Source organism: Paenibacillus sp. FSL R5-0713 (assembly GCF_037973325.1).
Lineage (GTDB): Bacteria > Bacillota > Bacilli > Paenibacillales > Paenibacillaceae > Paenibacillus.
Genome location: NZ_CP150229.1, coordinates 2,018,503 through 2,076,173 on the forward strand (window position 1 = coordinate 2,018,503; position 57,671 = coordinate 2,076,173).

Annotated in this window: 53 protein-coding genes (2 of these 53 only partly in view); 39 read left to right on the plus strand and 14 right to left on the minus strand. The window is 45.7% G+C overall.

Features of this window, described 5'->3' with window-relative positions:
* On the plus strand, nt 1–28 hold the final stretch of the coding sequence (locus MKZ12_RS09245; RefSeq protein WP_036610032.1) for an AbrB/MazE/SpoVT family DNA-binding domain-containing protein. Its footprint begins 227 nt before the window's first position; 28 of the gene's 255 nt are visible here — the last part of the coding sequence; the start codon falls outside the window, past its left edge; it ends in the stop codon at nt 26–28.
* A 100-nt stretch (nt 29–128) separates the two neighbouring features.
* On the opposite strand, the gene MKZ12_RS09250 is transcribed toward MKZ12_RS09245, so the two are convergent.
* A complete protein-coding gene (locus MKZ12_RS09250) occupies nt 129–1,046 on the minus strand; it encodes a serine hydrolase (protein ID WP_339260056.1) in 918 nt (305 codons plus the stop codon).
* Nucleotides 1,047–1,518: 472 nt separating this feature from the next.
* Here MKZ12_RS09250 and MKZ12_RS09255 point away from each other — a divergent pair, with 472 nt between their 5' ends.
* The 6 genes from MKZ12_RS09255 (at nt 1,519) to MKZ12_RS09280 (ending at nt 9,184) form a co-directional block, all read left to right on the plus strand.
* Complete coding sequence (locus tag MKZ12_RS09255) at nt 1,519–2,283, plus strand: alpha/beta hydrolase family protein (RefSeq protein ID WP_339260058.1); 765 nt, start codon at nt 1,519–1,521, stop codon at nt 2,281–2,283.
* Nucleotides 2,284–2,294: 11 nt separating this feature from the next.
* Complete coding sequence (locus tag MKZ12_RS09260) at nt 2,295–3,254, plus strand: ABC transporter permease subunit (RefSeq protein ID WP_017689585.1); 960 nt, start codon at nt 2,295–2,297, stop codon at nt 3,252–3,254.
* Between the two features lie 18 nt (nt 3,255–3,272).
* Nucleotides 3,273–4,175: a carbohydrate ABC transporter permease gene (locus tag MKZ12_RS09265; RefSeq protein WP_253432871.1), complete on the plus strand. Its 903-nt coding sequence runs from the start codon at nt 3,273–3,275 to the stop codon at nt 4,173–4,175.
* A 54-nt stretch (nt 4,176–4,229) separates the two neighbouring features.
* Nucleotides 4,230–5,825: an ABC transporter substrate-binding protein gene (locus MKZ12_RS09270; RefSeq protein WP_339240895.1), complete on the plus strand. Its 1,596-nt coding sequence runs from the start codon at nt 4,230–4,232 to the stop codon at nt 5,823–5,825.
* Nucleotides 5,826–5,924: 99 nt separating this feature from the next.
* On the plus strand, nt 5,925–8,090 hold the full coding sequence (bglX, locus tag MKZ12_RS09275; protein ID WP_339260059.1) for a beta-glucosidase BglX: 2,166 nt from the start codon (nt 5,925–5,927) through the stop codon (nt 8,088–8,090).
* A 77-nt stretch (nt 8,091–8,167) separates the two neighbouring features.
* A complete protein-coding gene (locus tag MKZ12_RS09280; RefSeq protein WP_339260061.1) occupies nt 8,168–9,184 on the plus strand; it encodes a LacI family DNA-binding transcriptional regulator in 1,017 nt (338 codons plus the stop codon).
* A gap of 338 nt (nt 9,185–9,522) precedes the next feature.
* On the opposite strand, the gene MKZ12_RS09285 is transcribed toward MKZ12_RS09280, so the two are convergent.
* Entirely contained in the window at nt 9,523–10,587 is a 1,065-nt protein-coding gene (locus tag MKZ12_RS09285; RefSeq protein WP_339240898.1) for a phosphodiester glycosidase family protein, read from the minus strand.
* Nucleotides 10,584–10,994 (minus strand): hypothetical protein, encoded by a 411-nt coding sequence (locus tag MKZ12_RS09290; protein WP_339240899.1) that lies wholly within the window; start codon nt 10,992–10,994, stop codon nt 10,584–10,586. Before MKZ12_RS09290 ends, MKZ12_RS09285 begins: the two co-directional genes overlap by 4 nt.
* A 439-nt stretch (nt 10,995–11,433) precedes the next feature.
* Between MKZ12_RS09290 and MKZ12_RS09295 the strand changes: the two genes are divergently transcribed.
* The 3 genes from MKZ12_RS09295 to MKZ12_RS09305 all read left to right on the plus strand — a co-directional run bounded on the left by MKZ12_RS09295 (nt 11,434) and on the right by MKZ12_RS09305 (nt 14,265).
* Nucleotides 11,434–12,090, plus strand: coding sequence for a response regulator transcription factor (locus MKZ12_RS09295; RefSeq protein WP_339240900.1), 657 nt, complete (start codon nt 11,434–11,436; stop codon nt 12,088–12,090).
* Nucleotides 12,091–12,226: 136 nt separating this feature from the next.
* The gene (locus tag MKZ12_RS09300; RefSeq protein ID WP_339240901.1) at nt 12,227–13,450 is read left to right on the plus strand and encodes a PLP-dependent aminotransferase family protein; all 1,224 of its coding nucleotides are present in this window, start codon (nt 12,227–12,229) and stop codon (nt 13,448–13,450) included.
* Nucleotides 13,451–13,638: 188 nt separating this feature from the next.
* Complete coding sequence (locus tag MKZ12_RS09305) at nt 13,639–14,265, plus strand: FMN-dependent NADH-azoreductase (protein ID WP_169478771.1); 627 nt, start codon at nt 13,639–13,641, stop codon at nt 14,263–14,265.
* Between the two features lie 107 nt (nt 14,266–14,372).
* On the opposite strand, the gene MKZ12_RS09310 is transcribed toward MKZ12_RS09305, so the two are convergent.
* Entirely contained in the window at nt 14,373–15,218 is an 846-nt protein-coding gene (locus MKZ12_RS09310) for a DUF2161 family putative PD-(D/E)XK-type phosphodiesterase (protein ID WP_339260063.1), read from the minus strand.
* A 359-nt stretch (nt 15,219–15,577) separates the two neighbouring features.
* On the opposite strand from MKZ12_RS09310, the gene MKZ12_RS09315 reads away from it, so the two are divergent.
* The 5 genes from MKZ12_RS09315 (at nt 15,578) to MKZ12_RS09335 (ending at nt 25,666) form a co-directional block, all read left to right on the plus strand.
* A complete protein-coding gene (locus MKZ12_RS09315) occupies nt 15,578–17,473 on the plus strand; it encodes a PrkA family serine protein kinase (protein WP_339260066.1) in 1,896 nt (631 codons plus the stop codon).
* 241 nt (nt 17,474–17,714) lie between these two features.
* Nucleotides 17,715–18,722 carry a globin-coupled sensor protein gene (locus MKZ12_RS09320; RefSeq protein WP_339260068.1) on the plus strand — a complete coding sequence of 336 codons (1,008 nt, stop codon included), beginning with the start codon at nt 17,715–17,717 and terminating at the stop codon, nt 18,720–18,722.
* Between the two features lie 129 nt (nt 18,723–18,851).
* Nucleotides 18,852–19,856 carry a LacI family DNA-binding transcriptional regulator gene (locus MKZ12_RS09325; protein ID WP_339240906.1) on the plus strand — a complete coding sequence of 335 codons (1,005 nt, stop codon included), beginning with the start codon at nt 18,852–18,854 and terminating at the stop codon, nt 19,854–19,856.
* A gap of 241 nt (nt 19,857–20,097) precedes the next feature.
* On the plus strand, nt 20,098–22,920 hold the full coding sequence (locus MKZ12_RS09330; protein WP_339260069.1) for an endo-1,4-beta-xylanase: 2,823 nt from the start codon (nt 20,098–20,100) through the stop codon (nt 22,918–22,920).
* A gap of 265 nt (nt 22,921–23,185) precedes the next feature.
* Nucleotides 23,186–25,666: an EAL domain-containing protein gene (locus MKZ12_RS09335; RefSeq protein WP_339240909.1), complete on the plus strand. Its 2,481-nt coding sequence runs from the start codon at nt 23,186–23,188 to the stop codon at nt 25,664–25,666.
* 137 nt (nt 25,667–25,803) lie between these two features.
* On the opposite strand, the gene MKZ12_RS09340 is transcribed toward MKZ12_RS09335, so the two are convergent.
* Together MKZ12_RS09340 and yhbH are read right to left on the minus strand one after the other, a co-directional pair.
* The gene (locus MKZ12_RS09340; RefSeq protein ID WP_339240911.1) at nt 25,804–27,240 is read right to left on the minus strand and encodes a SpoVR family protein; all 1,437 of its coding nucleotides are present in this window, start codon (nt 27,238–27,240) and stop codon (nt 25,804–25,806) included.
* Nucleotides 27,237–28,406, minus strand: a complete 1,170-nt coding sequence (gene yhbH / locus MKZ12_RS09345; protein ID WP_036609998.1) for a sporulation protein YhbH — start codon at nt 28,404–28,406, stop codon at nt 27,237–27,239. Before yhbH ends, MKZ12_RS09340 begins: the two co-directional genes overlap by 4 nt.
* A gap of 307 nt (nt 28,407–28,713) precedes the next feature.
* Between yhbH and MKZ12_RS09350 the strand changes: the two genes are divergently transcribed.
* The 9 genes from MKZ12_RS09350 to MKZ12_RS09390 all read left to right on the plus strand — a co-directional run bounded on the left by MKZ12_RS09350 (nt 28,714) and on the right by MKZ12_RS09390 (nt 38,715).
* Nucleotides 28,714–30,039: an MFS transporter gene (locus MKZ12_RS09350; protein WP_339260072.1), complete on the plus strand. Its 1,326-nt coding sequence runs from the start codon at nt 28,714–28,716 to the stop codon at nt 30,037–30,039.
* A gap of 433 nt (nt 30,040–30,472) precedes the next feature.
* Entirely contained in the window at nt 30,473–31,741 is a 1,269-nt protein-coding gene (locus tag MKZ12_RS09355) for a sulfotransferase (protein WP_339260074.1), read from the plus strand.
* Complete coding sequence (locus MKZ12_RS09360) at nt 31,738–33,669, plus strand: asparagine synthase-related protein (RefSeq protein ID WP_339260076.1); 1,932 nt, start codon at nt 31,738–31,740, stop codon at nt 33,667–33,669. Before MKZ12_RS09355 ends, MKZ12_RS09360 begins: the two co-directional genes overlap by 4 nt.
* A gap of 29 nt (nt 33,670–33,698) precedes the next feature.
* Complete coding sequence (locus MKZ12_RS09365; RefSeq protein WP_339240916.1) at nt 33,699–33,836, plus strand: paeninodin family lasso peptide; 138 nt, start codon at nt 33,699–33,701, stop codon at nt 33,834–33,836.
* A 145-nt stretch (nt 33,837–33,981) separates the two neighbouring features.
* A complete protein-coding gene (locus MKZ12_RS09370; protein ID WP_339260078.1) occupies nt 33,982–34,926 on the plus strand; it encodes an aldolase in 945 nt (314 codons plus the stop codon).
* The gene (locus tag MKZ12_RS09375) at nt 34,926–35,225 is read left to right on the plus strand and encodes a lasso peptide biosynthesis PqqD family chaperone (RefSeq protein WP_339260080.1); all 300 of its coding nucleotides are present in this window, start codon (nt 34,926–34,928) and stop codon (nt 35,223–35,225) included. The genes MKZ12_RS09370 and MKZ12_RS09375 overlap by 1 nt, the downstream gene beginning before the upstream one ends.
* Before the next feature lie 4 nt (nt 35,226–35,229).
* Nucleotides 35,230–35,712 carry a lasso peptide biosynthesis B2 protein gene (locus tag MKZ12_RS09380; RefSeq protein ID WP_339261358.1) on the plus strand — a complete coding sequence of 161 codons (483 nt, stop codon included), beginning with the start codon at nt 35,230–35,232 and terminating at the stop codon, nt 35,710–35,712.
* Entirely contained in the window at nt 35,702–36,898 is a 1,197-nt protein-coding gene (locus MKZ12_RS09385; RefSeq protein WP_339260082.1) for a nucleotidyltransferase family protein, read from the plus strand. The genes MKZ12_RS09380 and MKZ12_RS09385 overlap by 11 nt, the downstream gene beginning before the upstream one ends.
* Nucleotides 36,898–38,715 carry an ABC transporter ATP-binding protein gene (locus MKZ12_RS09390; protein ID WP_339261359.1) on the plus strand — a complete coding sequence of 606 codons (1,818 nt, stop codon included), beginning with the start codon at nt 36,898–36,900 and terminating at the stop codon, nt 38,713–38,715. The genes MKZ12_RS09385 and MKZ12_RS09390 overlap by 1 nt, the downstream gene beginning before the upstream one ends.
* A 114-nt stretch (nt 38,716–38,829) precedes the next feature.
* Here MKZ12_RS09390 and cysC read toward each other — a convergent pair whose 3' ends face one another.
* Nucleotides 38,830–39,468 carry an adenylyl-sulfate kinase gene (cysC, locus tag MKZ12_RS09395; protein WP_339260084.1) on the minus strand — a complete coding sequence of 213 codons (639 nt, stop codon included), beginning with the start codon at nt 39,466–39,468 and terminating at the stop codon, nt 38,830–38,832.
* A gap of 207 nt (nt 39,469–39,675) precedes the next feature.
* On the opposite strand from cysC, the gene MKZ12_RS09400 reads away from it, so the two are divergent.
* Complete coding sequence (locus tag MKZ12_RS09400) at nt 39,676–40,086, plus strand: hypothetical protein (protein WP_339240925.1); 411 nt, start codon at nt 39,676–39,678, stop codon at nt 40,084–40,086.
* Nucleotides 40,087–40,182: 96 nt separating this feature from the next.
* Nucleotides 40,183–40,962 (plus strand): delta-lactam-biosynthetic de-N-acetylase, encoded by a 780-nt coding sequence (gene pdaA / locus MKZ12_RS09405; RefSeq protein ID WP_339240926.1) that lies wholly within the window; start codon nt 40,183–40,185, stop codon nt 40,960–40,962.
* Nucleotides 40,963–41,166: 204 nt separating this feature from the next.
* Here pdaA and MKZ12_RS09410 read toward each other — a convergent pair whose 3' ends face one another.
* Both MKZ12_RS09410 and MKZ12_RS09415 read right to left on the minus strand, forming a co-directional pair.
* Nucleotides 41,167–42,015, minus strand: a complete 849-nt coding sequence (locus tag MKZ12_RS09410; protein WP_339260087.1) for a DegV family protein — start codon at nt 42,013–42,015, stop codon at nt 41,167–41,169.
* 106 nt (nt 42,016–42,121) lie between these two features.
* Nucleotides 42,122–42,592, minus strand: a complete 471-nt coding sequence (locus MKZ12_RS09415; protein WP_339260089.1) for a hypothetical protein — start codon at nt 42,590–42,592, stop codon at nt 42,122–42,124.
* A gap of 330 nt (nt 42,593–42,922) precedes the next feature.
* On the opposite strand from MKZ12_RS09415, the gene MKZ12_RS09420 reads away from it, so the two are divergent.
* A complete protein-coding gene (locus MKZ12_RS09420; RefSeq protein ID WP_091032639.1) occupies nt 42,923–43,309 on the plus strand; it encodes a DUF423 domain-containing protein in 387 nt (128 codons plus the stop codon).
* Nucleotides 43,310–43,433: 124 nt separating this feature from the next.
* Here MKZ12_RS09420 and MKZ12_RS09425 read toward each other — a convergent pair whose 3' ends face one another.
* Nucleotides 43,434–44,012 (minus strand): hypothetical protein, encoded by a 579-nt coding sequence (locus tag MKZ12_RS09425; RefSeq protein WP_339240930.1) that lies wholly within the window; start codon nt 44,010–44,012, stop codon nt 43,434–43,436.
* Nucleotides 44,013–44,459: 447 nt separating this feature from the next.
* Between MKZ12_RS09425 and MKZ12_RS09430 the strand changes: the two genes are divergently transcribed.
* A complete protein-coding gene (locus MKZ12_RS09430) occupies nt 44,460–44,720 on the plus strand; it encodes a hypothetical protein (protein ID WP_339260091.1) in 261 nt (86 codons plus the stop codon).
* Nucleotides 44,721–44,839: 119 nt separating this feature from the next.
* On the opposite strand, the gene MKZ12_RS09435 is transcribed toward MKZ12_RS09430, so the two are convergent.
* Entirely contained in the window at nt 44,840–45,367 is a 528-nt protein-coding gene (locus tag MKZ12_RS09435) for a hypothetical protein (protein ID WP_339260092.1), read from the minus strand.
* A gap of 137 nt (nt 45,368–45,504) precedes the next feature.
* Between MKZ12_RS09435 and MKZ12_RS09440 the strand changes: the two genes are divergently transcribed.
* Both MKZ12_RS09440 and MKZ12_RS09445 read left to right on the plus strand, forming a co-directional pair.
* Nucleotides 45,505–46,110: a hypothetical protein gene (locus tag MKZ12_RS09440; RefSeq protein WP_339260094.1), complete on the plus strand. Its 606-nt coding sequence runs from the start codon at nt 45,505–45,507 to the stop codon at nt 46,108–46,110.
* Between the two features lie 224 nt (nt 46,111–46,334).
* A complete protein-coding gene (locus MKZ12_RS09445) occupies nt 46,335–46,637 on the plus strand; it encodes a DUF1805 domain-containing protein (protein ID WP_017689545.1) in 303 nt (100 codons plus the stop codon).
* Nucleotides 46,638–46,755: 118 nt separating this feature from the next.
* On the opposite strand, the gene mtnA is transcribed toward MKZ12_RS09445, so the two are convergent.
* Nucleotides 46,756–47,829, minus strand: a complete 1,074-nt coding sequence (gene mtnA, locus MKZ12_RS09450) for an S-methyl-5-thioribose-1-phosphate isomerase (RefSeq protein ID WP_339240946.1) — start codon at nt 47,827–47,829, stop codon at nt 46,756–46,758.
* A gap of 23 nt (nt 47,830–47,852) precedes the next feature.
* The gene (mtnK, locus tag MKZ12_RS09455; RefSeq protein ID WP_339260095.1) at nt 47,853–49,070 is read right to left on the minus strand and encodes an S-methyl-5-thioribose kinase; all 1,218 of its coding nucleotides are present in this window, start codon (nt 49,068–49,070) and stop codon (nt 47,853–47,855) included.
* A gap of 298 nt (nt 49,071–49,368) precedes the next feature.
* Here mtnK and MKZ12_RS09460 point away from each other — a divergent pair, with 298 nt between their 5' ends.
* The 9 genes from MKZ12_RS09460 to MKZ12_RS09500 all read left to right on the plus strand — a co-directional run bounded on the left by MKZ12_RS09460 (nt 49,369) and on the right by MKZ12_RS09500 (nt 57,403).
* On the plus strand, nt 49,369–49,830 hold the full coding sequence (locus MKZ12_RS09460; protein WP_339240949.1) for a Dps family protein: 462 nt from the start codon (nt 49,369–49,371) through the stop codon (nt 49,828–49,830).
* A gap of 124 nt (nt 49,831–49,954) precedes the next feature.
* Nucleotides 49,955–50,530, plus strand: a complete 576-nt coding sequence (locus MKZ12_RS09465) for a DUF1802 family protein (RefSeq protein WP_339240951.1) — start codon at nt 49,955–49,957, stop codon at nt 50,528–50,530.
* A gap of 370 nt (nt 50,531–50,900) precedes the next feature.
* Entirely contained in the window at nt 50,901–51,683 is a 783-nt protein-coding gene (sufC, locus tag MKZ12_RS09470) for a Fe-S cluster assembly ATPase SufC (RefSeq protein ID WP_062833524.1), read from the plus strand.
* A gap of 25 nt (nt 51,684–51,708) precedes the next feature.
* Complete coding sequence (sufD, locus tag MKZ12_RS09475) at nt 51,709–53,013, plus strand: Fe-S cluster assembly protein SufD (protein ID WP_339260096.1); 1,305 nt, start codon at nt 51,709–51,711, stop codon at nt 53,011–53,013.
* Entirely contained in the window at nt 53,010–54,230 is a 1,221-nt protein-coding gene (locus tag MKZ12_RS09480) for a cysteine desulfurase (protein ID WP_091032625.1), read from the plus strand. Before sufD ends, MKZ12_RS09480 begins: the two co-directional genes overlap by 4 nt.
* A complete protein-coding gene (gene sufU, locus MKZ12_RS09485; protein ID WP_017689537.1) occupies nt 54,220–54,651 on the plus strand; it encodes a Fe-S cluster assembly sulfur transfer protein SufU in 432 nt (143 codons plus the stop codon). The genes MKZ12_RS09480 and sufU overlap by 11 nt, the downstream gene beginning before the upstream one ends.
* A 20-nt stretch (nt 54,652–54,671) precedes the next feature.
* Nucleotides 54,672–56,069 carry a Fe-S cluster assembly protein SufB gene (gene sufB / locus MKZ12_RS09490; protein WP_339240954.1) on the plus strand — a complete coding sequence of 466 codons (1,398 nt, stop codon included), beginning with the start codon at nt 54,672–54,674 and terminating at the stop codon, nt 56,067–56,069.
* Nucleotides 56,070–56,384: 315 nt separating this feature from the next.
* On the plus strand, nt 56,385–57,095 hold the full coding sequence (locus MKZ12_RS09495; protein ID WP_339260098.1) for a M23 family metallopeptidase: 711 nt from the start codon (nt 56,385–56,387) through the stop codon (nt 57,093–57,095).
* Nucleotides 57,096–57,262: 167 nt separating this feature from the next.
* A complete protein-coding gene (locus MKZ12_RS09500; protein WP_017689533.1) occupies nt 57,263–57,403 on the plus strand; it encodes a hypothetical protein in 141 nt (46 codons plus the stop codon).
* A gap of 136 nt (nt 57,404–57,539) precedes the next feature.
* Here the strand turns inward: MKZ12_RS09500 and MKZ12_RS09505 are convergent, their stop codons facing one another.
* Nucleotides 57,540–57,671, minus strand: the 3' end of a protein-coding gene (locus MKZ12_RS09505) for an HD-GYP domain-containing protein (protein ID WP_339240956.1). The gene runs 918 nt beyond the window's last position; 132 of the gene's 1,050 nt are visible here — the last part of the coding sequence; its start codon lies off the right edge, out of view — the gene reads right to left on this strand; the stop codon is at nt 57,540–57,542.

The window sequence follows — 57,671 nt, forward strand, 5'->3', positions numbered from 1 at the left end:
AATGACTCAGCTTCCACAGCACGGGTAAGAAGTAACGCCATGGGGTTTATTAACCCCGTGGCGTTTTTTTTGTTTTCAGTATTCAGTGCATGGTTCAGTTCCGCGGAAATATAAGAAGAATATAATTTTTAACGCTGGTTGCATATAGGTAAAATCTCATCCCACACGGCATTCAGGATGCCTTGCATGTTTTCTTCCTCGCTGTTAATACATATGACAGCTTCCTTCGAGGGAAGGATGATACATAACTGACCATAGGCTCCATCGGCGCGGTAAGCCTCATGGGAACACATCCAGAACTGATATCCGTAACCTTTTCCCCAATCACCATCTCCAGTCGTTTCGATCTGCCGGGACGTAGCTTGTCTGATCCAATTCGCAGGTATAAGCTGTGTGCCTTCCCAAAGGCCCTCCTGGAGCAGTAACTGTCCAAATCGACTCAGTTCCTCATTGCTTATCCAAAGTCCTGCACAGCCGAGTGTTACCCCCAGTGGAGAGGTTTCCCACTCTACATCATGAATGCCCAGAGGCTCAAATAATCGCGGAGTCAGGTAATCTTTCACGGTTTGGCCGGTGGCTGCCTGAAACATGGCTGAGATCATAAACGTATCCCCGCTGCTGTATGTAAATTGTTCTCCGGGCATCCGATCCAGAGGGAGAGACATATAATGTTTCGCCCAATCTTTCTCGGTCAAAGAAGCTCGTTCATCAGCCCAAAGAGGCGGCGAATCATGACCAGAAGACATTCGGAGCAGGTCACGTAACTTCAATTCCCGTGGAGATGGGAGCTTGTAATGTGCACTCGATACATGATTATAGGTGAAATAATCACCAAGTGTGGCATCCAGATGTAACAGACCTTCTTCAAGCGCAAGACCAACAGCCATGCATGTGAAGGATTTACTTATGGAATGTTGTACACGGCGTTGATCCCTATCCCTGTCCCAATAGGCAAGCAGATGCCCTTTTTGTAATATGCGAACGGAGAACACGTTCAATTGTTGCTTAGTAATGGTATGAATGAAATCTTTGAGTTGCTCAGACATATTAACCTCCCTAATATCAGGTGAAACCTGAGTAAAATCGGTTGGTGAAACGTTTCCGTAATTCGAATGCAAAATCAGAACTCATGTTAGTATAAACCTGGTTTGGTGTCAATTAAAGTTGTGATAACACTGACTAAAATTTCATTTTTTCGTAATAATAGTGTCTTTCGGCGCAAATTTAGACGTAAAAAAGCATTTTTTCGAGAAAATAACGCGAAATTTGTAAAAAGGTTATTGACAGGATTTACTCATCGGGCTTATGATTTATTCGAAACGATTCGAAGAAATCGCTTCCACCTTAAAAGTGTTGTAATGAAGACCAAGTGAATCAACGTTGGCTATGTTTTGAAACGATTCGAGAAAATCGTTTCGATAACCCATCGTAATACAAGGGAATCTACAACAGCCTGCAAAACAACGCCAGAGCAACGAATGAGTAAAGACAGCAGGCGATGATGAGAGGGGTTACATTATGGCACATATAACGATCGAAACTGGATCGCCAACCTTATGCATGAATACCAGCATACATGTTGTGTCCAGTGACTCCGGAGAGACTTCAGGCGGTACCCTATATCTGTTGCACGGAGCAGGCGATAATGCGAGTACCTGGCAACGATTAACCACAATTGAGATGTATGCAGCGCAATATGGTTGCACCATCATTATGCCGGAAGCGAATCGAAGCTATTACACCGATATGGAATACGGCCTGAATTACTTCCACTACATCACTCAGGAGTTACCTGAAGTATGCGAGCGTCTACTCAATCTGAATCCTGATCCGGAGAAAACGTATGTCGGCGGTTTATCCATGGGCGGATATGGTGCACTGAAATGTGGACTAACTTATCCAGAGAAGTATCGCAAAATAGTGTCTCTATCCGGGGTGACGGATATTCAGACACGGCTTCATGATCCCCATATGCCAGCGACCATGATCAAGGAAATGAAAGCGGTTTTTGGAGAACGTTTACAGGTAAAAGCCGATCAGGATATTTACGCACTGTCGGCCAAGCTGCTGGAACAGGGTGTTCCTTTACCTAATATCCTCAGTTGCTGTGGCGATCGTGACCCCTTCGTAGAGATGAATCGTGATTTCGCGAAATACATGCAGGGGACCGCTTTTGATTTTCAGTATGTGGAGACGCCGGGGACTCATGAATGGAGATTTTGGGAGCACCACCTGAGAACGATGTTTGATTTTCTGTACAATGACAAGACCAAAGTAGAGTGAGGAGATGCAATGTGAAACCTGCAGCCGAAGGACCTAGCAAAAAGCTGAAGGGAAACGTGAAGGGCAATTCGCTCTGGACTGAAATCTGGAAGCACCGTATGACATACACCCTGCTTATTCCGGGGCTTGTCTGGCTAATCCTGTTTGCCTACATGCCGATGGGTGGCCTGTCTCTGGCATTCAAAGATTACAAGGCCAACCTGGGCATCTGGGGAAGTCCATGGAGCGGATTCGAGAACTTCAAATATGTTTTCCGTGATCCGACCTTTATTGACGCAGTATGGCGTACGCTGTACATCAATATTCTGAAACTGATTATTCAATTCCCGTTCCCGATCATTCTGGCGTTGTTGCTGAATGAATTGCGGATGCGCAGAGGGAAAAAATTGTTCCAAACCGTTCTTACGTTCCCTCATTTTCTGTCCTGGATCATCGTATCCGGCGTAGTCATCAATGTGCTGGCATATGACGGACTGGTAAACAGCGCGCTCGGATTACTCGGATTGCCAACGATTAATTTCCTTGGATCCGAATCTAACTTTGTACCGATGTTGCTGTTAACTGATATTTGGAAATCAAGTGGATGGGGCGCAATTATATTCTTGGCTGCCATTTCCGGTATTGACCAGGATCAGTATGAATCAGCACAGATCGACGGGGCTTCCCGTATGCAACAGATGTTCAAAATTACTTTACCGAACATCCTTCCAACCATCACAATCATGTTTATTCTTTCGGTTGGTGGATTGATGTCTTCCGGGTTTGACCAGATCTTCAACTTGGCAAATGCCGCTACCAAAAATGTATCGGAAGTACTCGATGTATATATCTATCGGATTACGTTCCAGTCATCAACCGATTTCTCATTCTCGACAGCGGTCAGCTTGTTCCGTTCCCTGGTGAATATGGCCTTGCTGCTTCTTGCTGACAGATTTGCCAAGTGGCTTGGCGGAGACGGTTTGTTCCGATAAGAGAGGAGGATAAATGAGATGAGCAAGAAAGCTAACAAAAAACCGAGAATTGGTACTGAAAGAATGACACTTCTCGATTACATTATTTTCGCCGTATTACTCGTGCTTGCCCTGATGATCCTGATTCCGTTCTGGAATGTTATCATGATCTCGTTTGCAACACAGAAAGAATATGCTGACAATCCATTTTTGATGTTCCCTAAACAATGGACATTGGATTCCTACAAGGCGTTGTTCGCTGACGGAACGATTCTGTCGGGATACAAAAATACCATTATATTGCTAGTCATCGGCTTGCCACTCAGCTTGTTCCTGACAACAAGCATGGCATATGGCCTTAGTCGCAACAAATTCCCGTTTAAGAAATTTATCTTTTTCCTGGTACTGTTCACCATGATCTTTAATGGTGGTATCGTACCGCTGTACCTGATCATGAAATCACTTCATCTTACAGGTACGCTCTGGTCCGTTATCCTGGCGGGAAGCTTCAGTGCTTTTAACATGATTCTGATGATGAACTACTTCTACACCTTGCCTGAATCACTGATGGAATCGGCGAGACTGGATGGAGCAGGAGAGTGGAGAATTCTGTTCTCTGTCGTTCTTCCGCTGGCTACACCAATTATGGCTACAATCACGTTGTTCTACGGTGTGGCTTACTGGAACAGTTGGTACGATGCGATGATATTCCTTCGAAAAGCGGATCAGTTACCGCTCCAGAATGTACTGCGAAACATTATCGTGACATCTACGACGAATGCATCAAATGCATCCAGTGTGGATGCTGCCCAGGCGAGCAACTTCTCCATGGGTATGAAGATGGCAGCTGTATTTGTCACCATGGTACCAATTATGTGTTTCTTCCCAATGCTGCAAAAACACTTTGCCAAAGGGGTATTAACAGGGGCAATCAAGACCTGATTATACGTATAGGATTTTGCAATAAAATCTGACTAAAAAACATGGGGGTAAAACATGAAAACGAACAAAAAGTTGTCAGTAAGAGCTCTCTTTGCCATCACGCTTAGTGTAGTTATGCTGATGGTGACCGCTTGTTCCAGCCAAGGAGCTTCAGGTGGTAACGAAAAAGATGCAGAGGGAAATTACAAAGATAACCTGACCATCTCTGTAGCTAACCTGACAGAAATCAAAAACGGAAACCTGGATAATGACTTCCACAAGTTCTGGACAGACAAATTCAATGTAACATGGGACTACAACTATATCGATTGGGATTCGTGGGGCGAGAAGCTTCGTCTGTGGATTAACTCTGGCGACTTGCCGGATGTAGCGGTATGGAACTATGTACATGGCGATGCCATTAACAGCATTGAACAAGGTTTGTTCTACAAATTCCCGGATGACTGGAAAGAACGCTGGCCTAACGTTGCAGCAGCTTACAATTTGACGGGTCTTGGAGACAAGCTGGAAGAATTGACAGGTGGAACATACGTCCTGCCTAGACCAATCTATTTCGAGAACAAACCAGCTGACCCACTGACGAACCAAATTGGTGTCATTGCGCTTCGTAAAGACTGGGCTGAAGCCGTTGGTTTTGAACTGAAAGATGCTTATACAACAACGGAATTGAATGAATATGCTGCGCTGGTGAAAGAAAAAGATCCAGGCAAAGTAGGTAACAAACTTGTACCATTGTCCTACAATGCTGCAGATGCCATGACAAACATGATTATGCCAAACAGCGTACATGCCATGACCGACACACCGTTCTACAAGGGTGAAGATGGCAAGTTCCACTGGGGACCAGCAGATCCTGAAACGCTGACAGGACTTAAATTGATGCAAAAAGCGTATAAAGATGGATTGCTCAATCCTGAGTTCTACACATGGAAAAACAATGAAGGTCAAAACAACTTCAAAGTAACAGGAACAGCCGCTGTAACAAGTCTGGGTGGACTCGCTTCGTACAGACAAGGTCTGGATTCGGATATGAGAAAAAATCTGGGTGTAGATAGTGATGAACTGGTACACACAGCAATCGTAGTGGGCGATGACGGTAAATACCGTAACATGGAGCAAGCCAACTTCTGGTCCGCATTGATCTTCAACCCGGACATCAGTGACGAGAAGTTCGAACGGATCATGGATCTGATCGATTACTCCGCAACCAAAGAAGGACAGTTGCTCATCAACATGGGCTTTGAAGGAACGGATTGGAAATATGATGAGAACCAAGAACTGGTTAGCTTGTTGCCAGAAGGAACAGTATTGGAAGATAAATACCCGGCACGTTTCGAAGGTCTGTATCTGCTCGGTGACGACTTCAGCGTTGTAAACCCAGCAATCAAAAAGGATTACCGTGATAGAGCCGTGAAATTGTTCCAAGAAAAAGCAAAACTCGGTACAGAAGGCAAATCGCTTGCAGCATACGATTGGGATGTCAACCTGTATGATTCCAAAGCGAAGAGTCAGGCTTCATTCGATTACCAGAACGAATATGCCAACCTGATCCTCAAAAACGGAGATCTGGAGGCAAACTGGAAAGAATGGGTGAACAGTAAAATGTCCCTGGTTCAACCTTATCTGGATGAGCTAAACGAGAAATTCTAGTAATCGTTCAGTCATTAATTTTGAACCCGGTGCGCGGTCTCTCCCCGAACGCAGCCGGGTTCTTTATTTCAACAACTTGTAAGTGGAGGATACGATCAGATGAATAACGAGCAGCTGCTAGACCTGGTAAAACAGATGACGTTGGAGGAAAAAACAGCTCAGCTTCTTCAGTTGACTGCCAACTTCTATGAAGGAACAAATGTCGAAGGCCAGATCACGGGGCCGATGGAAGAGATGGGAATTACGGAGCAGTCCGTGGATGCCAGTGGTTCCATTCTGGGGTTGTCCGGTGCACAGGCCATCATTGATGTACAGCAAGCTTATATGAAAAAAAGCCGTTTGGGCATTCCGCTGTTGTTCATGGCTGACGTCGTTCATGGTTTCAAAACCATTTTCCCGATTCCACTGGCGATCGGTTGCTCATGGGACACAGAACTGGCTGAGAAAAGTGCTGAAATTGCAGCACGTGAATCAGCTGTATCCGGTTTGCATGTTACTTTTGCACCTATGGTGGATCTGGTTCGTGACCCGCGTTGGGGCCGTGTGATGGAAACGACAGGAGAAGACCCTTATCTGAACAGCTTGTTCGCGGCTGCATTTGTACGTGGATATCAGGGCGATAGCTTGAAGGATGAGCCTGATCGTCTTGCAGCCTGTGTTAAACACTTTGCGGCGTATGGAGCGGCTGAGGGTGGTCGGGATTACAATACGGTGGACATGTCCGAGCGTAACCTGCGTGAGTACTATTTGCCAGCGTACAAAGCTGCATTGGATGCGGGTGTAGAAATGGTCATGACTTCGTTCAATACGGTTGACGGTATTCCGGCAAGTGGCAATGAGAAGTTGATGCGCGGCATTTTGCGTGACGAGTGGGGCTTTGATGGTGTGCTGATCTCGGATTGGGCTTCCATTCGTGAGATGATTGCGCATGGCGCTGCGGAAGATGATCGTGAAGCGGCATACCGTGCCATTCGCGCAGGTGTAGATATGGAGATGATGACACCTTGTTATGTACATCATTTGCCTGAGCTAATTGAGAGCGGTGAAGTGGAAGAGAAGCTCATTGATGAAGCCGTTCTGCGAATACTGCAACTGAAAGAGAAGCTGGGATTGTTCGACAATCCGCTACGTGCAGCTGATCCGGTTCGTGAACGTGAGATTGTGTTCTCCAAAGAGCACCGTCAGGTATCATATGAACTGGCAACCAAATCGGCTGTCCTGTTGAAAAATGATAACAGCGTGCTTCCGCTTCAAGCTGACGCTAATGTAGCCCTTATTGGTCCTTTTGCACAGAGTCCTGATATTCTGGGCTGGTGGTCCTGTGAAGGAGTTAAGGAAGATGCAGTCAAGCTTGGAACAGCTCTGCAAGAACGCTTGACAGGTGGGAAAGTTCAGTTTGCTCAAGGCAGTGATGTTCATACGATTACAGCTGAGCAGATTGCGGAAGCCCTTCAAGTGGCAAGCAAAGCGGATCTGATTGTCCTTGCTCTGGGTGAAGACTCGGAGATGAGTGGAGAAGGTGGATCACGCACGGATATTCGTCTGCCAGCAGCCCAATTGGAATTGGTTAAACAGCTCAAAGCAGCGGGAAAACCTATTGCTAGCGTTATTTTCAACGGACGTCCATTGGATCTGCATGGTGTAATCGATGAATCGGATGCCGTTCTTGAAGCCTGGTTCCCGGGTAGTGAGGGCGGGGCAGCGATCGCAGATGTTCTGACAGGTGTAGTGAATCCATCTGCACGTCTGACGATGTCCTTCCCGCAGTCCGTAGGTCAGATTCCGGTCTATTACAATCATTTCAATACAGGTCGTCCGTTGAACCCGGAGAAAACGGAAGAGCGTTATGTCTCGAAATACATTGACAGTCCCAATGAACCTTTGCTTCCGTTCGGTTATGGTCTCTCATACACTTCTTTCTCTTATGGTGATCTTGAAGTGTCCAGTAACGAGATGACTGCCGAAGAGCCTTTGAGTATCCAAGTACGTGTAACGAACACGGGTGATCGCACAGGTGTAGAGACTGTTCAGTTGTACATTCGGGATGTAACGGGTGAAGTCGTTCGTCCTATGCGTGAACTGAAAGGATATGTGAAGCTTGCATTGGCTCCAGGAGAGAGTGGTATAGCTGCGTTTACGTTACATGAAGAACAGCTTCGCTATCACCATTCCGATTTAAGCCATCGCAGTGATCGAGGTGAGTTCCATATTCTTGTGGGTGCAAACAGTCGGGACACTCAGAAGAAATCATTCAGACTCGTGTAATCCGGTGAATGGAAATAGTAATGTGTCAGGCCTTTCCTTATGGAAGGCCTGATGAACATAACAGGGGAGCGAAGAATGTGGTCAGTATCAAGGATATCGCCAAACAGGCGGGAGTTTCCATCTCTACGGTGTCATATGCGCTTAATGGTAGCAACAAAGTGACCGATGAGACGAGTTCCAAAATTTTGGCCATTGCCAAAGAGCTGAACTATGTTCCAAATGCCGCTGCAAGAACACTGAAGAAGAGAGAATCCAAAATTCTGGGTGTATTCTTGACCGATTTTAGCGGAGATGTGTATGGAGACTTGCTGAGTGGCATGAAAGCTGTATGCAATGCTCAAGGCTATGACCTGATCGTGTGCAGTGGTAAACAATCCCATCGCATGCTTCCAGAGAGGATGATTGATGGTGCAATCATTCTGGATCATACGTTTGCAAGTGAGGAACTGATGCAATACGCCGATCGGGGCCACAAAATCGTTGTATTGGACCGTGAGATGGATCATCCCAACATTAATCAGGTTCTGTTGGATAATAAAGCCGGGGCGACACTTGCGATGGAACATCTTATTGAGCAGGGACATAAGAAAATCTACGTGGTGACAGGACCGGAAGGTTCGTTTGACTCTGTGCAGCGATTAAAGGCTGTGAGACAGGTTGCGGAACGTGAAGCCGATGTGGAATGGATTGAGATCACGGGAGATTTTGAAAAGAGTGGTGGAGAACAAGCCGCAGATCAGATTGTGCAGGAGTATGATGGGCCCGCAGCAGTATTCTGCCTCAATGATGAGATGGCTATTGGCTTGTGTGATCGTCTGGCAGAAAGTGCACTTGGCGTTGGTCAGGAGGTCGATGTCATCGGATTCGACAATATTGAATTGAGCAAGTACGTCCAGCCGAGATTGGCAAGCATTGATTATTCCAAACGCAAGTGGGGATCACTCGCCGCTGAACAATTGATCAAAATTATTGCTGGAGAACCCGTCGATCATGAACGAATCTATGTGACATTAGTTGAGGGTGGGTCAGTGAGTGGACCTATGCCTTCTGATGCTGTTATATCCATGCGGAATGAACGGGCGGTAAGCTATTGATCCCGAATATGCGTATCCTGACTGGATTGATGCGTGGAACAAACGGCACAGCAAGAGGCAAGGCTTAGAAGAATCGAATCATTCTTTTAAGCCTTGCCTCTTGTTATTTCAAGGATGAAGCAATAGAAAAAGCCTCTCCGGAGAGAGGCTTGGCCTTTTACAAGCCTTTTGTCTTGTCATTGTTGTAGGATGAAGTGAGAATGCCTGTAATGAAGAGAGTCAATACAATTGCAATAATCCAGAATGTCAGTGAAAATGACATACCCTTCGCACCTCCTGCACAAGCTCATTTTCTTCTATTATAACCATTATAGGTAGAAAAGAAATGCTTCACCCTATTATTTGTAAAATAAAAAGTGTGTGGGCACCGGTCTTAGGCTGCCATCCGACGGGTTATTTACAACCCGATTATTCAGAATAAGCGAGGAAGATCCGCCGCCATCCAGATTATAGGCGTCGATAACCCCAAGCTTGTACAGCCGTCCTTGCAACTCTTCTAGGGTAGCACCGGAACTTCCTCCTTCATTATATCCATCGACTACAATGATCAACAATTGATCATCTTTATAATTGCCAATGACCGTACGTGGTGCTCGTTTGGGTGATACTTTCCACTTATCGGGAATTGTGGTTTTACGCCCATTCTGCAACAGCACCGGAACAAACGTAGCCCCAAACTGTGGCCGCAGGCGATCCAGTGAATTTTTATCGAAGAACTTGCCTCCGACCAGCTTGCCGGCATCGTTAAGTCCTACAAAAAACAGGTCTTTGAAACTGGCCTGAAAACCGTTCACGTATTTCCCATCCATAACCGTTGTGCTAAGTGGGTAACGTTTGCCGCCACTGTCAGCAAATCCACCTGCGTTGATCCCGGCAATCGCGCCGTTACGCTTCACAGCCTGCATGGTTGTCTCAGAACGGCCAGGTTCACTGTCCAGAGCCATCTGCATAGCAGTGGGGTCTTTTAGCTTAATCTTCATGGCATAGCCCTTATAGGTGCCAGGATTCACTCTGTACAGTTCAATCGTTAGCCGGTCACTGTCTACCCGTTCAAATGGAACGCCAAGCTTGGATGTAATCCGTTTGTTGTAGATCGTTTCCGGACGATCCGCCTGAGCGGAAGCCTTCTGTACGAGTGTAGACATCGTACTTGTTGTTTTATTATAGAGCTGTGTCGTTCTTTTAATAGAAGAAGAAGTCTGGACAGCAGCCTCTTTTGCCCCGGCAAGCTCTTGGCTAATTGCTTGGGCCCGGGGTGTAATCGTATCCTCTGACAGTTCGGCAGAAATCAAACCTCCGGGTTCGAGCGGAGGACGAAGCAGCAGCAGGCATAATATCAATCCAACAAAAGGAGCGAGTGCAAGCATAAAAAAACGATTAACCTGTTTGACGGGTGTAATCATTTGAGCAGGTCCATCTTTTTCTGGAGTGTCTCCAGTTGTTTTTTGACTTCGCTCAGCTGGGTATAGAGTTTGTTGCTGTTATCCGTTTTGTCACTTGCATTATCCTTGGTGAAAGTCAGCAATTCATTGAAGGATTGAACTTGTCCCTGCAGGTCTTCTACTTCCTTAGATATCGTTGTTAGCTGATTTTCATAGTCGGTTTTTAACGCTGTAATCTGCTGCTGATTATGGGCCTGAAGCTGGTTAATCATCTGTTGCTGGAGATGGTTACTATAATAGTAGGTTCCAACGACTCCCAGTGCAATGAGCACAATCCACATTACCAGAAACAGCTTGATTGAAGATCCGGCCTTGCCTTTGGCGCTCCGGGTGTGATGGATGTCAGAGGGCGGGGCAGATGGTTTCATATCATCACTCCTGGTCATTTATAGGTACAAAAATTTTTCCAGTCCTCATTCTATCATGCCCCTATTGATTACGCAAAAATGAAATTCTTTACTTAATAGAGTAAAAAGAGATTGCATCGGAAGGAAGTCCTAGGATACAATTTCTTATAGATGCAATAAGTAGGAACTTTGGGCAGGTTTTTCGACTTTTTTAGATAGAAATGCAGGAAATTTATACTATATTTTTACCTTTCCGGGGATGGGAAGATGGACGTCATGGTGTTTTTATAACAAAATACGGTGAAAATAGAGCTTTTTTATCGGCTGCATCCTGTGTTTTTCTATTTTTCGACATAATCCGACCTATGCTTCGTCTATACTCGGACTGTCGCATAGACGATGGCATCATCATGACAGAAGCTAGAAGCTATTTGTCCAATACATAACAGGGGGAACAACAATGAAAAAAGTATGGCAGGTGGTCATCGTAGATATCCACCCCACCAGCATGCTCGGTACAAAATTGATTTTGGAAGAGCAGCAAGATCTGACGGTACGTGGCATGACCTCGACCGGAACGGAAGGGCTCGATCTAGTGAATATGCACCAGCCTGATCTGATTCTGATGGATTATCGTCTTCCAGAGGGCCCGGCCGATCAATATATTGCCCAGATGAAGAATCTGTCAGCTCACAGTCACATCATCATTCTGACGGATGAAGATAATGTGAAGCTGTTTCGTCATCTGATGAGTCTTGGTGCAAGCGGCATGTTATCCAAACAGGCTTCCCCTAGCCAGCTGATTCATCTGATCTCTGGGTTACGTGAGGGCCATGTGTCCATTCCATTGGCGTGGTTAAACAGTGCGGAGTGGGCGCAACCTGTGGAGTCTCCGACAGAATCACGTGTAATTGAATTAACAGAAACCGAAACTTTTATCATGGAAAGAATTGTTCAGGGTGTAACCTATGATAAAATAGCGAATGAGATCAACGTTAGCAGACGTTCCATTGATAATTACCTGCGTAAAATATACGTGAAGCTGGAAGTAAGCAGCAGAGCACAGGCCATTGAACGTTATGCCTTGCATGCAAGACAAGTGAAGACGGGATCCTGACGAGTCGGGTTTGTTCTTCTTATTATCACAACTGGTCGATATGCATCCGGTCATATTCGATGGCGAGCACGAATAGGTTGTAGGGCTGCGGACTGCGAGTACAGTTTCGGAATAGGGATGAAAGGGGAACGGATCGATGAAATATTTCTTTGCTTCCCGTACCAACAGGCTTTTGTCATCACCACTGAGGGATATACGTGAGATGTCTGGCAGAGATTATTTCATTTCTCTGGCAGAAGAATTGCCTGCGGAGGAGTTGTTTCCTTTCAAATTGTTGGAAGAAGCAGCGGTGTCTGTCTTTAGTTCAGGCCCCTCCGCATTGCAATATGGAGAGCCAGCAGGCTACACCCCCCTAAGAGAGTGGCTGAACAAGGACTGGAATGCACGCAAAGGCATACGAACGGTACCCGAGCAGATTCTGTTGACCACTGGTACCCAGCAGGCCATCGATCTCGTGATGCGTCTATTACTTGAGCCAGGAGATTCCGTACTGGTTGAACATCCTACATCTCCAGGCTGTCTTGAGGTTCTGGAAATGCAAGGAGCCAAGATTGTGCCCGTAATGGGTGATCGGGACGGCATACTACCAGACCTTTTGGAGCATCACATGCAGCAGGTTAGACCGAAGCTGCTTTTTGCTGCACCCAGTTTCTCAAATCCGACAGGTGCTTTGTGGAGTATGGAGCGTCGGGAGGCTGTCCTTGAACTGTGTTCGCGCTATGGTGTACTGCTAGTGGAAGATGATTCTTACGGGGAGCTTCATTTCGATGGCCTGGAGCCAACGGAATTCTATCGTAAATACCCTTCACTCTTTGCACTGGATACTGCAGATCAGGGTGGACATGTTCTATACATTGGTTCATTCAGCAAAACGGTAGCGCCCGCTCTTCGAACCGGATGGGCCGCGGGGCACCCGGCACTGATTCAGGCCATGGCCTCAGTTAAACGGATTGCCGATGGTCAGTCCAGCCCGATGAATCAGCGGCTGTTGTATCAATTGCTTGCCCAGTCCCCGTTTCGTTGGAGTGATCACCTGTCCATGTTGAATCGGGAGTATAAGACAAGACTCAAACTGATGCTTGAACTGTTGAAGAGACCAGGCTGGAAAGGGTGTCAATACAACATTCCTGAGGGTGGAATGTATCTGTGGGTACAGTTGCCGGAAGGATTGGATAGTGGCGCTCTGCTTAAGGCTGCTCTGCCCAAAGGGGTATCTTTTCTGCCTGGATCGCTATGTTCTACAGGTGTACAGGATCAACGTTACATTCGATTAAATTTTAGCCATCCGGGTCGGGATGAACTGCTGCTCGGCATGAATCTGATCAGTGAAGCCATTTCCGAATTTACGGCTCGTAGCTAAGACAGATCCAAAATAGATTGTGGCAAAATTAAAATTGGTTCATGACCAAAGTGATTACGTTATTGCATCCACTAACATTTTTATATATAATATGAATTAATGAGTTGTTGGTTTCTTTATATAAGCTACAATGGTGGCCAGTTCAGAAAGAGCACTCATATATTTTATCTAACGGGGGAAAATTCAACATGTCTAATATTTTATTCGTTAAAGCAAATGACCGTCCTGCAGATCAAGCAGTCAGCGTTAAATTGTACGATGCATTCTTGAGCGCATACAAAGAGTCCCACCCAGGTGACACAGTTACTGAGTTGGATCTCTACAATACAGAATTCCCATTCTATGGTAACACTGCAATCACAGGTACTTACAAAGCAGCTAACGGTTTTGAACTGACAGCTGACGAGCAAAAAGCAGCTTCACTTGCAGCACAGCTTCAAGATCAATTCTTGGCAGCTGACAAAGTGGTATTTGCATTCCCGCTCTGGAACTTCACTGTTCCTGCACCATTGGTAAACTACATTGCTTACCTGAGCCAAGCTGGTAAAACATTCAAATACACTGCTGAAGGTCCTGTAGGACTTGCTGGCGACAAAAAAGTAGCTTTGCTTAACGCACGTGGTGGCGTGTACTCCGAAGGTCCAATGGCAGCTGCTGAAATGTCCCTGAACTTCCTGAAAACAGTTCTCGGCTTGTGGGGTATTCAAAGCCCTGAAGTGGTTATCGTTGAAGGACATAACGCTTCTGCAGATCGTGCTGAAGAGATTGTTACTGCAGGTCTGAAATTGGCTTCCGAAGTAGCAGCAAGCTTCTAATAACAATCTTCTATATGTAACACATAAAAACACCTGTTGTCTCCTCTGGAGATTACAGGTGTTTTTGCATTCTCATTTTCATATCACGTACTTCGAGTGTTTCCATATCAGTTATGGCCTGTATTTTTCAAGTATTGCTCCGCGGTTTCAGCGATATGTGCAAGGTCGTCCTTATGTTCACCAGATACGGAATACGTTACATCAAGTTCATTAATGGTTCGTTCAATCATATCATTATCCTCAAGCATGTGTGCATGCTCGGTTAACGCTTGTACTCCCTTAATCGTCAGAATATATTTCCCTCGGGAGAGGCGTTCAAACCAGCCATAATAATTCTTTTGCAGAATCGCCGCGGCAGAACCTACACCCGTCTGTCTGGCAAGTGTGGCGGGAGAGGATTCTCCGTTCGTTCGCAGAGCAGATGCGACTCGTAAGGCCTTTTCACGATATGCCGTGACCAGCTGTCTGCGTGTGCTGCCTCCCGTATTATAATCACCGCTGCGTTCGTCGAATTCCTTAAGCAGGCGTTTCCGCCGAACACCACTTTTGCGAGCAACCTGATTGCGGCCAGTGAGGGGAGTCTGTGCAGAAGGCTCGCATAATACATCAATTAAGGGAGGTTTGGTTTTGTAAAATGTGACCGTCAGCAGCCCCAGACCAAGCTGTCTGCATAATGCAGTCAGTTCGCTCCAGCGTTGGTTCACGGCGCCACGTTTGCTGCGATTGCGCTCGACGGCCAAATACACGAACGGGCTAAGCTTCAAGCGCTGCATGCCTTGCAACAACAGGGAGAGATTAAATGTTTTTTTCATCTCCACAATCAGTGGTTCCTCCTGATCCGATCTGACCCCTACGAGGTCACAATGTCTAACTTCCGCCTTTACGTCGAAGCCACGCTGCTCGAAGAAAGCCTTCACAGGCGAATATAATTCGGTTTCGTATTGCACAGCCATCGTTCGTGCTCCTTTCCCAAAGTAGTCAGAGTTCTGACCGCATTGTCCGGTTTCCTGAATTAGAACCCTCATTATATCATATTCGTTCTTTTTTTTCTGAACGCACAAGATGTCTGATAGAACAGGGAAAAGCCAAAATTCGAAGCCATGGATTGAAAAAAAGAGGTCAACTTATCCGAATTGCCGCATAGGTATGTAATACACTTTTCACAACAAAACAAGATGTTTGGACAGAGGGTGGCGGGACTTCACAGGACCGCAAGATTGGTATTCAAGCAGGAGCCGCAATTCTATTGATTTCTTCATACCATTCGGAATGGTTGACAATCACACTAAAGGAGCCATGGGAGGTACCAAGCATGAATATTTTTGAACGCGTTGCGGAACATCGGGCAGAGAGTGACCGTTTGACATGGAACGGAACATTTGAAGATTATATTGAACTGCTGAGAGAGGACCCGACTCCGGCAATGACGGCTCACGCCAGAGTGTATGAAATGATTGAATCGTTTGGCGTGGAAGAAGTAGGTGGGCATAAGCGGTACAAGTTTTTTGAGCAGGAGATCTTTGGATTGGATCGATCCATTGAAAAGCTGGTTGAAGAATACTTTCACTCAGCAGCACGCCGCCTGGATGTACGTAAGCGGATCTTGCTGCTTATGGGTCCCGTAAGTGGAGGTAAATCGACGCTAGTGACGTTGCTGAAGCGGGGGCTTGAACAATTCTCGCGGACAAAAAAAGGTGCTATCTATGCTATTGATGGATGCCCGATGCATGAGGAGCCACTGCATCTGATTCCATTGGAACTTCGTCCTGAAGTGGAAAAGGAAATTGGAGTTCGTATTGAGGGGAACCTTTGCCCATCTTGCCAAATGAGACTCCGTACCGAATATGGCGGTGATATCAGCAAGGTGCCTGTGGAACGGGTTATTGTTTCCGAGGATAATCGGGTGGGGATAGGAACATTCAGTCCTTCCGATCCGAAATCGCAGGATATTGCCGATCTGACGGGTAGCATCGACTTCTCCACCATTACCGAGTTTGGTTCTGAATCCGATCCACGTGCCTATCGTTTTGATGGAGAGTTGAACAAGGCGAACCGCGGATTGATGGAGTTCCAGGAGATGTTGAAGTGTGATGAGAAATTTCTGTGGAATCTGTTGTCGCTTACACAGGAGGGGAATTTCAAAGCAGGACGTTTCGCCTTAATCAGTGCAGATGAGATGATTGTGGCGCATACGAATGAATCGGAGTATAAGTCTTTTATCTCCAACAAGAAGAATGAGGCACTGCAATCCCGGATGATTGTCATGCCGATTCCATACAACCTGAAAGTATCCGAGGAAGAGAAAATCTATGCCAAGCTCATTCAGCAAAGTGACATGAAGCATGTTCATATTGCACCGCATGCATTGCGGACTGCAGCCATTTTTTCCATACTTACCCGCTTGAAGGAAACGAAGAAACAAGGCATGGATCTCGTGAAAAAAATGCGGATGTATGACGGTGAGGAAGTGGAAGGTTATAAAGAAGCCGATCTGCGAGAGATGCAAAATGAGTATCTGGATGAAGGGATGTCCGGCATTGATCCGCGGTATGTCATCAATCGGATCTCCAGTGCTTTGATCAAGCAAAATCTTCAGTGCATTAACGCGTTGGACATTCTGCGGGCCATCAAGGACGGTCTGGACCAACATGCTTCCATTACGAAAGAAGAGCGGGAGCGTTATCTGAATTTTATTGCTCTTGCACGCAAGGAGTATGACGAACTGGCCAAGAAGGAAGTACAGAAAGCATTTGTGTACTCATTCGAGGAGTCGGCGAGAACATTATTTGAGAACTATCTGGACAACATTGAAGCATTCTGCAACTGGTCCAAAATTCGTGATCCACTCACGGATGAAGAAATGGACCCGGATGAGCGTTTGATGCGTTCCATCGAGGAGCAGATCGGAATCTCCGAGAATGCAAAGAAAGCATTCAGGGAAGAGATTCTAATCCGAATCTCGGCGTACTCCCGTAAGGAGCGCAAATTCGAGTACAGCAGCCATGACCGTCTGCGTGAAGCGATTGAGAAGAAGTTGTTTACAGATCTGAAAGACATCGTCAAGATTACAACCTCCACCAAAACACCAGATGCAACCCAATTGAAACGAATGAATGAAGTGATCAAACGCTTAATTGAAGAACATGGATATACCGCAGCCAGCGCCAATGAACTGCTACGCTATGTGGGCAGTCTGCTTAATCGCTAATCGGCAACGAACCATTCCGGATCAGGCTTCTGATGTCTGCTGTGAGGCTCCTTCACAGCAGAGTCAGGGCCTTTTTAGTTCCATAAGCATCTTATTAATCTGAAATACTGACAAATAAGGTTAATTTTACGGTGAATTAGTTCTAAAGGTGTATGTAAGTTTGGGTATTTTAGTCTATAATCAATACATATATTTACAATTTAAAGTAATGGTGTTTATTAAGGAGCTGACTGAACCAGATATGAGCAGTATTTCCGCAACAAGACAGAAGCAACTTGATTACATGGGATTAACCGCAAGAGATCTGGCACTGCTTGCCGATCATCGGCCTGTTTTTAAAAAAGTCGTGAATGAAGTGGTGGATCATTTCTACAATCACGTGGGGAATTATCCTGATCTGGTAGATCTGATTGCCCGATTCTCTACAATTGATCGTCTAAAGGAAACACAGAAGATGTACTGGTTATCGATGACGGATGGAATCGTGGACGACGCATATATTGAACAACGTATTGCGATTGGGCTTGTGCATTCCCGTATTGGCCTGTCCGAAGATTATTATCTGGGTACCTATATGGTTTACCTTGATATTGCAACGAGCATATTCCAGCAGGTTATCCCTGATTCCTGGCATCTTGTCATTCAGGCGCTCAGTAAAATGTTTAATCTGGATTCACAGCTTGTCCTTGAGGCATATGAGAAGAAAGAAAAAGAAAAGTTACATCAGCTTGCCGATGATCAACAACATACTTTGCAGGCGATCACGCAAATTACCCAAGAGCTTACAGGCATGATCAGTGAACTGAATGAAAATGCGCTGGCTATCTCGAATGTGGCCAAAGAAACAGCTGCTTCTCAGGATCAGGCTCAAGTTCTGCTCACGGAGTTGACCGGGGAGATCCAGCAGATTGGAAAAATGGGTGAACTCATTCGCGAGATATCGGATCAGAGTCATCTTGTCGGCCTGAATGCAGCGATTGAAGCTGCTCATGCAGGAGAGTTCGGTCGTGGCTTCGAGGTCGTCGCCAGTGAGGTGCGCAAGCTCGCAGCCAGTTCCCGGGATGCCCAGGGTAAAATTCAGTCTAATCTAGAGCAGATCATGAAGAAACTAAGTAGTGTGCAGCAAGAGTCGGATCATACGTCTCGTGGAGCACGTAGCCAAGCTTCACGCTCGGCTGAACTGGCTGTATTTGCAACAACAATGGAGAAACTGTCTCTGGATTTGAAGAATCTGGAACAACAGGAATAGACGTTAAAAGCAATAGGAACCTTCCATACCGTTTCAGGCTGTTTTAAGCTATAATGGGTAGACAAACCTGCCGATGTTATGGAAAATGCAGCCGGAGACAGGGGATTTGAAAGAGGTTGAGGTGATCAGATGGCTTCTATCCATGATGTGGCCAAGGAAGCGGGAGTATCTGTTGCAACCGTTTCCAAAGTGATAAACGATTATCCTGATGTAAGTGAAAAAACACGCAAAAAAGTCAATATAGCCATCGAATTATTGAAATATCAACCGAATGTGGTCGCACGTGGACTTGTAAAACGCCGTTCATGGACGGTAGGTGTATTGTTGACGGTCCCATTTACAAACCCTTTTGTGTCGGAATTGCTGGAAGGGATTAAGACTGCGCTAGAGAACAGTGGTTATGATCTGGTCCGGTTGTCTACACGATTCGATGATCCGACGTACTCGTTCATCAAACATTGCCGCAGTCGTAATGTGGATGGTGTGGTGGTATTCGGGGAAGGCAGAGATAACGCGAGTATTCAGGAACTGGTGGATGCAGAGATCCCAACAATGTTTATCGATACGGACCTGTTGGGCAAACGCGCCGGTTACATTACTACGGATAACGCAAACGGCATCTCCATGAGTGTCAAACATCTGTATGAGCTCGGACACCGCAAGATTGCTTATATCTCGGGAACACTCGGACCTGCCGTAGCTAATCTGCGATTGGAAGGATATCGGGAAGGACTGCGAGAATGCGGCATTCCGTATTCTACGATATATCTGGAAGTTTGCGATTACTCATTTGATGGCGGTAGCAAGGCTGCAAGAAGATTGTTGGCACTTCAGGATCAACCGACGGGGATTGTCTGCGCATCAGACATGTCTGCCTTTGGGGCAATTCATGAAATTGAAAAGCATGGACTGAGTGTGCCAGAAGATATTTCTGTTGTCGGATTTGACAACACATATTATGCTGAAGTATTCAAACCGGGACTGACCACGGTGAATCAGAATATCTATTCGATTGGCATTAAGTCCATAGAATATCTGATTGCCATGATTGAGAATCCGTCTTATTCTCCACCCGTTGTGACGGAACCTTCCAATTTGGTCATCCGTCAGACGACAGCGCCTTTAAAAGTGTAAAGACGTTTCACACGTAGCACAGCGAACAAGCTGTGCTTTTTGTCGTTCTATATTATGGTGAAGATTTTAGAAGAAGTCCTATAGTTTAACGGGTAAACAAAGTTTGCTGGCAATCGTATAATGAAAGTGCTTACAATTTCTGTTGAATAATGTCTATCCAATCCTGCCCAACGAACTTGTGAAGGGCGGACGCATGACAGAACAGAGGTTACTCTTCACAAACAACCAAGGAGGAGATCGGATGCATTTGAGAAAATGGTGGAGCTTGTGCTTGTCGGCGGTATTGATCTTCAGTTTGTTCCCGAGTGTGGGAACAGGAGGGACACGTGCTCAAGCGGCTGCTGACGTTAAGACGGGCGATGATGAAGTGCTGTTCGAGGCTAATTTTGAAGATGGTGCGTTGGGACAATGGCGTCCACGGGCGAGTGAAAAGCTTGATATCGTAGCGCAAGGTCACGACAGCACACGCAGTCTGAGAACCTCTTCCCGTACCGAAACGTTCCATGGACCCTTAATTGAAGTAATGGACCATGTACAGAAGGGCAGCACGGTTCATATTTCGTTTTGGGCCATGTACGATGAAGGACCTGACAGTCAGGTCATTAACGGTTCACTGGAGAAAGAGTACAATAACGACGCTTCAACTCGTGAATATGCTACATTTGCCTCTGCAACCCTGAATAAAGGACAATGGAAAAAAATCGAGGCGGATGTGGTGATTCCAGGGGAAAATAGTGGCATCACCGGATTCCGGATGTATGCAGAGACACCCTGGAAGACGTCAGCGGAAGTGACGCCGGCAGATACAATTACTTTTTACGTGGATGATGTTCTGATTACCGAAGCCGAAAAAATAGAGATAGAGCCGAACATTCCGAATCTAGTGGATGTCGTGGGAAAAAACTATGCCATGGGAGCGGCAATCGACCAGTCTGCACTGGATGCAGAAGATCCGCATTCCCAGTTGTTGACCAAACATTTTAATAGTATTACAGCCGGCAACTTTATGAAAATGGATGCGATGCAACCAAAGGAAGGGCAGTTTGTCTGGTCAGAGGCAGATCGTCTGGTGAACTTTGCCGAAGCAAATGACATGGAGGTAAGAGGTCATACTCTGTTATGGCATAGTCAGGTGCCAGACTGGTTCTTTACCGATCCGAATGATGCTTCCAAACCTGCCACGCGTGAACAGTTGCTTGCACGGATGAAAACTCATATTCAGACCATCGTGACTCGTTACAAAGGAAAGGTTCATACATGGGATGTCGTCAATGAAGTCATCTCGGATGGAGGCGGCTTGCGCAATCAGGCGAGTGGTTCCAAATGGAGAGATATTATTGGGGATGTGGACGGTGATGGAGATGACAGTGATTACATTGAGCTGGCTTTCCGATATGCACGCGAGGCTGACCCGGATGCTGTATTAGTGATTAATGACTATGGAATGGAGGGCAATGGAAACAAGGTGAATGATATGGTGAAGCTTGTAGAGAAGCTGCTTGCCAAAGGAACACCGATTGATGCGGTTGGATTTCAGATGCATGTGTCGATGTACGGACCGGATGTAAAGCTCATTCGTGAGGCTTTTGAGAAAGTGATCGCTCTTGGTGTGAACGTACAGGTTACAGAGCTGGACGTTTCGATCTATTCAAGTAATTCTGAGCAGGAGATGCCTGTTACGGATGAATTAATGTTGCAGCAAGCTTATCGTTATCGTGAGCTGTTCGATCTGTTTGACGACCTGGGAAAACGTGGTGTCATGGACAGTGTTACGGTCTGGGGACTTGCGGATGACGGTACATGGCTTGATAATCATCCAGTCAAAGGACGCAAAGATGCACCATTGCTGTTTGATCGTAAATTGAAAGCAAAACCGGCCTATTGGGCACTGGTGGATGCTACCACGCTTCCGATCTATCGTAATGAGTGGACAGCACTGAAGGCCAGCCCTTCTTTTCCAAATCACAAAGGACAGGAAGATGTTCTATGGGGTGCTGTGAAAGGGCTTGGAATTAATCATCTGGCAGATGGTGTATCCGCAGTTACGGGTGAGGCCCGTGTAATGTGGGATGCCAAAAAGGTGAATTTACGAGTGGAAGTGAAGGACACCACACGTCGCAAAGGGGATCAGGTGCAGGTTTTCCTCACGGAAGAAGTAAAGAGTACAGGCGCTGCCACTTCTGAAGCTGATCTAACTGCCAAGAAGAAAAATCCGCCGTCTGCAAATGGTCAATATACGTTCAAACGGGAAGGCGGTAAAGGCAAGGATAAGAATGCATACAACGTACAGGAGACAAAAACGGGTTATGTTGTATATGCATCCCTGCCGATGTCAGCTGCTTTACTTGCCGAAGGCCAGGTCTTGTCTTTAGATTTTCGGATTACGGATGAATATGCTGCGGGTAAGACAGCTACCATCGTCTGGAATGATATTTCCAATCAACAGCCTGATAAACCAGCCAACCGGGGGAAATTGAAGCTGGGTTCTGTCTTGAAACAAACGAAGGTCACGTATGGCAAACCTGTAATTGATGCGAAAAAGGATGACATCTGGAAAAAGGCTGCATCTGTTAAAACGGATGTCTGGGTCATCGGAAACTCAGGTGCAACGGCGACTGCACAGCTGTTATGGGATGAAAAATACCTGTACGTATTGGCAGATGTGAAAGATCCTCTGCGAAGCAAATTAAGTTCTAATGCACATGAGCAGGATTCGATCGAGATTTTTATTGACCAAAACAAAGATCAGACAACGTTCTATCAGGAGGATGACGCCCAGTACCGGGTTAACTTTGATAATGAGGCTTCTTTTGGAGGAAATGCACGGAAAGAAAACTTCAAATCAGCTACCCGATTAACAAGCGGAGGGTATACCGTTGAAGTGGCAATCCCACTAGATAGCGTTCGTGCTGAAGGGCAACGATGGATTGGATTCGATCTTCAAGTTAATGATGATGGCGCGGGGGATGGCAAGCGAAGCAGTGTGTCCATCTGGAGTGATTCATCAGGTAATTCTTATCAGGATACTTCCGGTTTTGGCAGTCTGTTACTGACTCGCAAATAGAATATTGAGCTGTGTATCAGAATATGAGAATGTGAGCTATTAAACCTCGTTTTTCTGGAAATAAGTGTTGATTTTAAAGGCTGGGACGTTTAGACTATATACATTCAAATAAACGGGTTCCAATGTATGATAACGGCTTCAACTGAGTCTGTGGTCACGAGTCAAATGATGCGGAGGGAGTGCCTGTCATCCAGACAGCGCACTCGCTTCTTTTTTACATTTTTGCATACATATGAGGCATTTCCCGGTTGAAAGGACAGAGTGAGTGGAGCACCTACATGGTACGTACAACTTAGAACTTGTTATTTTATCCTATATTATTGCATCGTTAGCTTCGTACGCAGCCCTTGACCTTGCAGGCCGTGTAAGTCAGGCTAGCGGGATGGCGCGGAATGTATGGCTTACCTGCGGTGCAGTCTCGATGGGGCTGGGGATCTGGTCCATGCATTTCGTAGGTATGCTGGCTTTTGTTCTGCCTACGCAAGTCTCCTATTCCACCGGTAAGGTTGTTTTATCTGTTCTACTTGCTATTGTCGCATCAGGGGTAGCCTTGAACATTGCGGGAAGACAATCGGGCAGGATTAGCAAGCTCATGATTGCTGGAGTGCTTATGACAGTCGGAATCAGCTCAATGCATTATGTGGGAATGGCAGCGATGTCGACTCCGGTTACATATGAACCTGGCAGAGTGATGTTATCCATTCTGATTGCAGCACTTGCTTCATTTGCGGCACTATGGCTCATGTTTTTCTTCCGATATCATCAATCCAGACATACCTGGGTTTACAAGATGGGCAGCGGTCTTATTATGGGTGTTGGAATCTCTGGCATGCACTATACTGGGATGTCAGCCGCACAGTTCCATCATTCACATGCCTCGATGGCAAGTTCAGGGATGCAGATTGAACCCGGTATTCTCGCCTACCTGATCGCATCGGGCACATTTATTGCCTTGGGCTTGACGTTATTCGGCATATTTATCAACCAGCGTATGTCCCAGAAGGATCGACGGATTCATGAGAACGAGCAATGGTATCAGGCCCTGTATCATAATCATTCGGATGCGATCATTTCAGTAGACAAGGAAGGCATTGTCAAAGGCATTAATGCTGCAGTAACAACAATCACCGGTTATCCTGAAACAAGGGTCATGAATCGTTCCATTGATGAGATTGTTCAGCAGATCGATATAGAATGGATCAGTGAATTCGATTCCATTGATTGGGATGATCATGGGATGGAGCAGATGCATTACATGGCCAAGATGAGAGACGTGCGGGGTGAACTTCTGGACCTTAGTATTGTTGTAGTCCCGGTTGTCATTGATGGTAATCATGTGGGAAGCCACATTCTGATCAAAGACATTACGGAGGAGAAGCAGGCTCAGGAGAATATTCGTCACCAAGCTTTGCATGATCCGTTGACGGGGCTGCCCAATCGGCGCAAGCTGGATGAGGTGCTGGCATGTACAATCCAATCTTCAGAAGAAAAAGGACATTCGTTTGCTGTTATGGTGATGGATATAGACCGATTCAAGATGATAAATGACTCTTTGGGACACTCCGTTGGAGATGTATTTCTAAGAGAAGTCAGCAACCGGATTATGAAAGCCATAGAGGCTTCTGATCCCTTGGCTATGGAGAATGTCATGCTGGCCCGCATGGGCGGTGACGAGTTCACACTCGTTGTGACCCATGATCAAGCGACAGAGGTAAGAGTGGCAGAACTTGCTAAACAGATTGTTGAAGCCATTCAGTTACCCTATCGCTTGAAGGAAAATGACTTTTACGTGACCGCCAGCATTGGAATTGCGATGTATCCCCATCATGGAGTGGGCGTCGATGCTTTGCTGAAACATGCGGACTCCGCCATGTATGAAGTGAAGAAGAATGGCAAAAATGGCTTCCAATTTTACACGGCCCAACTGGATTCGGAACTTTATGAACGCATTGAGCTGGAAGGATACCTGCGTAAAGCGTTGGAACGCGATGAGATGGTTCTGTACTATCAACCGCAGATTCGTACCGAGGATAGTCGTATGATTGGTGTCGAGGCTCTTATACGTTGGAACCATCCACTCAAAGGGCTGCTTGCACCCAATGTGTTCATCCCGCTTGCAGAAGAGACAGGTATGATCTATGAGATTGGGAAATGGACGCTGCGCGAAGCGTGCAGGCAGATGAAGCTCTGGCATGCCAGCGGTGGGCCGCTCATTCCGGTATCGGTAAACTTGTCCAGCCAGCAGTTCCATCAATCCAACCTGGTAGAACAGGTCAAGAATGCACTCTTGGAGACAGGACTGGAGGCACGTTATCTGGAGCTGGAGATTACAGAGAGCATGATGATGGATGCAACGGTATCTACAGCAATTCTGAATGAACTTAATGCACTGGGTGTCAAAATCAGCTTGGATGATTTCGGTACGGGATACAGTTCCCTGAGTTATCTGAAGCATTTCCCGATTCACAAGCTTAAGATTGATCGTTCATTCGTGACGGACATTACAGAGAGTCACAGCGATCAGGCGATTGTGGCGACCATTATATCGATGGCACAGAATCTCAAGATGGAAGTGATTGCCGAAGGCATTGAGACGAAAGGCCAACTCGATATTCTGATGCAGAATGACTGCCGGGAGATTCAGGGATATTATTTCAGTCGTCCACTGCCCGCAAGTGAAGTGGAACATGACTTTTTTGTGCCGCTGCGATTGCAGGGGACTGGTTCACCAGCGTTACCTTCCTAATTATGAAATGCCAAGCGGCAAGTTCCCGTGTGTGTTGGGAACTTGCCGCTTTTTTAGTCTTATTTTTTATTAATCATTAATTTCATCCGTGATAAGAACATTTATATTTTCGTTTCCAATAATGATAATCCATAACCTCACATAAACTTGCGGTGATGCTTCTTACCATCATACGTAAACCAGATCGGTTTATCTTCCACACGTGTCTCTACATGTACCGTACGTCCCCAAAGGCGATACAGATAAGGCAGCGTGCGTTCCATGTATTTTAAATCCAGCTCGATGCCCTCATATTGATGTTTCAGTACGAGTTCACCTGTCCGCAGATAGTCAGCATCTTGCACGACCAGATAAGGTGATCCCCCGTTGACACGTGAAAATACGAGCTGATCCCGAATGTTCTCCCAGGACTTGTCGGTGATTTTCCAGTCCGGTCCTTTTTTCTCAAATACGTAGAGGTCGAGATCTTCGGTCAATTGCTTGGTCATGTAATTGCGGATAAAAGAGGTGTCGGAATCGAATTCACGTACCTCGAACATTTTGGCGCGACCTTGCCCTGGTTTGCGGCCCCAACGTTCCTGTTCTTCACGGGTGGGGTTATCCCAACGCCGTTCAATATCCTCGAAAATCTTCAGTCCCAGATAATACGGATTCAGACTTTGTTTGGATGGCTGCACGACAGAGGAGTTGAGCTTCGCGAATTCAATCGTGTCTTCACTGTTGAGATCGAGTTCACGGATAATGCGTTGATGCCAGTAAGATGCCCAGCCTTCATTCATGATTTTGGTTTCCATCTGTGGCCAGAAATATAACATCTCTTCGCGCATCATACTCATGATATCCCGCTGCCAGTCGGTCAATACTTCCGAGAATTCCTGAATAAACCACATGACATCCTTCTCCGGTTCAGGCGGAAAGTGATGAACCTGAATACCTTCGGCGGGTGATTCTTCGGTCTGCACATCATCAAGTGACCAGAGATCATCATAGCGACCTTCCGGCCGGGGTGCTTTCTCACCGCGCTGCTCCCGCATTTTCATCTCCATATAGCGTTGTTTGTCCAAATGGCGGGGTTTAATCAGTTGCGGGTCTACATGCTCCTGAATGGCAATGACAGCATCGATAAATGCTTCAACAGCTTCCGTTCCATACTCCATCTCATAATTGCTGATCCGATCGGCCGTAGCGGCCATGCTTTCGACCATATTACGGTTGGACTTGGAGAAGCGGGCATTGTTTTTGAAAAAATCGCAGTGGGCCAGGACGTGGGCTACGATCAATTTGTTCTGAATCAGGGAATTGCCATCCAGCAGGAAGGCATAACAAGGGTTGGAATTGATGACAAGTTCATAAATTTTGCTGAGTCCAAAATCGTATTGCATTTTCATCTTATGAAAAGTTTTGCCGAAGCTCCAGTGACTGAAACGGGTCGGCATGCCATAAGCTCCAAAGGTATAAATAATATCCGATGGGCAGATTTCGTACCGCATGGGGTAATAATCCAGGCCGAATCCATTGGCAATCTCCATAATCTCGGCAATGGCGTATTCGAGGTCGCGAATCTCATCTGTCATCTAACGCTGCCTCCTTCCCTTTTCTGGAAAAAGCTGCGCAAAGCTTTGTACACTTCGCCTTTTTCTTTGATCACATAATACATGAACTGATCCATCTTGATATGACGGTAAGCCGACATCAGTGTGCTGCTGCGGTTGTACTGATTCACCTCGCCGTACCCAAACATGTTGCTGCGTTTCATTAACTCCCCGATCAGCTTCACACACCGTTCGTTATCCGAGGTTAGATTATCCCCGTCAGAGAAGTGGAAAGGGTAGATGTTGTAGCTTGAAGGTGGATAACGGCTGTCGATAATATCCAACGCCTTCATATATACAGAGGAGCAGATGGTGCCTCCGCTCTCGCCACGGGTAAAGAACTCTTCTTCAGTAACTTCCTTGGCTTCCGTATGATGGGCGAGGAAAACAATCTCGACTTTCTCATACTGACGGCGTAGAAAACGGGTCATCCAGAAGAAAAAGCTGCGCGCGCAGTATTTCTCAAACGAACCCATGGACCCGGATGTATCCATCATGGCAATAATAACGGCATTGGATTGCGGAATAATTTTGTCTTCCCATGTCTTGTAGCGGAGGTCATCTGGACTGATATGATGGATGCCCGGGGTACCGGTCGTCGCATTGCGACGCAGATTCTCCAGAATGGTACGTTTCTTGTCAATATTGGACTGCATGCCTTTTTTGCGAATATCGTTGAATACCACCGTATGTGTCTCAATCAGGTCTTTATCTTTCTGCTTCAGATCGGGTAATTCCAGCTCAGCGAAGAGCATATCTTCCAATTCCTCAATACTAACTTCGGCTTCCACAATATCATGACCAGGCTGATCGCCAGCCTTTTCGCCTTTGCCGGGTTTCTGCGAAGCAGAGGGATCACGACCGATGACGTCTCCGACCTGACTGTCACCGTCTCCTTGACCGACATGTTTTTGCTTCTGGTAGTTATACACAAAACGGTACTCATCCAGACTGCGGATTGGTACCTTGATGATTTGTTTTCCATCAGACATGATGATGTTTTCTTCCGTAATCAGATCAGGCAGATTCTGCTTGATGACATCTTTCACCTTTTGCTGATGGCGCTGTTGGTCCTGGTACCCTTTGCGGTGAAGCGACCAATCTTCCTTCGACACGACGAACGAGTAAGGCTGGTGTGAATTTGACATGTAGGCACCCCCCATTGATTACGCGGCACAGTTTGGCCTGTCGGTAATTAAGTATATTCACAGGCGAGGATGATATGTGATGAGAGTGGATATAAAATGATACAATTACACAAGTTCACCTCAGAGGTAAGGTGTGTCGTAAGAACAGAACGGCTCCATTTTTTACATAAACAGTGAACAAATGTGATATCCTTCCTTTACAATAGGAGAAAGACATCGATCTGGCATCTGATAGAGGTTGTTTAAAAAGTCCACTTTTGATTCTCTAAACACAGACTATAGAGATGCATGAAAAGGAAGGATGTATGTGAATAAAAAGGCGATCAAGGCTTGGATTATGTATGATTGGGCCAACTCGGCATATGCGACAACTGTGCTGGCAGCAGTACTGCCTGTATTCTATGCTTCGGTTGCTGCGGCTACGCTGGATACAGATACGGCCGCATCCTACCTGGCCTATACCCATTCCATTGGCATGTTGTGTGTAGCTCTGCTAACACCGCTGCTTGGCACGCTGGCTGATTTGTCAGGACGGAAGGGCGACTTCCTGCGTATATTTGCAATCATTGGTGTCCTTGCCACATTGGGATTCAGCGCAATCGGAGAAGGGGACTGGTTACTTGCTTCCGCATTACTGGTCATATCTACGATTGGTTTTGCAGGTGGTAATACCTTTTACGATGCCATGCTACCGGATCTGGTACCTGTGGAACGAAGAGACATGATATCTTCCAAAGGTTATGCCTATGGTTACATTGGAGGAGGTTTGCTATTTGCAGTGAACATGCTGATGATTCAGCAACCGGGCTGGTTCGGGATGAGCAGTACATTGGCAGGCACAAGGCTAGCTTTTATCTCCGTGTCGCTGTGGTGGTTTTTGTTCTCAATACCGATCTTTCGCCATGCTCCGAGACGGCCAGCATCACCAGATCTGCCCGGCACGTGGAAAGGGTATGTTGCGGTGGGTGTTCGCAGACTACGGCAAACCTTTCGTCAGATGAGGCGTTTTCCCCAGTTAATCCGCATGCTGGTGGCTTTCTGGTTTTTTAATGACGGCATTAATACCATCATTCTGATGGCTACGATCTACGGGACAAGTATAGGCATAGGTACAGCCGACTTGATGTTGGCGCTACTGTTAACCCAGTTTATCGGTTTTCCTTGCACCTTGTTACTGGGAGCCTGGGCACAGCGCTGGGGAGCGAAGCGGGTATTGATCTTCAGTTTATCTGTATACATATGTATCGTAATTCTCGGTTATTTCATGACACAAGCGATTCACTTCTATATGCTCGCTGGATTGGTTGGTGTCGTGCAGGGTGTAAGTCAATCCACAGCTCGTTCCATGTTCAGCAATCTGATGCCAGCTGGCAGAACAGGTGAGTATTTTGGATTCGTGAATATTACAGGCAAATTCTCTTCGATCTTCGGTCCCTTTGTGTTTGGTTATGTTGGGCAAATAACAGGTTCTACACGTTGGGGAATTCTGTCCCTCATTTTCTTTTTCGTCGCCGGAATTGCAGTATTGTTAACTGTAAACGTACAGAAGGGAATGCAGGATGTTACTTTTGCAGATGAGGAAGAAGGGCGTAAGCGGAGTGTCGGAACTCTGCTGGGCAAAGTTCAAATGTAGGGTCTACTGGTTAGTTGCTAATAGGTGTCATATCCAACTTCTCGTTGGAATACTCATGGCTTCAGGCGTTGTTCTTCGCAGAACATGTCTGAAGCTTATTCGCATTTATGCAACTTAATCAAGATGAATTAGGAGGAAGTGCTGAAACGACAGGCAGCAGAATACCATGTAAGAGTAAGAATTTATGAAAAGGTGAAAATAAAAGATTGACATGATACATTTTGTATCATAGAGTAAAACTATGAATACATACTGTATCTGAGAGTTGTCGAATACAAACATGTGTTTTGCTTCATTGCCGTGTAAGATTCCGCCGGAATATTGCAAAATACTGACCAATAGCGTGCATGTTACTCGTTTTGCCAAACACAAAGGTAGAGTCTGGTCTATCCCGGCTACATATCTATACTAATGAACAGAGGAGAGGCTGCCATTGATCGATGCTCAAGGTAACGGACTTGTTTTCTTACTATGTGTTCCCCGCAGTGGTAGTTCCTTATCCACCGTCATGCTGCAAAATCACAGTCGTATATTTGCCACCCAGGAAATGTGGTTTCTGATGAATCTTGTCGATTTGCCCAAGGGCGATTCACGTGCTTATGGTGGTAGCTCCATCGTTCGTCAGTTCTACAATGCCATGGTACCCGAGGATGTCTTCGAAAAGGCGTGCCGAAGTTTTGCTCTCGAGATCTACAATGGATTCCTGGAGGGTAGCGGAGCAGACTTCATCGTAGATAAATCTCCACGGTACTATTACATGCTTGAATGGCTGGATCGTCTGTTCCCTCAGTCCAAGCGCATTCATCTCCAACGTAATCCTCTGGCCATAGCTGCATCATTCAAAAAGGTAAACCGCCATACAGGAGAAGGGTTCGACCTGATTCATAGTCTGCATAGCCCCAAATTAAATATGAAATCTGCGGATCTCACACTTGGGATGCTCCGCTTGAATGATTATTTTGCCGAACCACACTCCAATGCGTATGAGTTGCAATATGAACAATTGGTTTCTAATCCTCAGAAAGAACTAGAGAAACTATGCGCATTTCTGGGAATTCGATATGAACAGGGTATGGAGCAGTATGGACAGTTTCTGGACAGTGCGAAGTCTGACATGTTTTACAGTATGGGCGTGGGTGATCCATTTCTTTCTTCGCATCAAGAGGCACATCAGGGTTCTGTTAACAACTGGAAAAACATATTGGAGCCGGGTGAAGTTGAATTGTATTGCCGTGTGATGGGGGCAGATCTGTTCCACCGGATGGGATACAGTGAACAGCTCGCAGAAGCCGAACAATGGACGGGAGTCCATTATGATGCAAGTCCTGATCAAGAGGTTATCGACCGGATCACGCATCAGTTGACAGCAGCGACCGGTTGCCAGTGGCAACCGCAATACCGAATGCAGCCAGCAGATTCTGTCGTTCATGCTTCGCTTGGGACTCCTGATGACCAAGTTGTCGAAGAACCTGAAAAGACAGACCCTACACTGGCTGCACTGGTCACGATCAGACAACTGCAAGCTGCATTACGGGCGGCAGATCATCGTCTGGAACGGGGATACAGTGAGCGGGAACGCCTGAAAGTTCAGTTGGCTTCTGCTCAAAGCAAAATACAGCGTATCAAATCATGGGTACCATTTGGTCATCAGATCAGCGCCTGGGCTTCACAGCGCAAGATTCTACGGGGAGGAAAGTCATGAGCGCCATAGCGGGAATTGTTCATAACGATGGTCAACAGGCGCTATGGGAAGACAGCTGGCGCTTGTATGCAAGCCTGGGGCATGTGCCTGCGGACACAACAGGAGTGTGGAAAGGCAACGAGGCTTTTCTTAGCTGTCATGCCCAATGGATTACACCGGAATCGGTTAGCGAGAAATTGCCTTTATATGATGAGGAAAGTGGCCTGACGATCACGGCAGATGCCATTCTGGATAATCGGGAACAACTGGCAGATCAATTACAGATATCCAGAGCTGAACTGGCTATGTTGGCTGATAGTGAACTGATCTTGCGTGCCTATCAGCGCTGGGGAGACGATGTAGCTGTCCGATTGCTGGGGGATTTTGTATTCGCCATATGGGATGAGCGGAATCGCAAACTGTATGCAGCGAGAGACATTACAGGCATGAGAGCTTTCTATTACCGACACGATGGTTCACGATTTGCTTTCTGCACACTCATGAATCCGTTGCTCGGGCTTGAAGGGGTACATAAAGAACTTGATGAGACCTGGCTATCTGAGTTTCTTGCCATTCCCGACATGCATGATTCAGCAGATATCAATTCGACCGTATATCGGGGGATAAGCCAACTGCCTTCTGCACATACACTTGTCTTCTGTGACGGCAGGCTGGAGCTGAAGCAATATCATCGTTGGGATGAAGTGGAACCCCTACGGCTCAAATCCGACGGTGAATATGTAGAAGCGTTCCGAGAGGTATTCGCTCAGGCAGTCGGATCACGATTGCGAACGCACAGGCAGGTGGCTGCCGCATTAAGTGGAGGACTGGACTCGGGGGCCGTGGTAGGTTTTGCTTCCGGAACACTGAGAAGTCAGGGCAAACGCCTGCATGCCTATAGTTATGTTCCCGTACCGGATTTCACTGATTATACGTCAAAAACGTTGCTAGCCGATGAGAGGCCCTTCATACGTTCCACGATTAATCACGTCGGCAATATTACGGAGAACTACCTTGATTTTGAAGGCAGAAGCCCACTTAGTGAAATAGATACGTGGCTCGACATTATGGAAATGCCCTATAAATACTTTGAAAATTCATTCTGGATTCGCGGATTCTATGAAAAAGCAAGCCAGCAAGATGCAGGTATTCTGCTCACAGGCGCACGTGGTAATTTCACCATCTCCTGGGGGCCGGCTCTGGATTATTACGCCAGTCTGCTGAAAAGTGGCCGCTGGTACCGCTGGTTCCGTGAGATGCAGCAGTATAGTGAACGGACCGGCATGCCCTTCTCCCGTATAGCCAAGATTACGGGGCGAAAGGCATATCCGGAATGGTTCAAGGCTCAGTCCAAGGGAGCAAGCAAGGCCGCATCTGTACAATTGATCCATCCTGATTTTGCGCAAAGAACGGGTGTGCTGGAACGACTCAAATCCATTATTGTTCGTCAAGGCGGTGCGCAGGCGGATGCACTCAAGGTTCGTGCCGAGAAATTCAATAACCTGGCCATTGCGAATAAAAATGGTGCCGTAGCCACAAAATGTTCTCTCCGTTATCGGGCTTGGGAACGTGACCCGACCAGTGACATCAGGGTTATTCGATTCTGTCTGTCTGTACCGATTGAACAATATGTGAAGCACGGAACGGATCGTTCATTGATTCGCCGGGCGACTTCACCCGAGTTGCCCGACAAGGTCAGACTGAATCAGCGTGTACGGGGGGTACAACCGGCGGATTGGCTACATCGCATCATTCCAAATTGGGAGTCGTTTACGGCCGAGTTGCGTGAGTTGTGTTCTGACAGCAAGGTCGCTGGCATATTAAACACGGAGCGCATCCAATCTGCCCTGGCCAATTTTCCGAGTCCGAGACCGGAGCTCGCTTCACATCCGGATCTGCGATTGATGATGCATAGTCTGATCGTGTACCGCTTTATTCGCAAATTTTGACCATGTTCACATGAAGGGAGGTGAAAACAATGCAAAACGAAAAGAAAGAATGGCAAGCTCCAGCTCTTGAAGTGTTGGAAGTCAATCAAACGATGGCCGGTACTGGCTACAGACAAATTGACTGGGTAACTGATCACGATGCGGATCTGTACGATCCAACTTCCTAAGTTGTTAAGTTATTAAGTTTTAACCAGCGTCATCATACTTAAAGGGCGGAAATGGAACCAATCCAGATTTCGCCTCCGCCCTTATATTGAGCAACATGAATATAAGGGCTTTTTTTACATTTAATCACGAAGGAGGCGTCGTTCATTGTTGCTTGTGCATTATGTAGCGTATGGTCTGCGCTGGTCGAGCCAAATTCGAATGCCTGAACTTCAGATTGCACCCAAGCATACGGAGACGGATTGTGATGTCGCGGATGTACACATCGAGTCTTCAGATTTGACCCCATTGTGGGAGGACTGGGATGTAGGCAACGACAACTTTGTGGCACGAGAGGGCAGCCTTTTTTTCAAAATCGAAGATACAGGTCTGTTTCTAATAGAGCAAGGGAAGCGCATTGTCGTGTCCCCTATATCGGGTGCAGACGAGAAAAAGGTCAGATTATTCATTCTGGGAACGTGTATGGCGGTCATAATGATGCAGCGTGGCATTCTTCCATTGCATGGCAGTGCAGTGGTTATTGATGGTTGGGCTTACGCATTTGTCGGACATTCTGGAGCAGGCAAATCGACACTATCGGCCGCACTGGCATCACGCGGATATCCGCTTCTCACCGATGATGTCGTTGCACTCACCTGGGGTGCCGGGGGAAGAGCCATCGTATCGCCTGGTTATCCACAACAAAAATTGTGGCAGCCCAGTCTGGATGGTTTCGGCATGAAGGAACAGGATTATGCAACGGTTCACGCAGAGATTACGAAGTATGCGATACCTGTTCAACACTATTTTCATGAGATGGCTGTACCACTAGGCGGAATCTTTGAACTAGCTCCACAACCGGAAGATAACCATACGTCTGTTCAACTGGTTGAAGTGAAGGGGCTGGAACGATTGCATCTCTTATGTTCGCATACGTTCCGTGGTGGACTCGTTGCAAGACAGGGATTGGCACAGTGGCTGTTTGAGACGGCTTCAAGACTTTCAGCAAGTGTGGAGATTGGCAGATTGGTCAGAACGGGTGCTGAGTTTACAGCATTTGAGATGGTGGATCGGATTACAGATCATATACGTAAAGGAGTGCACACAGGATAATGACAGCGACTACGCCGATGAATGTGGAAGACCGGGTAACCCGGAAGGAAGGCAATCTGGTGAGTGACATGGGCAGTGAGAAAGTCATGATGAGCATTAGCTCTGGAAAATATTATAATCTCGGAAGTACCGGAGGACGAATCTGGGATCTGATCGCAGAAGAACGCACGCTGGGTGAAGTTGTAGACGTACTCGCCGCGGAGTATGAGATTGAGCCGGATGTATGTCGTGAGCAGGTAGTGCAGTTCCTGGAACATTTGTCCCGTGAAGGTCTGATCGACGTTACTCGCGGAGTGTAGCATGATGTTGCGAAAAATAAAGGCTTATCTCTCGCTCCCGCGGGCGATGCGTCGACTGATATGGGAGGCCTATCTCTTCCTTGGCTGGGCGCGCATACAGAAGGCTATGCCATTCGCCAAAATCGCCCCAGGTCTGGGTACACCCATGGTTGAAACGCCGATGACAGGAATTGATCGCAGCGAGGTCATCGCTATCCGGAATATTTCCAAAGCGATTTCGCTTGCTAGTAAATATACGTTATGGGAAAGCCGCTGCCTTGTAATGGCGATTGCCGGGATGAAGATGCTTGAGCGTCGCAAGATAGAGAGTACGTTATACATGGGGACTGCGCGGAATAAGCAAGGACATATGATGGCTCATGCCTGGCTGCGAAGTGGTAAATTGATCGTGACCGGAGCTGATACTATGGACCAATATACGGTTGTCGGCGTGTTTGGCAAACGGTGTCCGGAGAAGGGATCTGGGGAGATTGTCTATGATACATGAAAGTGAACTCTATTCATCAGGATTTCCGAAGGAACTTAAGCTGATTTTGAGCATCATTAGAGGTGATCTGACGGCTCTATCCCCTGAGGAACGCAAGGCCGGTTTACAAGGAACGGATTGGCAGCTCTTTCTGCGGCTGGTCTATCATCACCGCTTATACTCTGTCCTTTATTTGAAAATGAAAGAATTGAACACTGTGATCATTCCAGCAGATGTTATGGAGAGCTTGAGACAACAATACACGGCCAATACGTTCCGCATGTTACATCTGACAGCTGAAATGGAACAGGTGTGTGGAGCTTTCCGTGAACACGGCATCCGTAATATTACGCTGAAGGGGCCCGCGCTGGCTCATGATCTATATGGTGATGTATCCATGCGAACCTCCAAAGACCTGGATATTCTGATTCCGTTCGATGATGTGGAAGCGGCTGAAGGCATTCTGGCTACCCTTGGTTACGTATCCAAGGAAGGGGAGCGGGCACCTACGGTTCGCAGCTGGAAATGGCGGGAACATCATATCTGTTACATCCATCCGGTCAAAAGGACTCAAGTGGAGATTCATTGGCGTTTGAACCCGGATTCGGGCAAAGAAACCGATTTTGAATTGTTGTGGAAACGGAGCCGGTTCAGTTCATACACACAGACACCTGTTCGTATGCTTGAACAAGAAGATCTCTGGGCTTATTTGGTAACCCATGGAGCACGTCATGGCTGGTTCAGACTGCGTTGGTTGCTGGATATCGATCAGATGATTCGAAGCATGCCACTCGATGTGAAAAAAGTAGAACGGCGTCTGAAAGCGGAGGGACGTTTGTCCATTGGTTCACAGGCTCTTCACTTGGCATCAGATCTGCTGAACACGCCACTGGATACAGAGTACAGGTCCTTGATGTCCTTGAGTGATCGTACAGGCAAACGATTAGCGAGTGAAGGCGCAGAGTTCATGAATGATATGCTGGAAAGTCCGGCTGATATGAAATCGTATCCGTCGTATCTGTTTAAACTCCGAAGTACGAAACAGAAGTGGTTTTTCTTTATTGAGCGGTTATATCCAAGTACATGGGATGTGGATCAACTGCCGCTTCCGCGTTCTTTGTTTTTTCTGTACTTTCCGTTACGTCCGTTTCTCTGGTTCTGGCGGCGAATTAAAAGGTATACGGTCACGGAGAGGGGTAAAGTATGATCTCGGAATTAAAGTATTTTATGCGAAAGCTGCATCATGTCACGGGGCCCATTTTATATTGGAATCTGCTAGGGATGATCTGTATCAGTCTCATGGAAGGGATCGGGATCTACATGCTTGTTCCGATGTTGAGTCTGATCGGTATATTTGAGATGGGCTCCGCTGGGTTGAACATTCCCTGGATTGGACAAATGTTGAATCGTTTTTCTGAGAATGGCCAATTGTTACTCGTATTGTTCACCTTTGTATTGATTGTCTCCGGACAGGCCTGGATGCAGCGTCTTCAGACGATCCGTAATACTCGAATCCAGCAGCAATTTGTACGAACGCTGCGCATGGAAACCTATGGTGCCATTATTATGGCGCAGTGGTCATTTTTTCTCCAAAAACGAAAATCCGATTTTAACCATATATTAACGACTGAGCTTGCACGTGTCAGCCAAGGCACAGGCATTGTACTGCAAATGACAGCCTCCCTGATCTTTACGGGCATACAGATTGGTCTGGCTTTCTGGTTGTCTGCGAAATTGACAGCACTTGTGTTGGTCTGTGGATTGCTGCTCTTTATGGTCTTGAGAAAATTCGTCAAGCGAGCCAAACAGATCGGGGATCAGACTTCTGAATTCTCGCAAAGTTATTATAATGGCATAACCGAGCATTTTAACGGAATTAAGGATATTAAGAGCAATATGCTTGAGCGATCACACATGAATTGGTTCGAGCGTATGTGCAGACAGATTGAACGCAATGTCATTCAATTTAGCCAATTGAACAGTGGAACACAGCTGATTCATCGGATGTCTGCGGCGATCATTATTGCGGCATTCATTTATCTTTCTCTTCGTGTAATGACGGTGCCACCTGCAAGTCTGCTGCTCATCATCCTTATTTTTTCCCGCTTATGGCCTAGATTTACAGCGATTCAGTCCAATCTGGAGTACATCAGCTCCATGCTGCCTGCGTTCCGTGTGGTAAGAGAAATGCAAGCTCAGACGGCGAAAAGTCGTGAGATTAGTGAAGAAGTGGCTTCAGCGGGAGAGACGGGGTCTCATGTGATTCAACCCATGGTATTTCAAGAATCGATCACATGTGAGGATGTCTGTTATCGTTATGAGGGAAGTGATACGTACTCATTGAGGAATGTAAAGGCTTCGATTCCCGCAAGTGGCATGACCGCGATTGTGGGTAAATCTGGAGCAGGCAAGAGCACACTAATCGATCTGATTATGGGTCTTGTAAGGCCAGAGAGCGGTCGTATTCTGATTGACGGTGTTCCTCTGTCAGAAGAGCGTTTATTGAGCTGGAGAAGTTCTATCGGATATGTCTCCCAGGACCCTTTCCTGTTTCATACCAGTATTCGTGAGAATCTGCGTCTGGTTGATCCCAATGCAAGTGAAGAACAGATGTGGCAGGCTTTGCAGTTTTCCTCCTCTGCGGCTTTTGTACGGAAGCTGCCTCAGGGCCTGGATACGATTATTGGTGATCGGGGTATTCGTCTATCCGGTGGCGAACGTCAGCGATTGGTGCTTGCCCGGGCCATGCTGAGGAATCCTTCGGTATTAGTACTGGATGAAGCAACAAGTGCGCTTGATAGTGAGAATGAACAGTATATTCATGAGGCGCTGGAACGACTGAAAGGACATGTGACCATTATCGTGATTGCACACCGATTGTCTACGATTCGGACAGCAGATCGTGTCATTGTGCTCGATGAAGGTCGGGTGATCCAAGAGGGCGGGTACCAGCAGTTATCTACTGATCCGGTAGGGACGTTCAGCAAACTTTTGAATATGCAAGCGGGTGTTGTAGGACAGTAAGTAAGTTTTTCTGTTTATTCGTTTATCGATGGATAACCAGCAATGATATGACTTTAAAAGGCGCGCCACTCCGGGCGCGCCTTTCATATAAGTGGGTTAGTATACTGACAAGGATTAAGGAACAAGTGCTGTATTGGAAGGGATCGGAAGCTGAAGAGCGCCGATCTGCTTCAAATGTTGTACAATCTCTTGCACGGCTTCCTCAATGGACGATTGCTCTGTATCGATGATGAATGAAGGAGATTTTGGTACATCATAGGGGGCCGAAATGCCTGTGAAATGCGGGATATCACCGTTGCGTGCTTTTTTGTATAGACCCTTGGGATCACGCCGCTCACATTCTTGAATTGAACAGCGCACATAGATTTCAATAAAATCATCGGGTTCAAATAACTGTCTGACCATCTCCCGATCCTGTGCATCTGGAGAGATAAAGGCTGAAAGGACAAACAACCCGGCATCTACCATTAACTTGGACACTTCGCCAATACGCCGCAAATTTTCTTGACGATCCCCTGTTGTAAAACCGAGATCACGGTTCAGTCCATGACGAACATTATCCCCGTCCAGAACATAACAGCGTACGCCTTGGTCATAGAGATATTGCTCCAGGGCAAATGCAAGGGATGACTTTCCTGCACCTGATAACCCGGTAAACCAGATGGCACGACTACGGTGCCCATGTTTTTTCTCCCGGTCTTGTCTGTTGATGTTGGATGATTGCCAGGTTATATTGCGCTCTTCCTTCGACATGTGTATCCCGCCTTTTCCCTACCATGATATGTATAATATTTTAACATATTTACAAGATTATAGCACCTTACAGATTTCTTCAAAATAAGCGTGAATCGACAAAATATCGGGTATAGATGTAGTACATACATAAGCAATATGCATATATCCAAGGAGTATTTTGCATGAAATGTTGTAGAATGCTCACATCGCAGGAGGAACAAGGCCATGAACGAAAACATACAAAACATACAAGTTGGATTCAAATGCCCGGATTGCCATCAGGATGTTCGAGTAGAATTTATAGATGAACAGGTCAGCACTGTTCGTTGCAAAGGTTGTGACAGAGCATATACCTTGTTGAAGCCAACCATTGGTGACGAGATTCTTCTGGATTGGGAACAGGAGGCATTGTATCACAAGCTGAGGGCAGAACGCTCTGAACTAGATAATCACAATATGTCCGCCTTAATTATCAAAGTTATTGAGCTGCTTACATGGCGTGATCGGGGAGATGGACAGACTCGTGCCATACAGACCGTGAGGGAATGGCTTGCTTCCAGTGGTAAACCCCAGACCTTGCTTGAATTGTTCTATCAATCTCCGCCACAACCTGAAAATAAACGTTTTGATCGTTGATAATTTACATACATTAGCCGTTCCTGTGGCATATTACCTGAAGGTGTTCGTGTATGCAAACGACTAACCGAATTTTCAGGAACAGGAGCGGATGGAATGAAGCGAATGGTTCTATATATATTGGTGGCACTGTTATCCATCAGTATGGTACCGGCACAGACTGAAGCATCACCGGTTACCGGAGCATATCACTTTGGCTTCAAAAAGAGTCAAAACGGTCAGCTGCCCTCCATTGATCAGGAAGGCTTCAAATCGATCTTACAACATAACGATGCCATTTTCCTGGGGGATACAAAGCAAAAGGAATTGTATCTCACGTTTGATAACGGGTATGAGAATGGATTCACGCCTGCCATACTGGATGTTTTGCGTACCAAGAAGGTGCCAGCTGCTTTCTTTGTAACAGGTCATTATCTGAAAGATCAGCCTGAGTTGGTCAAACGCATGGCGGCTGAAGGTCATATCGTCGGTAATCATTCATGGAGTCATCCGGATATGACCCGTATCTCCAATGAAAAGCTTAAAGTGGAACTAGAGAAGGTCAAATCAGAGGTGAATCGTCTGACAGGTCAACAAGCGACCTTTTTGCGCCCACCGCGCGGAATCTTTAACAATCGCACGCTTGCAGAGAGTCATGCTCAGGGTTATGTGAATGTGTTCTGGTCTGTTGCCTACAAAGATTGGGATACCAATGTGCAACGTGGTGCACAATATGCTCATCAAGAGGTATTGAAGCAACTTCATCCAGGGGCTGTCATTTTGCTTCACTCGGTATCCAAAGATAACACGGAAGCACTCGGCTCCATTATTGATGAGGCACGCAAGCAAGGGTATGTATTTAAAAGTCTGGATGATTTGCGAACCAAAAGTTATTGATTCACGTCACATAAAGAACAATGGACCCCATGTGGGTCATTCAAAAGTGTAGCAAAATATGAAAGGGCATCCTGAGCGATTAAGCTCGGAATGCCCTTTTTGGCTATATCGTATATATCGTATGCCCAGTCCAAGTAGTGGATGTAACCATATTCAGATCCAGAAGAAAGGATTGGATAATACGATACGATGGTGCGTGTAATACTATAAAACAGTGTTATAGATGATTCCAATTGTTTTCGGGCCGCAGTGACTGCATATTACACACCCAGCCGTGGTTAGTTCCACCCGGGCCCCCGTCTGTTCCTGCAAAGATTTCTGCAAGTCCAACGCATCCTCTTCGGCCATGGTATGCACAACGATCAGCAGATCTGGATCGATCTGATCCTTCTGGCTAAGTGTATTATTTAGCATTTGTTCCAGCGCTTTCTCCCGTTTACCGCGTACTTTATAAGCAGGTGCCATCTTGCCATCCGTTACCCGGATGACAGGGCGAATCTTGAGCAGGCTGCCAATCAGGTTCTGCATGCCCGAACAGCGTCCGCCTTTATGCAGATACTCCAGGGTATCGATGACAAACTCGGTGCGTACATTTGGTTTCATCGCCTCAATCAGGAGTGTAATCTGATTCAGCGTTTGCCCTTTTTCGGCTGCATATACAGCTTTCATCACCATCAGCGCAATTCCTGATGAGAGATTTTGTGAGTCAATAACCGAAATTCGACCTTCGGGGAACTCGGAACTCGCTAGTCGTGCATTTTGATAGGTAGAGGAAAGTTCAGAAGACAAGCTGATATATAGAATCTCATCCCCTTGATCTATGTAAGGTTGAAATGCCGTCATGAAATCAGCGGGGGAAGGTGCAGCCGTTTTGGGAAGACGCCCATCTTGGCTGACACGTTCATATAGCTGTTCAGGCTTGATCTCAGCACCATCTTTCAGTGATTCATCACCGAACACCACATATAAGGGGATAATGCCGATATCGTGCTGCTGGATCCATTCTGGAGCCAGATCACTTGTGCTGTCCGCAAAAATTTTGATTCGTGACATGTCAATCTCCTTTGAAAACAATGATTTTGGCAAAAAAATATAGATTATACTTATGTGTAGACCCATTCATTTTAATTATAAGGAAACAAGGCGCTGATGCAAACCGTTACATCATGTTCATGCCTATCACAATAAGTGCAACGAATAACAGAATCATCATTCCATTTAATATGGTTCCGATTATGGCAAAGACTTTCTTTCGATTCTTGAGGACAAGACCAATAATTCCAAGGATGCCTCCGGCGAGGTTGAGAATCAGACCGACCAAAATGGCTAATGAAGCCAGAACCACTGCTGGATGTAAGGCTATCTCTTCTGCCTGCAACGGAGTGAGCACTCCGATGGACTCGTTTATAGCCATGGTGGCAATAAAGAATATCAGAATGTAACCCAAAATCGCAACCAATCCTATGACAAAGCTGGCGATACCAGGTCCGGAATGTTTCAGTGGTACAATCGGTTTTCTCTCATGATCTGGTGGGTATGGATCATAACTGTTGTTATTGTATGGATCTGCATGGCCAGGGTTCTGATCCGTATTGTTATAACCTGAATTATAGGAATCGCGATTATCCATAATTGTGACTTGCCTCCCTTAAACATCTTATGAGTGTTATTAACCTAATTGATGAGTAATTACTAGCTTCATCCCATTTTCTAGGAACTGAAAACCAATCTTTTTGAACTGCACTTAAAATACAACGATGACATACCTGTTTACTTTTCCATAAATATCGATAAAAATCAAGGATTTACGCTTGTTTCCTACAATTTATAGGGCGGAGATAGAATTGTTAAGTATAAACAGACATATGATCCTTGAAGCCTCGTCCCGACTGGCAAAGGAGGAGTGGATTCGCTACAATGATAGGAGTAAAGAGTAGTTGAAATAAGGGAGAGAACTTACATGCAACGAAGATGGATGATGCTTGGAGCTGTAATGACCATGCTATCGGTGGCGATCGGCGCATTTGGTGCTCATATGCTTAAGGATACGATTGGGCCGGCGGCCATCGCTACATATGAGACGGGTGTGCAATATCACATGATTCATGCATTGGGCTTGCTCATTATTGGCTTGACGGCTGGTCAGCTTGGGGCATCGACGAAACTAAAGTGGGCAGCACGTTTGTTGTTTATCGGGATTATCGTGTTCTCGGGTAGTTTGTATGTGCTTAGCATTTCTGGTATCAAGATTCTAGGAGCCATCACACCGATTGGTGGGGTAGCCTTCATTGCTGGATGGTTGTTATTGGCATTAGATGTATGGCAGCGAGGTAAGGATCGCTCCTGATCGGGCCGAAGGAATCTCGGAGAGTTCAATCCTACATGAACCATCGAACTAAAAAAGCAACTTGCGTTAGAATGTCCCGTCATTCTAACGCAAGTTGCTTTTTGTTTTATTCCGATGAAGTAGGTTACAGAAACTCATCGATTTCATTGGTTCGGAACGTATACACCTGTTTTTCATCGACATGGTATATGCTCACAATACTAGTATCCCGATCAAAATTCAAAATGCGGCATGGAATGCTCTGATGTTTACCGTTCTTATTATTGACCACAATACGGGTAAGTCGATTCTCTTTAATGAGCGTGTCAATCCACGCATCAAACGAATTTCCTTCGGAAATATTGGATGTTTGAGTAGAGGTCTTTTTCTCAATAGCAGGTGTTTCTTGCTTGTTCTGTGTTTTGGCTGGAGCAGTTGAGGTAGGTGTCTGCGTAGAACCGGACGCCTTCTGTGCCGCGCTCACTTGTGATTTTTTACGTTCATTGTGAAGTGTGACGAAAGAGTCCTTCTTGGACTGGAGTGTCGCTTCAATAATTTTGCCTAGCTCTATGCCGGATTGAATCCGAAAGTCCGCAATTTGTTCCTCTTTGTTTATGAACTCCAACAGGGACTGCAGTGCCAATGCATTTGAGCGGCTCTTAATAAGTATATCGACATTAAATAAAAAGCCGATTTCCTCTTGATTGGATAAGGTTTCTTTCATTCATCCCAGCCCCGTTAAAAGATATGTCAGCTTAAAAAAACGCTTCAATCCACTATATCATTAAAAATGAATTTATCATAGTGCTATAGAAGCGAAAAATGATTATGATTAATTGGGTAAATATTACAAATGAACATCATTATTCGGGTCTTTATTAGGTATCCACAAGACAATTGAGAATGAGGAAAACAATGATCGTGACCATGTGGAAGAGGAGGTGCATCAAGAAAAGAGTGGGCTTATTAGATCGGTAAGGAATAGTTCAGAAATATAATACCTGTCTTCTCAAAATCAACTCCGTAAAGGTTGAACTTTATTTTACTTTCTCTATAATATTGATCTCCAAAATAGGATCATGTCCAACTCTAAGCATCTGTACTTTATTATGTAACAGTCCTCTTCGCGTTATGATACAATGTGTTTATCACATATTAAGGAATGAAGACCATGCGTCAAGAGGACAGTGTATTTGAACAAATTATGAAGCAGAAGAGATTGAGGACGATCAAGTCTGGAACTGATAATCTTCAAGTAGAGCCAATACATAAAAAGAAACTAGCTCAGGAGCAATTAAATGCATTGGATATTAAGTTCAAAAATTCGGTAGCTGAATCAGTAGACCGCAGTGTACTTCATAGACGTGTACTGGGAATTAGAAGAGAGTTAACGGAGATAAGGAAATTAAAGAATGATGAGCATACGTTTTAAGGTATGTCCAATTTTATAATCTGATGGAACTTGGCGCACTGTCCCTTAATTGTTTGAGTTGAAGCGTAAAGAGTAAAAAAGGGCGTCAATCATTGTCATTGACGTCCCCCTAGTATTCACTATTCAACTTTTTTCTGAAAATCTTCTTGTGTTACTGTAATCTTGCTTCCATCTCCAAAAGTATAAACGTAATTGTTACCTACTTTTTCAATACTTCCTTTACGTTTGTTTTCTTCTTCCCGTTCTATTCTTTTCTTATCTACTCTAATGAAGAAAAAAGTAAATATGATATGTATTATAATAAATAATGCAGTCCATTTTAAAATACTAAAGAGTAAGCCATCTAATAAATCGTTATTGTAGGCAACTCTGTAATACTGAATGGCCATCATAAACAACCAGCCCGTGAAATTGTAAAGAAAAGAAGCATGTACTAATACTTTTTCTTCAAGTGCAGCAAAACCTGCAATGACACCCAATAATCCAGTTATGCCAATGCACAAGACCATACCATAGTTCATTGTTTCTTTTTCGTAAAACCTACCTGTACCTTCAAGTGGAATTCTAATATCTGTGAAGAGAACAAATGACAACATAATCAGTACAAGTACAGTTACAAAAATAGATACTTTATAAATCGAGTTCATATTTCCCTCCTTCCCAATTAATTTTATTATCGGTTATTCAATGTATTATATGAATATTCTCCTTATATCTAATCCCATAGACCCGCTCCTTTTGGCATGGTATAATCATTCCATAATTTAGGAAACGAGGTCTATGTATGAAGAAGTTGATTTTATTGTTTTTAGCTTTATTATTGTTTGCCGTTTCAACTACATATGCACCCGCACCAGCAACAGCAGCCACTAAGTATGATTTTAAAAATGTAAATTGGGGCATGACAGTTAATCAGGTTAAAAAGAAAGAAAAATCAAAAATATTGGAAACAGTAAAGAGTAAAGATTTCACCTATTTAGTTTATAAAACTAAAGGATTTAGAAAGAATGCGAACTTGTATTACTTGTTTTACAAAAACAAATTAGTCCGTGCAATGTATGTATTTGACCCAAACAATACAAATGGGACTACAATGGACTTGATTGGTGAATATTTCAGTTTAAAGAGAGATCTTCTTGATACGTATGAAGGGTCTATTAACAACAGAGACATTCTTAATCGAAGCGGTAAGCGTGTTACTATGTATGATGGCGAAGAGAAGGATTTAGCTGCTGGAAAGATAAGCTACCAAAGCTATTGGATAGTAGATAAGAAAAAAACTCATATTAGCCTTTCCCTTTCTATATTTGGGAAATTTTTAATTAATCGAGTAATTTACAGCGATAACTCTCTGGATTTCGACATCGATGAAGTAATGGATTCTATGTAAGTATAGTTTAAGTCAGTAGAAGAGCTGCCTCATTTCTGAGGTGGCTTTTTTAATATTTCACAGAAAGCATTCTTTTACATCCAAGTCTGCGAGAAGAATTACCAACAAAATATTCGAAAGATAAGTACCTACATTTTCTCAAACACGGCAGGTGTCCACACGACAATCCCGAATGAGGCATACAATTATCGTGACCTGTGGAAGAGGAGGTGGATCGGGAAATTATGGTGACGATGGAGCCCATTGTAGTTGGAGAGCATGTATTGGTTGGGGTAGAAGTCAAGCTGCCCAAAACAACGTTGTTGACCATTAATACATCCAAAGGATATATCATGTGTGGAGCACTCGATGTGGGATTACTTAATGAGAAGCTCGGGGATCGCAAAATTATTGCGGCTCGGGCGGTTGGTGTGCGTACACTGGAGCAGTTATTGCATGCACCTATGGAGTCGGTGACAACAGAGGCCGAGGCCATGGGCATTACGGTTGGCATGACGGGTGTAGAGGCTTTGTTGAAAATGATTTAATCACTAACAAAAGGGCTACCCATAAGGGAAGCCCTTCTTTAGCATCGTAATATTGGCCTGGCACATCGTAGGCACCAACGCTATACACGACACTCTCTTCTTGAATACTCTTATTAAGTTAAGCTTCTTCCTTTGCGAACAAAGCAGCCAAATTTTCCTTGAAAGGTGCGCGAACCACGCCTTTTTCCGTGATAATAGCTGTTACATATTCGTTAGGCGTTACGTCGAACGCCGGATTAAATACTTTAACACCTTGCGGTGCGGTACGTTTGCCAAACCCTTCGGTGACTTCTTCGGCTGCTCGTTCCTCAATCGGAATAAGATCTCCGGATGGAGTAGACAAGTCGATCGTCGACAATGGGCTAGCTACATAGAACGGAATGTTGTGAGCCTTGGCAAGAACGGCCACACTGTAGGTTCCGATTTTGTTAGCTACGTCACCGTTCGCTGCAACCCGGTCTGTTCCGACGATAACGGCTTGAATCCAACCTTTGGACATCACCATGCCTGCCATATTATCACAGAGCAACGTAACGTCAATACCGGCTTGCTGAAGCTCAAATGCAGTCAGTCGTGCACCCTGAAGTACAGGACGAGTCTCGTCTGCAAATACTTTCAAATGGATACCGCGTTCCTGTGCGAGATACATTGGAGCGGTTGCCGTACCGTATTTCGCTGTAGCCAGTCCGCCTGCATTACAGTGAGTGAGCACACCCATACCATCCTCGAACAAAGGTAGTGCATTCTCGCCGATCATGCGGCATACTTCTTCATCTTCCTTCTGGATCAACAGAGCTTCAACTTCAAGGGCATCATTGCCCTCTTCCAGGCTCAAACCGGACTCAACGACCACATTTGCTCTTTGCATCATGCGATCCAGCGCCCAGAACAGGTTCACTGCTGTTGGACGGGAAGTCGCCAGATGAGCACAGATGGATTTTACATGATCCAGCCAGCCTTGAATGGTTGTTCCATCGTATGATTTGGCACCTAATACAACACCAAATGCAGCAGCAATACCTATCGCTGGAGCACCGCGTACTTTCATGGAGTGGATCGATTCCCATACTTCCTCGGGTGTATAGAGTTTCAGCATAAGAATGGTTTCGGGCAATAGACGCTGGTCAAGCATTTCAAGTTTGTCCTTTTTCCAGATCAGAGAGGACAGAGGCTGATATTCAGGGGTTGTCATGGGTGGTTCCTCCGTTCCTTGTGTTAAGCCTTAGTCGTAGTAACCGCTGTAGATACAATATCCAGTACTTCACCGATGATATTCAAACGGCGATTGTTTTTGATTAACGCTTTACCAATGGTCAATGATTTACGCTGAGCACGTTCACGTTCAGTTGCATTCGGAATGGTATCTATATCCGCCACGTGAGCGAGTCCCACGATACGACGAACCATTTTGGCACCTGCGAAGCCGATCGAATCTCTGAACAATTGCTGCACATACAGCTCCTGATACCCAGGCGTTTTTGCCATCGGATCCACCAGGTCGTTAGCCCAGAGGGCACGGAAACGGGATTCGAATTCAGTCCATACATCACGAACCATATTCAGCAAAAGCGTTTCACGCTCACGTAAAGCAGTCTCATCCTGAATCCATCCTGGCAGGGATGCGTAATTTAAGAGCAGGTTTGCAAGGACTGCACCGACATCGAATCCCATGGGGCCGTAAAATGCAAATTCGGGATCGATGACTTTGGTCGATTCAGGTGTAACAAAAATACTGCCTGTATGCAGATCTCCATGAAGCAATGCCTGTCCATGTGTCAGGAATTTTTCCCGCAGCAGGGCCACTTCAAGGTGGAGCTCCCCATCCGTGCGAAGGGCGTCAGCTTCATCTTCAATGGAAGCATCATAATTATTTTTTTCAGCGATCCGGTAGGGTTCATCAAAGATCAGATCTTCCGTTATTTTGCATTGGTCCGGGTTAATGAATCTGCCCTGTTGTTCCTTCTTCAATTGCTGATCCATACCCAAGTCGGATGTGAAGAACAGCGTTCTCGCCATGAATTCCCCAATATGCTGTGCAAAAAGAGGATAGGAAACACCTTCAATCAGACCCTTGCGCATGATCACATGATCACTCAGATCTTCCATAACGGTTAATGCGAGGTCATCATCGTAATGATACACTTCCGGTACCATCCCTGGACACAGACGGTACTCTTCTTGAAGAATCTCACGTTCAATTCGGGCACGTACAAGAGAGAGTGGCCATGATTCTCCAACCACTTTCGCATAAGGAAGCGCCTGTTTGATAATGATACTTTTATCGGAGTTCTGATCCGTGATGTGGAATACCAAATTCAGATTGCCGTCGCCGATCTCGTGACAATCCAGATTTGCATCTGCCGCAAATGGACCCGGTAATGTTTTGGCCAGTTCAATTGCATCTTGGGGGGTTAAAGGGCGATATTGGGACAAAGGTGCCACCTCCATATATATGAAGAAACAGGAAAACCCACTTCTTTGCTTGGTATATGTCAGTATATCGGAAATAGCGCGGTTTTTGAACTTTTTTTTGAGACAACCCAAGTTGATCCTGATTCGAACTTCCTGTTCAAGGGTAAAAACAAATAGGCCGGACAGTTGTGAGAAACGCTGATCATGAGCCTCTCCGCTACCAAGCGGTGACACATTATTAACTCTCTGTTATGCATTGCGGGACAACCTGCTTATCACGGCATGACAGGCTAATTTTAAATAAAAGGATGGGATTAATATGGCTACAAAAAACAAAACAGATCAAGCGAAATCGGTGGAACAAGTACTTAATCGTCAGGTAGCCAACCTGAACGTATTGTATGTCAAAATTCATAACTATCACTGGTACGTTAAAGGACCTAACTTCTTCACGTTGCATGTGAAATTTGAAGAGTTCTACAACGAAGTTACCGTGCAAATGGATGAAATTGCGGAGCGTATTCTTACGCTCAAAGGTAGCCCGGCGGCTACAATGAAAGAGTATCTGGAGCTTTCCTCTATCCAGGAGGCAGCTGGTGGCGAAGACGCGAATACAATGGTGCAAAACCTGATTGAGGACTTCGCTACACTTTCGAACGAATATCAGGAAGGTATTGAAGTTGCAGAAGCAGCTGAAGATCAACCAACATCCGATATGTTGACAGGCTTCAAGGCTGACCTTGAGAAACACATGTGGATGCTTCGCTCTTTCCTGGGTTAATACAAGCAAGAATTAATCTAATACAAGTATGTTTCCTTCGTAAGCTTTCTGTTCCCCAATCATGTTGTCAGAAACGCCCTAAGCGTCTATACTGCTGACAAGAACGATGGGGGAGGAACAGCTTATGTTAGAACCAACGATACCGGCTTTAAAAGAGTGGGCCTCAGCAATCAAAGCACTGGAAACGGGTCGCCAAATTATGGTGATGCGCAAAGGTGGGATTGTAGAGGAAACCCGACATTTTGAGCTGAAAAGTCCGGCGTTTTACCTGTATCCGACTTATGAACATCAGCGTAAAGAACTGATTAAGTCCTCGGATCAATCCTTTGTTGAAGAATCATTGGCCGAATGGGTGCCCGAAGCTTCGACAATCCGCATTACTGCTTATGCCGAAGTAACGCAGGATCTGGAGATACGAGATCAGGAGATGCTGGATCGACTTCTTGACTTTCATATGTGGACAGCGGATTTTGCCGAAGACCGTTTGAAATGGAAACGGAAAGATCCGCTCCATGTATTGATTTTACGTGTGTACCTTTTGAAAGAACCGATGGAAATCCCCGTATTGCCTGAATATAATGGCTGTCGCTCATGGATTTCTATTCCGAATGGTCCGGTGCCGCGCGAAATGACGCCAGTGGTGGACGTTGCGGATTTTGACGAACAGGTACAGAAGATTAACGAGATGCTCAAATTGTAATATTATTAATGAAGGGGCTTGTCCATAATATGGATAAGTCCTTTTTTGGATTAGTGTGCAGCAGATATGATAAAAGCTTGATTTTCTGTGATTTTTCTCACTGTCCATCTCGGCAGAAGATGTTTTCTCATTTGATTCAATCTGGTATTTATTATAGAATCAGAAAGAATAATGTTTCCTTCAAGGAATATACACTCTTAGGAAATAGCTTGATTATCATTGAGAATCAGTTTAGAATTATTCTAAAGTGTTCTTGCTTTGAAGATTCGAGTACAAGAGAAATTCAGGGGAAGCCCTGTTCAGATATAATAGGCGCTTTTTCGTTTTCGACAGCAAACATCAATTTAATCAATGGAGGGAAACAATACACATGGCTACGAATTTCGTCATTGAAGGTCTGAAAGCGACGATCGAAGGTAAGGAAATCCTGAAAGGCATCAACCTGGAAATGAAAGGTGGAGAAATCCACGCAATCATGGGTCCGAACGGAACAGGTAAATCAACTTTGGCTTCTGCATTGATGGGCCATCCGAAATATGAAGTAACTGACGGTACAATTACACTTGATGGTGAAGATGTATTGGATATGGCAGTAGATGAGCGTGCACGTGCAGGTCTCTTCCTGGCTATGCAATATCCAAGTGAGATTGCTGGTGTTACTAACTCCGACTTCTTGCGTAGTGCAATTAACGCACGTCGTGGCGAAGGTAACGAGATCTCCCTGATCAAGTTCATTCGTCAAATGGAAGGTAAAATGAAAGAACTCGACATGAACCCTGAGTTCGCTCACCGTTACCTGAATGAAGGTTTCTCCGGTGGTGAGAAAAAACGTAACGAGATTCTGCAGATGATGCTGCTTGATCCGAAAATCGTAGTACTTGATGAAATTGACTCCGGTCTGGACATCGATGCTCTGAAAATCGTGGCAAACGGCGTAAATGCAATGAAGAGCGAAGATCGTGGTTTCTTGATCATCACTCACTATCAACGCCTGCTTAACTACATTACTCCTGACTATGTACACGTTATGATGCAAGGTCGTATCGTGAAATCCGGCGGACCTGAACTGGCACACCGTCTGGAAGCTGAAGGATATGACTGGGTTAAGGAAGAGCTGGGAATTACAGACGAAACTGTAGGTCAAGAAGCGTAAAGACAAAACGGAGGAGGATTAATTAATGACTACACAAACAATTCTTCCGGTTGAATCTGAAGCGCTTCGCGCCTTGTCGGAAAGCAACAATGAACCCGGCTGGTTGACCGAACAGCGACTCGAAGCTTTGAAGCTTGCGAGTGGGCTTGCGCTTCCTAAACTGGAAAAACAAAAAATCGAACGCTGGAATGTCAGCGAGTACGGAACATATAAAGCAAGTGAAGCTATTTCTTCTTTGACAGAAGTACCTGCTTCTATCAAAGATCTGGTTCAGGATCAAGCTGAAGGCAGTCTGGTTATCCAGCGCAATTCCGGTGCGGTATATTCTAAAGTGTCTGCTGAACTGGCGGCAAAAGGAGTTATCTTCACGGATCTGGCTACTGCGGTTCGCGAACACAGTGATTTGGTAAAACCATATCTGAACACAGCAGTGAAAGCAGATGAGCATTCCCTTGCTGCACTTCATGCGGCACTTTGGAACGGCGGGGTGTTCCTGTATGTTCCGAAGAATGTTGAAATTGAAGTACCACTGCAAGCAGTGCTGCTTACGGATGATGCATCTGCAACGTTTGCACCTCACGTACTCGTGGTTGCAGAAGCAAACAGCTCAGTAACTTATGTGGATAACTATGTATCCGGCGAACTGTCCGCACCTGTATTCCATAATGGTGTTGTGGAAGTATTCGCAAAATCCGGTGCTAAAGTACGCTATGCATCGGTTCATCAACTGAGTGTGAACGTAACTGATGTTTCATTCCGTCGTGCAGTCTTGGAGAATGATGCTTCGATCGAGTGGATCGTCGGTGAAATGAACAATGGCGATACAGCAAGTAACACGATGACTGTGCTTAAAGGCAATGGATCAAGTTCCGACTCCAAAGTTATCGCTGTAGGTTCCGGTTCCCAGAAAATTAACTACACCACAGAAGCTCGTCACTTCGGCAAGAATACGCCAAGTCAGATGATTACACGTGCGGTTATGCGTGAAGAAGCTTCTGCAATCATCAACGGCATCACGAAGATTGAGAAAGGCGCTACCAAAGCTGATGGACAGCAGACAGAGAAAGTGTTGATGCTGAGCCCTAAAGCACGTGGAGACGCTAACCCAATCCTTCTGATTGATGAGGATGATGTAACAGCAGGTCACGCGGCTTCTGTTGGTCAAGTCAATGCCGAGCAGATTCATTACTTGATGTCGCGCGGAATTAACCGTACGGATGCCGAACGCCTGATCATCTATGGCTTCCTGGCTCCGGTGGTGGCGGATATTCCTCTGGAAGCACTGCGTACCCAATTGCAGTCCCTGATTGAGAAGAAGCTGGGACAATGAACCCGTCCATTCGCGAGCAGTTCCCGATCCTCCACCAGGAAATCAACGGACACCCGCTCGTATATTTAGATAGTGCTGCAACTTCACAAAAGCCTCGTGCTGTGATTGAAGCGGTCAAACATTATTATGAGTATGAGAACTCCAACGTGCATCGTGGTGTTCATACCCTTGGAAGCCGTGCAACGGACGCTTACGAAGGCGCACGTGAGAAGGTAGCCAAGTTTATCAATGCACGTAGTACGCAGGAGATTATCTTTACCCGCGGGACAACGACAGCCCTGAATCTGGTGGCTTCATCATACGCCCGCGCCAATTGCAAAGAAGGCGATGAAATTGTTATCACGCAAATGGAGCACCATAGTAATCTGATACCTTGGCAGCAGGTTGCCAAGGAGACAGGTGCAACATTGAAATACATCCCGCTTCAGCCTGACGGTCATATTGAACTGGCAGATGTCGAGAAGACGATTACGAACAATACTAAAATTGTAGCAATCGCTTATGTATCCAATGTTATGGGTCTGATTCATCCTGTGAAACAAATTGCTGAAATTGCACACCGCAATGGTGCTGTCATCGTTGTTGATGGCGCACAAAGCACACCTCATATGAAGGTGGACGTGCAGGATCTGGACTGTGATTTCTATGCATTATCCGGTCATAAAATGTGCGGACCAACCGGAATCGGTGCACTCTACGGCAAAAAGGCGCTGCTGGAGTCCATGGAGCCTATTGAGTTCGGCGGTGAAATGATCGATGATGTGGGTCTATACGAATCCAACTGGAAAGAGCTTCCTTGGAAGTTCGAAGGTGGAACCCCGATTATCGCAGGTGCGGTAGGATTGGGAGCTGCCATTGATTTCCTGGAACAGATTGGTATGGATGAGATTGCACATCATGAGAGTGTGCTGGCAGCTTATGCAACAGAACGTCTGGCCGAGATCGATGGGTTAACCATCTATGGCCCAGCGAAGCGGCATGTGGGTGTTGTTACCTTTAATCTGGGGGATGTTCATCCGCATGATGTGGCAACCGTACTGGATGCGAGTGGCGTAGCCATTCGTGCCGGACACCATTGCTGTCAACCGCTAATGCGCTGGCTTGAAGTTAGCTCAACAGCTCGTGCCAGCTTCTATCTATACAATAACGAACAAGATGTAGATCGGCTTGTCAGCGCCTTAATCCAGACAAAGGAGTACTTTGGCGATGCAACTTGATGATCTGTACAGACGTGTTATAATGGACCACTACAAAAACCCGCGTAACCGCGGAACATTTGATAATGACGCTGTCACGGTGAATTTGAACAATCCAACGTGCGGCGACCGGATTTCACTGCAAATTTTGCTGAAAGACGGAATCGTTCAGGAAGCCAAATATACGGGTGAAGGCTGCTCCATCAGCATGTCCTCTGCATCAATGATGACGGAGGCCGTCAAAGGCAAAACGATGGAACAGGCACTCGATATCGCTAACCGTTTTTCCTCACTGATGAAAGGTGAAGAAGTCGATTTCGACGATTATGAAGATCTCGAAGCCCTATCCGGTGTGAACAAGTTCCCTGCACGCATCAAATGTGCCACTCTGGCCTGGAATGCATTACGCAAAGGGATTGACGAAGAGAACAAAGTACAATAACGATAGGGAGGTAGAGCAAGATGGCTAAAAAAGCACCAGAAATGGAAGAGTATAAATATGGTTTCCGCGACGAGCACAAATCCATCTTTCAAACCGGTAAAGGTCTGACTGCAGAAGTAGTTACCGAGATTTCCCGGATTAAGAACGAACCGGAATGGATGTTGGAATTCCGTCTGAAATCCTTGAAACAATTCGAAAAGATGCCGATGCCGAAATGGGGCGGAGATCTCGACGGATTGGATTTCAACGATATTCAGTACTACGTTCGTGCTTCTGAAAAACAAGGGAAAACATGGGAAGAGGTCCCTTCTGAAATCAAGGAAACCTTTGATAAATTGGGTATCCCTGAAGCAGAGCAAAAATTCCTTGCAGGGGTATCGGCTCAGTATGAATCTGAGGTTGTATATCACAACATGCAAAAGGAATTGGAAGACCAAGGGGTAATCTTCATGGATACGGATACGGCTCTCAGAGAGCATCCGGAAATCCTGCGTGAATATTTTGCAACAGTTATTCCGCCAGCAGATAACAAATTTGCTGCATTGAACAGTGCGGTGTGGTCCGGAGGAAGCTTTATCTACGTGCCTAAGGGCGTTAAATGTGAAGTGCCTCTGCAAGCCTACTTCCGGATCAACTCCGAGAATATGGGGCAATTCGAGCGTACACTTATCATTGCGGACGAAGACAGCTTTGTTCACTATGTAGAGGGCTGTACAGCTCCGATCTACAGCACAAACTCACTGCACAGTGCGGTCGTTGAGATCATCTGTAAGAAAAATGCTCGTGTTCGTTACACAACGATTCAAAACTGGGCACCAAACATCTACAACCTCGTTACGAAACGTGCGGTTGCAGAAGAAAATGCAACGATGGAATGGGTCGATGGTAACATCGGTTCCAAACTGACGATGAAATATCCAGCGGTTGTACTGAAAGGTCGTGGAGCTAAAGGTTCCGTACTCTCCATCGCTGTAGCTGGTAAAAACCAGCATCAGGATGCAGGTGCGAAAATGATCCACTTGGCTCCGGATACAACATCTACGATCGTATCCAAATCCATCAGTAAACATGGTGGTAAAGTAACGTACCGTGGTTTGGCTTCCTTTGGACGTCAAGCTGAGGGCGCGAAATCCAACATCAAGTGTGATACACTCATTCTCGATAATGAGTCCACATCAGATACAATTCCTTACAATGAAATCATGAATGATAACATCATGCTGGAGCATGAAGCTACGGTATCCAAAGTGTCCGAGGATCAGCTCTTCTACCTGATGAGCCGCGGTCTGACGGATGCAGAAGCTACACAAATGATCATCATGGGCTTCATTGAGCCATTCACGAAGGAATTGCCAATGGAATATGCTGTTGAGATGAATAGATTGATCAAATTCGAAATGGAAGGCTCTATTGGTTAATCCCATTCAAAAAGGATTATTCAGCAGATCGGGACGTTCTCGTCCTGAATCCGACCTAACTTAAATCATGTAATACTAAAAAAGATCGAGGTGAATTCCTCGGTCTTTTTTTTATACTGTTCTGTTCATTTATTGTACATATTAATGATCAGATTCTAGTATAGAACGAAATATAAGGGAAAAGAATTTGACTAAAAAAGCATACTGCTATGCTTAAACCTAGTCTGAGCGGTGCTTTTTTGTAATAAAATAAGACCAATAGCACAAGCCATTTCATAGATTTAAGCATGTAATGATAGAAAAGGATGTGAGTGTATGAGCGTTAACCCTTTCGAGGGATATCGGATTACAAGTTCATTCGGCTATCGCATTCATCCCATTCATGGTGGACAAACATTTCACCGCGGAATTGATCTCGTAACAGAGCCGTGGAATGGCCCTGTCTATGCCTTTATGGAAGGCAGGGTACGTTTTGCTTCCGAAGGAGTTACAGGCTCCGGATTCGGCGGTTATGGGCTTACAGTTGCCCTTCAAGATCATCGAGGCTACTTGCATTGTTATGGTCACCTTTCTCGCATTGCCGTAACAGTTGGACAGTTGGTGAAACGAGGCCAGCTGATCGGTAATCAGGGAAGCACGGGTCAGAGTACTGGTCCGCATGTACATTATGAGATTCGTAAAACAAGTGCACCTTCTTACGGGTATACAGCCAGTGAAGATGGTGTGACGGAACCCGCTGCATATCTGGCGGCCGAATACGGAACTGCGACTCAGGAACAGGAGGCTCCGCCGATGACCGCTGAGCAGAAGAGAATATTTGAAGACATGCAGAAGACGCTGGAGATTCAAGAGGAATGGATTCAGCAACAAAATCAACTTTCCAATATGGATTGTCCCACATGGGCGCAACAAGCTTATGATTATTATCGTCCGTTTATTATGAACGACAAAGGCAGTTATGAATTTTGGAGATTACTTGTTATCATGCACCGTAAGGAAAAAGGCATCCAGGTTCATTCGGATTAGAATATATAGATCATTCGGAACGACAGGATTTATTTTTATGAATAGTTCGAATCCTCGGGGCAGAACCCAGGCAGACAACCAATTGTGGAATGTTGCCACTTCGCCCGGTTCATTAGGTCGATAAACGTCATATGTTAGGGTATACCTGATGAAGAGGAGGCAATCACATGAGCGAAGTAGGATATGGCTGTGGAGGCAACGTAGGCGGAGTAGGTGGCGTTGGTGGATACAATATGTTCACTAACACGGGTGCAATCCTGGTACTGTTCATTCTGTTGGTTATCATCACAAAAGCATTCTGCGTGTAATCCAATATGATCGAATAGAAATACACAAAGGGAAGCCGATTAAGGCTTCCCTTTGGTCATAATCAACTTATTAAGTTTGCTATGCCTATCTAAGCTACTTTTTGGTTCTTCGTATGCATGTTTGTACAATGAACAGTTACTGTACATAGATCTCAACGATAGCAATATCTCTTTCTTTCGCTAAATCAATAAAGGCCGTAGAGGTCTGAACGAGTGGGCGGAAGTAATCTGCAGGATTATTCATCACAATTAGTCCCGTCTGACCCGT

Bases quoted from the DNA above. Each gene is read 5' to 3' on its own strand.
- MKZ12_RS09285 (WP_339240898.1), bottom strand. From the start codon at position 10,587: ATGATTACACCCGTCAAACAGGTTAATCGTTTTTTTATGCTTGCACTC.
- bglX (WP_339260059.1), top strand. From the start codon at position 5,925: ATGAATAACGAGCAGCTGCTAGACCTGGTAAAACAGATGACGTTGGAG.
- MKZ12_RS09310 (WP_339260063.1), bottom strand. From the start codon at position 15,218: ATGGCTGTGCAATACGAAACCGAATTATATTCGCCTGTGAAGGCTTTC.
- MKZ12_RS09265 (WP_253432871.1), top strand. From the start codon at position 3,273: ATGAGCAAGAAAGCTAACAAAAAACCGAGAATTGGTACTGAAAGAATG.
- yhbH (WP_036609998.1), bottom strand. From the start codon at position 28,406: ATGTCAAATTCACACCAGCCTTACTCGTTCGTCGTGTCGAAGGAAGAT.
- MKZ12_RS09380 (WP_339261358.1), top strand. From the start codon at position 35,230: ATGTTGCGAAAAATAAAGGCTTATCTCTCGCTCCCGCGGGCGATGCGT.
- sufC (WP_062833524.1), top strand. From the start codon at position 50,901: ATGGCTACGAATTTCGTCATTGAAGGTCTGAAAGCGACGATCGAAGGT.
- sufB (WP_339240954.1), top strand. From the start codon at position 54,672: ATGGCTAAAAAAGCACCAGAAATGGAAGAGTATAAATATGGTTTCCGC.
- MKZ12_RS09425 (WP_339240930.1), bottom strand. From the start codon at position 44,012: ATGAAAGAAACCTTATCCAATCAAGAGGAAATCGGCTTTTTATTTAAT.
- mtnA (WP_339240946.1), bottom strand. From the start codon at position 47,829: ATGACAACCCCTGAATATCAGCCTCTGTCCTCTCTGATCTGGAAAAAG.
- MKZ12_RS09295 (WP_339240900.1), top strand. From the start codon at position 11,434: ATGAAAAAAGTATGGCAGGTGGTCATCGTAGATATCCACCCCACCAGC.
- MKZ12_RS09305 (WP_169478771.1), top strand. From the start codon at position 13,639: ATGTCTAATATTTTATTCGTTAAAGCAAATGACCGTCCTGCAGATCAA.
- MKZ12_RS09365 (WP_339240916.1), top strand. From the start codon at position 33,699: ATGCAAAACGAAAAGAAAGAATGGCAAGCTCCAGCTCTTGAAGTGTTG.
- sufU (WP_017689537.1), top strand. From the start codon at position 54,220: ATGCAACTTGATGATCTGTACAGACGTGTTATAATGGACCACTACAAA.
- MKZ12_RS09330 (WP_339260069.1), top strand. From the start codon at position 20,098: ATGCATTTGAGAAAATGGTGGAGCTTGTGCTTGTCGGCGGTATTGATC.
- MKZ12_RS09435 (WP_339260092.1), bottom strand. From the start codon at position 45,367: ATGAACTCGATTTATAAAGTATCTATTTTTGTAACTGTACTTGTACTG.
- MKZ12_RS09440 (WP_339260094.1), top strand. From the start codon at position 45,505: ATGAAGAAGTTGATTTTATTGTTTTTAGCTTTATTATTGTTTGCCGTT.
- MKZ12_RS09320 (WP_339260068.1), top strand. From the start codon at position 17,715: ATGAGCAGTATTTCCGCAACAAGACAGAAGCAACTTGATTACATGGGA.
- MKZ12_RS09360 (WP_339260076.1), top strand. From the start codon at position 31,738: ATGAGCGCCATAGCGGGAATTGTTCATAACGATGGTCAACAGGCGCTA.
- MKZ12_RS09255 (WP_339260058.1), top strand. From the start codon at position 1,519: ATGGCACATATAACGATCGAAACTGGATCGCCAACCTTATGCATGAAT.
- MKZ12_RS09410 (WP_339260087.1), bottom strand. From the start codon at position 42,015: ATGTCACGAATCAAAATTTTTGCGGACAGCACAAGTGATCTGGCTCCA.
- MKZ12_RS09270 (WP_339240895.1), top strand. From the start codon at position 4,230: ATGAAAACGAACAAAAAGTTGTCAGTAAGAGCTCTCTTTGCCATCACG.
- MKZ12_RS09300 (WP_339240901.1), top strand. From the start codon at position 12,227: ATGAAATATTTCTTTGCTTCCCGTACCAACAGGCTTTTGTCATCACCA.
- cysC (WP_339260084.1), bottom strand. From the start codon at position 39,468: ATGTCGAAGGAAGAGCGCAATATAACCTGGCAATCATCCAACATCAAC.
- pdaA (WP_339240926.1), top strand. From the start codon at position 40,183: ATGAAGCGAATGGTTCTATATATATTGGTGGCACTGTTATCCATCAGT.
- MKZ12_RS09340 (WP_339240911.1), bottom strand. From the start codon at position 27,240: ATGACAGATGAGATTCGCGACCTCGAATACGCCATTGCCGAGATTATG.
- MKZ12_RS09385 (WP_339260082.1), top strand. From the start codon at position 35,702: ATGATACATGAAAGTGAACTCTATTCATCAGGATTTCCGAAGGAACTT.
- MKZ12_RS09430 (WP_339260091.1), top strand. From the start codon at position 44,460: ATGCGTCAAGAGGACAGTGTATTTGAACAAATTATGAAGCAGAAGAGA.
- MKZ12_RS09420 (WP_091032639.1), top strand. From the start codon at position 42,923: ATGCAACGAAGATGGATGATGCTTGGAGCTGTAATGACCATGCTATCG.
- MKZ12_RS09400 (WP_339240925.1), top strand. From the start codon at position 39,676: ATGAACGAAAACATACAAAACATACAAGTTGGATTCAAATGCCCGGAT.
- MKZ12_RS09415 (WP_339260089.1), bottom strand. From the start codon at position 42,592: ATGGATAATCGCGATTCCTATAATTCAGGTTATAACAATACGGATCAG.
- MKZ12_RS09480 (WP_091032625.1), top strand. From the start codon at position 53,010: ATGAACCCGTCCATTCGCGAGCAGTTCCCGATCCTCCACCAGGAAATC.
- sufD (WP_339260096.1), top strand. From the start codon at position 51,709: ATGACTACACAAACAATTCTTCCGGTTGAATCTGAAGCGCTTCGCGCC.
- MKZ12_RS09445 (WP_017689545.1), top strand. From the start codon at position 46,335: ATGGTGACGATGGAGCCCATTGTAGTTGGAGAGCATGTATTGGTTGGG.
- MKZ12_RS09250 (WP_339260056.1), bottom strand. From the start codon at position 1,046: ATGTCTGAGCAACTCAAAGATTTCATTCATACCATTACTAAGCAACAA.
- MKZ12_RS09465 (WP_339240951.1), top strand. From the start codon at position 49,955: ATGTTAGAACCAACGATACCGGCTTTAAAAGAGTGGGCCTCAGCAATC.
- MKZ12_RS09290 (WP_339240899.1), bottom strand. From the start codon at position 10,994: ATGAAACCATCTGCCCCGCCCTCTGACATCCATCACACCCGGAGCGCC.
- MKZ12_RS09495 (WP_339260098.1), top strand. From the start codon at position 56,385: ATGAGCGTTAACCCTTTCGAGGGATATCGGATTACAAGTTCATTCGGC.
- MKZ12_RS09500 (WP_017689533.1), top strand. From the start codon at position 57,263: ATGAGCGAAGTAGGATATGGCTGTGGAGGCAACGTAGGCGGAGTAGGT.
- MKZ12_RS09460 (WP_339240949.1), top strand. From the start codon at position 49,369: ATGGCTACAAAAAACAAAACAGATCAAGCGAAATCGGTGGAACAAGTA.
- MKZ12_RS09325 (WP_339240906.1), top strand. From the start codon at position 18,852: ATGGCTTCTATCCATGATGTGGCCAAGGAAGCGGGAGTATCTGTTGCA.
- MKZ12_RS09375 (WP_339260080.1), top strand. From the start codon at position 34,926: ATGACAGCGACTACGCCGATGAATGTGGAAGACCGGGTAACCCGGAAG.
- MKZ12_RS09315 (WP_339260066.1), top strand. From the start codon at position 15,578: ATGAATATTTTTGAACGCGTTGCGGAACATCGGGCAGAGAGTGACCGT.